47 protein-coding genes, 2 tRNA genes, 1 other RNA gene and 3 pseudogenes (1 of these 53 cut by a window edge) are annotated in these 57,039 nt (G+C 71.3%); 32 read left to right on the plus strand and 21 right to left on the minus strand.

What is annotated here, in order from left to right:
* Positions 1–95: 95 nt before the first annotated feature.
* Positions 96–1,021 (plus strand): annotated as a pseudogene (locus STBA_RS18565) (site-specific integrase); the annotation flags it as partial.
* 392 nt (positions 1,022–1,413) lie between these two features.
* Here the strand turns inward: STBA_RS18565 and STBA_RS38860 are convergent.
* Both STBA_RS38860 and STBA_RS38865 read right to left on the minus strand, forming a co-directional pair.
* A complete protein-coding gene (locus tag STBA_RS38860) occupies positions 1,414–1,563 on the minus strand; it encodes a hypothetical protein (protein ID WP_253194818.1) in 150 nt (49 codons plus the stop codon).
* Between the two features lie 39 nt (positions 1,564–1,602).
* Positions 1,603–1,953, minus strand: a complete 351-nt coding sequence (locus STBA_RS38865) for a hypothetical protein (RefSeq protein ID WP_253194820.1) — start codon at positions 1,951–1,953, stop codon at positions 1,603–1,605.
* Between the two features lie 755 nt (positions 1,954–2,708).
* Between STBA_RS38865 and STBA_RS18575 the strand changes: the two genes are divergently transcribed.
* Together STBA_RS18575 and STBA_RS38870 are read left to right on the plus strand one after the other, a co-directional pair.
* Complete coding sequence (locus tag STBA_RS18575) at positions 2,709–3,314, plus strand: lytic polysaccharide monooxygenase (RefSeq protein WP_077060326.1); 606 nt, start codon at positions 2,709–2,711, stop codon at positions 3,312–3,314.
* Between the two features lie 201 nt (positions 3,315–3,515).
* Positions 3,516–3,689 (plus strand): annotated as a pseudogene (locus STBA_RS38870) (IS630 family transposase); the annotation flags it as partial.
* A gap of 29 nt (positions 3,690–3,718) precedes the next feature.
* Here STBA_RS38870 and STBA_RS18585 read toward each other — a convergent pair.
* Positions 3,719–4,970, minus strand: a pseudogene (locus tag STBA_RS18585) (IS3 family transposase).
* Here STBA_RS18585 and STBA_RS18590 point away from each other — a divergent pair.
* On the plus strand, positions 4,969–5,259 hold the full coding sequence (locus tag STBA_RS18590; protein ID WP_143659511.1) for a hypothetical protein: 291 nt from the start codon (positions 4,969–4,971) through the stop codon (positions 5,257–5,259). The pseudogene STBA_RS18585 and the gene STBA_RS18590 sit on opposite strands and share 2 nt — an antisense overlap.
* A gap of 251 nt (positions 5,260–5,510) precedes the next feature.
* On the opposite strand, the gene STBA_RS18595 is transcribed toward STBA_RS18590, so the two are convergent.
* A tRNA-Ser gene (locus STBA_RS18595) sits at positions 5,511–5,595 on the minus strand.
* Between the two features lie 84 nt (positions 5,596–5,679).
* Between STBA_RS18595 and ffs the strand changes: the two genes are divergently transcribed.
* The 6 genes from ffs (at position 5,680) to STBA_RS18625 (ending at position 10,021) form a co-directional block, all read left to right on the plus strand.
* An RNA gene (gene ffs / locus STBA_RS18600) (signal recognition particle sRNA small type) lies at positions 5,680–5,776 on the plus strand.
* Between the two features lie 30 nt (positions 5,777–5,806).
* A complete protein-coding gene (locus tag STBA_RS18605; RefSeq protein WP_077063419.1) occupies positions 5,807–7,828 on the plus strand; it encodes a DNA polymerase III subunit gamma and tau in 2,022 nt (673 codons plus the stop codon).
* 68 nt (positions 7,829–7,896) lie between these two features.
* On the plus strand, positions 7,897–8,238 hold the full coding sequence (locus STBA_RS18610; protein ID WP_077060328.1) for a YbaB/EbfC family nucleoid-associated protein: 342 nt from the start codon (positions 7,897–7,899) through the stop codon (positions 8,236–8,238).
* Positions 8,238–8,837 carry a recombination mediator RecR gene (recR, locus tag STBA_RS18615; protein WP_077060329.1) on the plus strand — a complete coding sequence of 200 codons (600 nt, stop codon included), beginning with the start codon at positions 8,238–8,240 and terminating at the stop codon, positions 8,835–8,837. The genes STBA_RS18610 and recR overlap by 1 nt, the downstream gene beginning before the upstream one ends.
* Before the next feature lie 51 nt (positions 8,838–8,888).
* On the plus strand, positions 8,889–9,590 hold the full coding sequence (locus tag STBA_RS18620; protein ID WP_079252009.1) for a DUF5063 domain-containing protein: 702 nt from the start codon (positions 8,889–8,891) through the stop codon (positions 9,588–9,590).
* Positions 9,591–9,757: 167 nt separating this feature from the next.
* On the plus strand, positions 9,758–10,021 hold the full coding sequence (locus tag STBA_RS18625; RefSeq protein WP_077060330.1) for a DUF4190 domain-containing protein: 264 nt from the start codon (positions 9,758–9,760) through the stop codon (positions 10,019–10,021).
* Positions 10,022–10,179: 158 nt separating this feature from the next.
* Here STBA_RS18625 and STBA_RS18630 read toward each other — a convergent pair whose 3' ends face one another.
* Positions 10,180–12,294, minus strand: a complete 2,115-nt coding sequence (locus STBA_RS18630; protein WP_077060331.1) for a SpoIIE family protein phosphatase — start codon at positions 12,292–12,294, stop codon at positions 10,180–10,182.
* Between the two features lie 276 nt (positions 12,295–12,570).
* On the opposite strand from STBA_RS18630, the gene STBA_RS18635 reads away from it, so the two are divergent.
* The 4 genes from STBA_RS18635 to STBA_RS18650 all read left to right on the plus strand — a co-directional run bounded on the left by STBA_RS18635 (position 12,571) and on the right by STBA_RS18650 (position 17,259).
* The gene (locus tag STBA_RS18635) at positions 12,571–13,842 is read left to right on the plus strand and encodes an aspartate kinase (protein WP_077060332.1); all 1,272 of its coding nucleotides are present in this window, start codon (positions 12,571–12,573) and stop codon (positions 13,840–13,842) included.
* 394 nt (positions 13,843–14,236) lie between these two features.
* Positions 14,237–14,839 (plus strand): SigE family RNA polymerase sigma factor, encoded by a 603-nt coding sequence (locus STBA_RS18640; protein ID WP_077063421.1) that lies wholly within the window; start codon positions 14,237–14,239, stop codon positions 14,837–14,839.
* Positions 14,836–16,317, plus strand: a complete 1,482-nt coding sequence (locus tag STBA_RS18645; protein ID WP_077060333.1) for a DUF4232 domain-containing protein — start codon at positions 14,836–14,838, stop codon at positions 16,315–16,317. The genes STBA_RS18640 and STBA_RS18645 overlap by 4 nt, the downstream gene beginning before the upstream one ends.
* Before the next feature lie 45 nt (positions 16,318–16,362).
* Complete coding sequence (locus STBA_RS18650; RefSeq protein WP_077060334.1) at positions 16,363–17,259, plus strand: SURF1 family protein; 897 nt, start codon at positions 16,363–16,365, stop codon at positions 17,257–17,259.
* Here the strand turns inward: STBA_RS18650 and STBA_RS18655 are convergent.
* From STBA_RS18655 to STBA_RS37215, 3 genes are all read right to left on the minus strand, one after another.
* Positions 17,198–18,976 (minus strand): prolyl oligopeptidase family serine peptidase, encoded by a 1,779-nt coding sequence (locus STBA_RS18655; protein ID WP_077060335.1) that lies wholly within the window; start codon positions 18,974–18,976, stop codon positions 17,198–17,200. The two genes, STBA_RS18650 and STBA_RS18655, sit on opposite strands and share 62 nt — an antisense overlap.
* A 94-nt stretch (positions 18,977–19,070) precedes the next feature.
* On the minus strand, positions 19,071–19,547 hold the full coding sequence (locus tag STBA_RS18660) for a RidA family protein (RefSeq protein ID WP_077060336.1): 477 nt from the start codon (positions 19,545–19,547) through the stop codon (positions 19,071–19,073).
* On the minus strand, positions 19,544–19,702 hold the full coding sequence (locus tag STBA_RS37215) for a DUF4177 domain-containing protein (RefSeq protein WP_143659512.1): 159 nt from the start codon (positions 19,700–19,702) through the stop codon (positions 19,544–19,546). Before STBA_RS37215 ends, STBA_RS18660 begins: the two co-directional genes overlap by 4 nt.
* Positions 19,703–19,877: 175 nt before the next feature.
* Here STBA_RS37215 and STBA_RS18665 point away from each other — a divergent pair, with 175 nt between their 5' ends.
* Both STBA_RS18665 and STBA_RS18670 read left to right on the plus strand, forming a co-directional pair.
* A complete protein-coding gene (locus tag STBA_RS18665) occupies positions 19,878–20,816 on the plus strand; it encodes an ArsA-related P-loop ATPase (protein WP_253195246.1) in 939 nt (312 codons plus the stop codon).
* Between the two features lie 145 nt (positions 20,817–20,961).
* Positions 20,962–22,362, plus strand: coding sequence for an ArsA family ATPase (locus tag STBA_RS18670; protein ID WP_077060337.1), 1,401 nt, complete (start codon positions 20,962–20,964; stop codon positions 22,360–22,362).
* 20 nt (positions 22,363–22,382) lie between these two features.
* On the opposite strand, the gene STBA_RS18675 is transcribed toward STBA_RS18670, so the two are convergent.
* On the minus strand, positions 22,383–22,742 hold the full coding sequence (locus STBA_RS18675) for a WhiB family transcriptional regulator (RefSeq protein WP_077060338.1): 360 nt from the start codon (positions 22,740–22,742) through the stop codon (positions 22,383–22,385).
* A 339-nt stretch (positions 22,743–23,081) separates the two neighbouring features.
* Here STBA_RS18675 and STBA_RS18680 point away from each other — a divergent pair, with 339 nt between their 5' ends.
* Positions 23,082–25,400, plus strand: coding sequence for a transglycosylase domain-containing protein (locus tag STBA_RS18680; protein WP_079252012.1), 2,319 nt, complete (start codon positions 23,082–23,084; stop codon positions 25,398–25,400).
* Between the two features lie 27 nt (positions 25,401–25,427).
* Here the strand turns inward: STBA_RS18680 and STBA_RS18685 are convergent, their stop codons facing one another.
* Entirely contained in the window at positions 25,428–25,892 is a 465-nt protein-coding gene (locus STBA_RS18685) for a GatB/YqeY domain-containing protein (RefSeq protein ID WP_077063423.1), read from the minus strand.
* A 42-nt stretch (positions 25,893–25,934) separates the two neighbouring features.
* Between STBA_RS18685 and STBA_RS18690 the strand changes: the two genes are divergently transcribed.
* Both STBA_RS18690 and STBA_RS18695 read left to right on the plus strand, forming a co-directional pair.
* Positions 25,935–26,876, plus strand: a complete 942-nt coding sequence (locus STBA_RS18690; RefSeq protein WP_077060340.1) for a metallophosphoesterase — start codon at positions 25,935–25,937, stop codon at positions 26,874–26,876.
* A gap of 44 nt (positions 26,877–26,920) precedes the next feature.
* A tRNA-Pro gene (locus tag STBA_RS18695) sits at positions 26,921–26,994 on the plus strand.
* Between the two features lie 548 nt (positions 26,995–27,542).
* Here the strand turns inward: STBA_RS18695 and STBA_RS38355 are convergent.
* Both STBA_RS38355 and STBA_RS18710 read right to left on the minus strand, forming a co-directional pair.
* Positions 27,543–27,740 (minus strand): hypothetical protein, encoded by a 198-nt coding sequence (locus tag STBA_RS38355; protein WP_216355939.1) that lies wholly within the window; start codon positions 27,738–27,740, stop codon positions 27,543–27,545.
* A gap of 52 nt (positions 27,741–27,792) precedes the next feature.
* Positions 27,793–28,425, minus strand: a complete 633-nt coding sequence (locus tag STBA_RS18710; protein ID WP_077060343.1) for a response regulator — start codon at positions 28,423–28,425, stop codon at positions 27,793–27,795.
* Positions 28,426–28,712: 287 nt separating this feature from the next.
* Here STBA_RS18710 and STBA_RS18715 point away from each other — a divergent pair, with 287 nt between their 5' ends.
* Positions 28,713–29,894, plus strand: coding sequence for a serine hydrolase domain-containing protein (locus STBA_RS18715; protein ID WP_253194822.1), 1,182 nt, complete (start codon positions 28,713–28,715; stop codon positions 29,892–29,894).
* Between the two features lie 9 nt (positions 29,895–29,903).
* On the opposite strand, the gene STBA_RS18720 is transcribed toward STBA_RS18715, so the two are convergent.
* Entirely contained in the window at positions 29,904–30,347 is a 444-nt protein-coding gene (locus STBA_RS18720) for a MerR family transcriptional regulator (RefSeq protein ID WP_077060344.1), read from the minus strand.
* 92 nt (positions 30,348–30,439) lie between these two features.
* On the opposite strand from STBA_RS18720, the gene STBA_RS18725 reads away from it, so the two are divergent.
* The 6 genes from STBA_RS18725 (at position 30,440) to STBA_RS18750 (ending at position 38,625) form a co-directional block, all read left to right on the plus strand.
* Positions 30,440–30,871 carry a PPOX class F420-dependent oxidoreductase gene (locus tag STBA_RS18725; protein ID WP_077063425.1) on the plus strand — a complete coding sequence of 144 codons (432 nt, stop codon included), beginning with the start codon at positions 30,440–30,442 and terminating at the stop codon, positions 30,869–30,871.
* 135 nt (positions 30,872–31,006) lie between these two features.
* Positions 31,007–32,836: a thiamine pyrophosphate-dependent enzyme gene (locus STBA_RS18730; protein WP_079252014.1), complete on the plus strand. Its 1,830-nt coding sequence runs from the start codon at positions 31,007–31,009 to the stop codon at positions 32,834–32,836.
* On the plus strand, positions 32,833–33,462 hold the full coding sequence (locus STBA_RS18735) for an NADPH-dependent F420 reductase (protein ID WP_077060345.1): 630 nt from the start codon (positions 32,833–32,835) through the stop codon (positions 33,460–33,462). The genes STBA_RS18730 and STBA_RS18735 overlap by 4 nt, the downstream gene beginning before the upstream one ends.
* A gap of 13 nt (positions 33,463–33,475) precedes the next feature.
* Complete coding sequence (locus tag STBA_RS18740; protein WP_079252015.1) at positions 33,476–36,808, plus strand: FAD-binding and (Fe-S)-binding domain-containing protein; 3,333 nt, start codon at positions 33,476–33,478, stop codon at positions 36,806–36,808.
* Between the two features lie 108 nt (positions 36,809–36,916).
* Complete coding sequence (locus STBA_RS18745; protein ID WP_077060346.1) at positions 36,917–37,768, plus strand: NUDIX domain-containing protein; 852 nt, start codon at positions 36,917–36,919, stop codon at positions 37,766–37,768.
* Positions 37,765–38,625 (plus strand): MBL fold metallo-hydrolase, encoded by an 861-nt coding sequence (locus tag STBA_RS18750; RefSeq protein WP_079252016.1) that lies wholly within the window; start codon positions 37,765–37,767, stop codon positions 38,623–38,625. Before STBA_RS18745 ends, STBA_RS18750 begins: the two co-directional genes overlap by 4 nt.
* A gap of 53 nt (positions 38,626–38,678) precedes the next feature.
* Here the strand turns inward: STBA_RS18750 and STBA_RS18755 are convergent, their stop codons facing one another.
* Positions 38,679–39,353, minus strand: coding sequence for a Crp/Fnr family transcriptional regulator (locus STBA_RS18755; RefSeq protein ID WP_077060348.1), 675 nt, complete (start codon positions 39,351–39,353; stop codon positions 38,679–38,681).
* 300 nt (positions 39,354–39,653) lie between these two features.
* On the opposite strand from STBA_RS18755, the gene nth reads away from it, so the two are divergent.
* The 3 genes from nth to STBA_RS18770 are packed head-to-tail and all read left to right on the plus strand — an operon-like array spanning position 39,654 to position 42,452.
* Positions 39,654–40,553 (plus strand): endonuclease III, encoded by a 900-nt coding sequence (gene nth, locus STBA_RS18760; protein ID WP_077060349.1) that lies wholly within the window; start codon positions 39,654–39,656, stop codon positions 40,551–40,553.
* Complete coding sequence (locus STBA_RS18765) at positions 40,550–41,239, plus strand: CoA pyrophosphatase (RefSeq protein ID WP_077060350.1); 690 nt, start codon at positions 40,550–40,552, stop codon at positions 41,237–41,239. The genes nth and STBA_RS18765 overlap by 4 nt, the downstream gene beginning before the upstream one ends.
* A gap of 13 nt (positions 41,240–41,252) precedes the next feature.
* Positions 41,253–42,452 carry a MarP family serine protease gene (locus STBA_RS18770; RefSeq protein ID WP_077060351.1) on the plus strand — a complete coding sequence of 400 codons (1,200 nt, stop codon included), beginning with the start codon at positions 41,253–41,255 and terminating at the stop codon, positions 42,450–42,452.
* 37 nt (positions 42,453–42,489) lie between these two features.
* On the opposite strand, the gene STBA_RS38875 is transcribed toward STBA_RS18770, so the two are convergent.
* Positions 42,490–42,678 carry a hypothetical protein gene (locus STBA_RS38875; RefSeq protein ID WP_077060352.1) on the minus strand — a complete coding sequence of 63 codons (189 nt, stop codon included), beginning with the start codon at positions 42,676–42,678 and terminating at the stop codon, positions 42,490–42,492.
* Between the two features lie 77 nt (positions 42,679–42,755).
* Entirely contained in the window at positions 42,756–44,309 is a 1,554-nt protein-coding gene (locus STBA_RS18780) for an MFS transporter (RefSeq protein WP_077060353.1), read from the minus strand.
* Between the two features lie 371 nt (positions 44,310–44,680).
* Here STBA_RS18780 and STBA_RS18785 point away from each other — a divergent pair, with 371 nt between their 5' ends.
* Complete coding sequence (locus STBA_RS18785; protein ID WP_077060354.1) at positions 44,681–47,899, plus strand: BTAD domain-containing putative transcriptional regulator; 3,219 nt, start codon at positions 44,681–44,683, stop codon at positions 47,897–47,899.
* Here the strand turns inward: STBA_RS18785 and STBA_RS18790 are convergent.
* The 4 genes from STBA_RS18790 to STBA_RS18805 all read right to left on the minus strand — a co-directional run bounded on the left by STBA_RS18790 (position 47,862) and on the right by STBA_RS18805 (position 53,826).
* Entirely contained in the window at positions 47,862–48,797 is a 936-nt protein-coding gene (locus tag STBA_RS18790; RefSeq protein WP_077060355.1) for an alpha/beta hydrolase, read from the minus strand. The genes STBA_RS18785 and STBA_RS18790 overlap by 38 nt on opposite strands.
* Complete coding sequence (locus STBA_RS18795; RefSeq protein WP_077060356.1) at positions 48,794–49,231, minus strand: phage holin family protein; 438 nt, start codon at positions 49,229–49,231, stop codon at positions 48,794–48,796. Before STBA_RS18795 ends, STBA_RS18790 begins: the two co-directional genes overlap by 4 nt.
* A 181-nt stretch (positions 49,232–49,412) precedes the next feature.
* The gene (gene acs, locus STBA_RS18800; protein WP_077060357.1) at positions 49,413–51,374 is read right to left on the minus strand and encodes an acetate--CoA ligase; all 1,962 of its coding nucleotides are present in this window, start codon (positions 51,372–51,374) and stop codon (positions 49,413–49,415) included.
* A 178-nt stretch (positions 51,375–51,552) separates the two neighbouring features.
* The gene (locus STBA_RS18805; RefSeq protein WP_077060358.1) at positions 51,553–53,826 is read right to left on the minus strand and encodes a SulP family inorganic anion transporter; all 2,274 of its coding nucleotides are present in this window, start codon (positions 53,824–53,826) and stop codon (positions 51,553–51,555) included.
* Between the two features lie 235 nt (positions 53,827–54,061).
* Here STBA_RS18805 and STBA_RS18810 point away from each other — a divergent pair, with 235 nt between their 5' ends.
* Positions 54,062–55,273 (plus strand): hypothetical protein, encoded by a 1,212-nt coding sequence (locus tag STBA_RS18810; protein ID WP_077060359.1) that lies wholly within the window; start codon positions 54,062–54,064, stop codon positions 55,271–55,273.
* Between the two features lie 44 nt (positions 55,274–55,317).
* On the opposite strand, the gene STBA_RS18815 is transcribed toward STBA_RS18810, so the two are convergent.
* Positions 55,318–56,322 carry an ATP-binding protein gene (locus STBA_RS18815; protein WP_077060360.1) on the minus strand — a complete coding sequence of 335 codons (1,005 nt, stop codon included), beginning with the start codon at positions 56,320–56,322 and terminating at the stop codon, positions 55,318–55,320.
* A 146-nt stretch (positions 56,323–56,468) separates the two neighbouring features.
* Here STBA_RS18815 and STBA_RS18820 point away from each other — a divergent pair, with 146 nt between their 5' ends.
* Positions 56,469–57,039 carry the 5' portion of an oxidoreductase gene (locus tag STBA_RS18820; protein ID WP_077060361.1) on the plus strand. The gene runs 266 nt beyond the window's last position, so 571 of the gene's 837 nt are visible here — the first part of the coding sequence; it begins with the start codon at positions 56,469–56,471; its stop codon lies off the right edge, out of view.

Raw genomic sequence — 57,039 nt, forward strand, 5'->3', positions numbered from 1 at the left:
TGAAGCGTGTTGTCCGATAGACGATCAGCCGAACGGAAAGTGCCTTCGACCAGCGAGAATGAGGAATGCCGAGGTCCTTGTTCCCGCTTCCGTCGGAGGCACTTTCCACCCTCATGTCCGTGTCCGAGGGAACGGCCGGGCGGCGGCTCCGCCGACGCGAGCATCGGCGGCAGGCCCTCGACGAGCGTGCGCAGCCTTCGGGGAAGCGGTACGGCGCGGCCACGCCGCGAAGAACGCCGCCGCGCTGGCCAAGCCGCCACGGGTGGAGGAGGACGAAGAGGAGATAGAGCCCTACTCGGTCGAAGAAGTGCAAAGCCTGCTGATCGAGGTGAACAAGCGCCGCAACAGCGCCCGGTGGATGCTGGCGTTGGCGCTCGGTCTGCGCCAGGGCGAGACGCTGGGACTGCGGTGGTCTGATGTCGATCTGGACCACGAGTACCTGAAGTTGCGCCGGAACCGGCTGCGCCCGAAGTACGAGCATGGGTGCAAGGCCGCCGATCCGTGCGGCCGGAAGCCGGCTACTGCCCCGAACGGAAGCAGGTGCGGCGCGAGACCAAGAACACCAAGTCCCGCGCGGGGCGCCGCGCGGTGCCCCTCCCGGGCCCCCTTGGTCCGGATGCTGCGTGCGCACAAGAAGACTCAGGCCCGGGAGCGCGAGGCCGCCGGGAACCTGTGGACCGCCTCGGAGTACGTGTTCACCAGGCCCCTCGGTGGTCCGCTCAGTCCGAACACGGACTATCACGACTGGAAGCGGCTGCTGCATGACGCGGGGGTGCGGGATGCGCGCCTTCACGACGCCCGGCACACCGCCGCCACCGTGCTCATGTTGCTCGGGGTCCCGGACCGCGTCATCGACCAGATCATGGGGTGGGAGCCGGGCACCACCTCCGCCCGGATGCGGGCGCGGTACCTGCATGTGCCCGACGCCATGCCGAAGGACGTGGCGCGGAAGCTGGCGGACGCCAGCTGGGGGCCGCAGGAAAACAGCGATGTGGACAAAGAACAGGACAACGGTGCCTGAACAAGACGCGGGCCCCGGCCGTGGATGGCGGCGGGGGCCCGCGTTCAGCCCGGTGAGAGCTGGCGGAGGATACGAGATTCGAACTCGTGAGGGTGTGAACCCAACACGCTTTCCAACTGTTCGTACGCGGGTTCGGGCGGGTTCGGCAGCGTTTTGACCTGCGGAGAAGTGTTCGTGGTGGTCCGGTCCGGACGTGCCCGGATGGGGGTGAACGAGACCAGAATTGAGACCAGTTGCCATCAGCTGGGCCGCTTTCTTGCCCCGCCAGCGGCGAGCCTGGTCAGCACAGCTGACCACGGACCATGACCAAGCTCTGAACCAGGGGATTGGCACTGAGGCGGTGATCGCACACTGATCCGACGCAACGGCGTGCTTGGCGGCACCGGGGCACGTCACCGCTTCACGCGGCTACGCACGGCGAGAACGGCAAGCCCGAGCAGGGCCGGCTCGACGAGGCGGGCAGTCATCTCGACGTACGTCCTGGTGGTGGTCAGGTCCTGTCCGGAGGCCCGGGAAATCACCGAGTTGACCACCGCTCTCACGGACTTCTCGAACCGCGCGGTCGACAGACGCCTTGTGTACTACGGCCCTTCCGGGTTGACGGGTGTCGGCTTCCTGGTCGTCAGGATTACTCGGTGGCCGTCGGTGGTCCCCGCACTGACCGGGTCCGGGTCGGCCTGCGGCAGCCCGCACAGCATCATCGCGAGCACGGTGGCCGTCATGGCCAGGACCAGCCAGGCCAGGGCACGCGAGGCGCGTAGACCGTATCCGGAGAGTGCCCAGTACAGCCGCAGCAGCGTCCGCTCGCCGCGGGACGCCTCGGCGTCATGGCGGCGCATCTCCATCTCGCCGTAGTAGAAGTCGGCCTTGCCCGGCTCGTTCCGGCTGTCCTCAAGCGCCTTGCGGAGCTGCCGATGGACCGGCGCGAGCACGGCGGGTTCATGCGTCTCGACGCCCGGTGGCGACGGGCGTCCAACGGCCGCCGTACCGGGGCGCCCGCCAGTGGTGTTCCTCGGCGAGGGTCCGGCGACGTATCCAGCGCAGACGGTCCACCGGCAAGTGTTCCGGCACCTGGTCCGCGAGCGTCTTGTGGCCGCAGCGGTGGCCCAGGTGAGTTGGAGCGCGCCGAGGCTGATCTGCGTTGCCGGCGGCTTCCCTCGCTTCGGCATCCATGCTCCAGTGCCGTCGGTTCAGATCCGAGGAGTACGCACGTTCCCGCTGCGTGCCATCGGCCGCGTTCCCCGCCCGAGGCGCCATACAGTCACAGCTCCTACCAGGCAACTTGGCCGACGAGGCCGACTCGGGTGTACGGAAGCGCACCAGCGGGACCTGGGATCTCGCGTGTTATGGAACTGGACAGCCCTCACGCCAGAACCAGGTCGCGTTGCCGTGCTGCGAACGCCCCTCCCTGGCATCGCCCCGCACGCCAGTCCAGGCCGCAGCCTCGCTTTCCGGTCCCGGGAACGGTTCTGACTCCCGGCTCACGGCAGATTCCCTGCTCGCCACCCACCCCTGTAATCAACTCTGTTTGTTTCATTGACCTTTCGCTCAAAAGACCTACTCTTGGGAGCTGGGAGCGCTCCATAGCAGCCTTGCGACTACAAGGAGTTCTCCCCACATGCGCAAACAGAGTCCGTTAACCGGGCGTTCGCGGTCGTCCCTCCGCCAGCCTCTCCAGGCGCTCGTCATGCTGTTCGCCTTGGTTGCCGGCGCACTGGCCTGGTCGACCCCCGCCCAGGCTCACGGCACCATCGTCAACCCCGCCTCCCGCGCGTACCAGTGCTGGAATACGTGGGGCAGCAACCACACGAACCCGGCCATGCAGACCCAAGACCCCATGTGTTGGCAGGCCTTCCAGGCCAACCCCGACACCATGTGGAACTGGATGAGCGCGCTCCGCGACGGCCTCGGTGGCCAGTTCCAGGCGAGGACCCCCGACGGGACGCTCTGCAGCAACAACCTCTCGAGGAACGCCAGCCTGAACAGGCCCGGGGCGTGGAAGACGACCAACATCAGCAACAACTTCACGGTCCAGCTGTACGACCAGGCATCCCACGGTGCCGACTACTTCAGGGTCTACGTGAGCAAGCAGGGCTTCAACCCCACGACCCAGACCCTGGGCTGGGGCAACCTCGATTTCATCACGCAGACCGGCCGCTTCGCCCCGGCGCAGAACATCTCGTTCCCCGTCCAGACCTCCGGCTACACCGGACACCACATCCTGTTCGTGATCTGGCAGGCCTCGCACCTCGACCAGGCCTACATGTGGTGCAGCGACGTGAACTTCGGCTGAGCCGGGGAGCACCGTACACGGCACAGGCCTCTGCCAGCCGGTAACCCGCCGCCCGGCCGACCGAGCTCCGTCGGGGCAGGGGACCCATTTGGTCACCCTGCCCCGACGGGGCTTCCTGCGCTCCCAGGTGCTGTGACCGGAAACTGTTGCCGGGCCGCTCGTTGTGCTGGATGTCAGGAAGGCGTGTGGCAGGGGGCGGGTATGGCATCACCGGTGAGGGTTCGCCCACTGACCGAGCAGGAGGGGCAGAAGCTGCAGCGGATCGTTCGGCGGGGAAGCACCAGTTCGGTGCGGTTCCGGCGGGCGATGATGCTCCTGGCCTCGTCGGGCGGCAGCCCGGTCCCGGCGATTGCACAACTGGTCCAGGCCGACGAAAGTGAACCGTTCCGGGTTCGGTAGAGACTTCAGATTGTGGTTTTGACCTGTGGTTTCATGGTCGTGAGGTAGTTGTTGGTCTCGTATTCGACGGGTGGGATGTGCTCTATTTCACCGTGCAGTCGGCGGTGGCAGTACCAGTCGATCCACTCGGCGGTGGCGAGTTCGACCTGGGAAAGGGTTTTCCAGGGCCGTCGGGGCTTGATCAGCTCGGTCTTGAACAGGCCGATAGTGGACTCCATGAGGGCGTTGTCGTAGGCGTCGCCGACGGAGCCGATCGAGGCCGCGATGCCGGCGGTGTCCAGGTGCTCGGCAAGCCGAAAACTCGTATATTGCGACCCGGCATCGGAATGATGTATCAACTCGCCTCGCTGATAAGGCTGTTCGTCGCGGTCGCATTGCCACAGGGCCATGTCCAGAGCGTCCAGGACGAGCCGTGTCTCTTTCGACAGGGCGGCGGATCAGCCGACGATGCGGCGGGGCAAGGTGTCGACGACGAAGGCGATGTAGACGACCCCCGACCAGGTGCTGACGTGGGTGAAGTCCGCGACCCAGCAGCGGTTCGGGGCTAACGCGACGAAGTCGCGGTCCAGCAGGTCCGGCGCCCGCTCCACAGAGCTGTCCGGGATCGCCGTAATAATCTTCTTCCCGCGGACGGCCCCGGTGACGCCGAGCTCGCGCATGAGGCGTTCGACGGTGCACCGGGCAACGATGTGGCCCTGTCGGTGCAGCTCCCGCCAGACCTTCCTGGCTCCGTGGACACGGTAGTTGGAGTCGAAGATCTGCCTGATGAGGGGCCTCAGCTCTGTGTCACGGACAGTGCGGGCGGACGGGGCCCGGAGACGTTTGCGGTGGGCGTAGTAGGTGGAGGGGGCGATCTTGCAGTCGTGCTCGGCGAGCACGCGGCAGATCGGCTCGACGCCGCCGAAGCGGGCCCGGTACTCGTCGATGAACGCTACGAGCGTGTGTGTGGCCGGTCGAGCTCGGCCGCGAAGAGAGACGCCGCGGCCTTCAGGATGTCGTTCGCCCGCTTCAGCTCGGCGTTCTCCTTCTTCAACGCCTTGAGCTGGGCGGACTCCTCGGTGGTCGTGCCCGCAGGCGACCGGAGTCGATCTCGTCCTGCTTCACCCGGTTCCGCAGCGTCTCGGCCGAACCGATGCCCAGCTTCTGCGCGACTGCCTTCAGCGCGGCCGATTGATTCGGGTAGTCACCGCGGACCTCGGCGACCATACGGAGCGCTCGTTTGCGCAGCTCAAGAGGATAGGAGGAAGGGCGTGCCATGACTCAATCCGTACATGGAATCGAGTCTCTACCGAACCCGGAACGGTTCAGCGGAAGCCGCGTCGAGGCGTTCTCGGGGATGGCCACGGAACTGTACGAGCTGCTGGCGGCAGGCCGGGTCGAGGAGTACCGGCACCGGGCGTACGAGCGGCGCGGAACCTGGCCGACCGAGGTGACAGTCCCGGAGTGGGGTCCCGTCTCGTTCGGCGACGACGGCACCGTGATGGCCCTGCGCATGCTGCCGCCCCGCGCGAACACCTCCCCAGCACCTCACCAACAGACCGACTGACGCCGGACGCATACCGCACAAGGCGGCGGGCGTACACGAGGGCCGCCTGCACGAAGCCCGCCACACCGCCGGTACCGTCCTGCTCAGCCTCGGTGTCCCGGACGCGATCACGGGCTGGGGCGGACAACCTCCGGGAAACCCCGGCCGCACCCACTGCGGACAAAAACCAGGACAACGGTGGCTGAGACAAGACGAAGGCCCCCGGCCGTGGATGGCGGCGGGGGCCTTCGTTCAGCCCGGTGAGAGCTGGGCGGAGGATACGAGATTCGAACTCGTGAGGGTGTGAACCCAACACGCTTTCCAAGCGTGCGCCCTAGGCCTCTAGGCGAATCCTCCGCCGGACACGATACAAGACATCCTCGGATGGTCGCGAACCGTTGGGTGGGGGCGGGGGGAGGGGCGGAGATCCGGTAGGGTGGCGGCAGCCCCTCACGCGGCGCTATCTCGTTGAACTCCCCCAGGGCCGGAAGGCAGCAAGGGTAGGCGAGCTCTGGTGGGTGCGTGAGGGGCCCTTCGTCTGTCAGTGGTGGCCGATATCGTCGGAGTCGTGTCCTCCCTCGCGCTGTACCGCCGCTACCGACCCGAGACCTTCGCCGAGGTCATCGGGCAGGAGCATGTCACCGATCCCCTCCAGCAGGCCCTGCGGAACAACCGGGTCAACCACGCGTATCTGTTCAGCGGGCCGCGGGGTTGTGGCAAGACGACCAGTGCGCGCATCCTCGCCCGCTGTCTCAACTGTGAGCAGGGGCCCACGCCCACGCCGTGCGGGGAGTGCCGCTCGTGTCTCGATCTCGCGCGGAACGGGCCGGGATCGATCGACGTCATCGAGATCGACGCGGCTTCGCACGGTGGTGTCGACGACGCCAGGGAGCTGCGGGAGAAGGCGTTCTTCGGCCCGGCGGCCAGCCGGTACAAGATCTACATCATCGACGAGGCGCACATGGTCACCCCGGCGGGGTTCAACGCCCTGCTGAAGGTGGTGGAGGAGCCGCCGGAGCACCTGAAGTTCATCTTCGCGACCACCGAGCCGGAGAAGGTCATCGGCACCATCCGGTCGCGGACCCATCACTATCCGTTCCGGCTGGTGCCGCCCGGCACGTTGCGCGACTACCTGGGGGAGGTGTGCGCCCGCGAGGCGATTCCGGTGGACGGGGCCGTGCTGCCGCTCGTCGTGCGGTCAGGGGCCGGGTCGGTGCGGGATTCGATGTCCGTCATGGACCAGTTGCTCGCCGGGGCCGGCGAGGACGGTGTCACCTACGAGATGGCCACGGCGCTGCTGGGCTACACGGACGGCGCGCTGCTCGACGCGGTGGTCGACGCCTTCTCGGCGGGGGATGGCGCGGCGGCGTTCGAGGTCGTGGACCGGGTGATCGAGGGCGGACACGATCCGCGGCGGTTCGTGACGGACCTGCTGGAACGGCTGCGCGACCTGCTGATTCTCGCGGCCGTGCCCGATGCCGCGGACAAGGGCCTGATCGACGTGCCCGTGGACGTGCTGGAGCGGATGAGTGCCCAGGCCGCTGCCCTGGGCCCGGCAGAGCTGAGCAGGGCGGCCGACCTGGTCAACACCGGGTTGACCGAGATGCGGGGCGCCACCTCGCCGCGGCTCCAGCTGGAGCTGATCTGCGCCCGCGTGCTGCTGCCCGCGGCCTACGGTGACGAGCAGGCGCTGCTGAGCCGTCTGGACCGGCTGGAGCGGGGTGCGGCACTGGCCCCGCCGTCGCCGACGCCGCCGATGGCCGCCGCTCCCGCACCGCCGCAGGCAGCCGCCCCGCCCCCGCCGCAGGCGGTCACGCCTGCGGCGCCGCCTGCGCCTCCGCCCCCGCCGCCCGCCGCGGAGGAGCCGCAGCCGCAGGCGGCGGCCGGTTCCGGGCCGCGGCCCGGGGCCTGGCCCAGCGCCTCCAGGCCGCCGGCGCAGGCGCCGGAGCCGGCGCGGCCGGAGCGCTCCGCGCCGGCGGCCCCGGCCGCCCCGGTTGCCGCGTCGGCCGCCGCATCGGCCGGCGATCAGGAGCGGGTGCGGCAGGTCTGGCCGAGCGTGCTGGACGCGGTCAAGGGCAAGCGCCGCTACACCTGGATTCTCCTCAGCCAGAACGCCCAGGTGCTGAGCGTCGAGGGCGGCGTGCTGCGCCTCGGCTTCGCGACGCCGGGGGCGCGGGACAGTTTCGTCAACGGCGGCAGCGAGGACGTGTTGCGCCAGGCGCTGGGCGAGTCGCTGGGCGGGCAGTGGCGGGTCGAGGCCGTCGTCGACCCGGGCGGCGGCGCTGGGGGCCCGGGCGGGGCCGGCGGCGGGCGGCCCGTTCCGCCCGCCCCGCGGCCCACGGCTCCGGCGGCCGCGCCGCCGGCCCCGCGCCCCGCCGCCCCGCCGCCCGCCGCGGGCGGCGGCGCGGCGGGCGTTCCGGCGGCCGCGCCACCACCGCAGCCGCAGCCGTCGGGGCCGCCGTCGGTCGCGGCCGAGGACGACGTCCCCGCCGAGGACGATGCGGATCTCGACGATACGGCGCTCAGCGGATACGACCTGATCGTGAAAGAGCTGGGAGCGACAGTTATTGAGGAGTTTCATCACGAGTGAGACCGCAGCGGCCCGAGCCCGTAGGCTCAAGGGGTACGCACACGTCGTCGACGAGCCAGGAGTGAGCCGTGTTTCCCGGTGGTGGGGTCGATATGCAGCAGTTGTTGCAGCAGGCCCAGAAAATGCAGCAGGACCTTGCCGCGGCGCAGCAGGAGCTGGCCGAGACGCCCGTGGAGGGTTCCGCGGGCGGCGGGCTGGTCAAGGCGACGGTCACCGGCTCCGGTGAGCTGACGGCCCTGGTGATCGACCCCCGGGCGGTGGACCCGGACGACACCGAGACCCTTGCGGACCTGGTGATCGCCGCGGTCCGCGACGCGAACAACGCGGCGCAGGAGCTGGCCAAGACCAAGCTCGGCCCTCTCGCACAGGGGCTGGGCGGGGGCGGCGGCCTCCCCGGACTGCCGTTCTGATGTACGAGGGCGTCGTCCAGGACCTCATCGACGAGCTGGGGAGACTCCCGGGCGTCGGCCCCAAGAGCGCTCAGCGGATTGCTTTCCACATCCTCCAGGCCGAGACGACCGACGTCCGCCGTCTCGCGCACGCGCTGACCGAGGTCAAGGAGAAGGTCCGGTTCTGCGCCGAGTGCGGCAATGTCGCCCAGGAGGAGCGCTGCCGGGTCTGCCTCGACCCGCGCCGCGACCCCGCGGTGATCTGCGTGGTCGAGGAGCCCAAGGACGTGGTGGCGATCGAGCGTACCCGCGAGTTCCGCGGCAGGTACCACGTGCTGGGCGGGGCCATCAGTCCGATCGACGGCGTCGGCCCCGGCGATCTGCGGATTCGGGAGCTGCTCGCGCGCCTCGCCGACGGCGCCGTCACGGAGCTGATCCTCGCCACGGACCCCAATCTGGAGGGCGAGGCGACCGCCACCTACCTGGCCCGGATGGTCAGCTCGCTGGGTCTGCGGGTCACTCGGCTGGCCAGCGGGCTGCCGGTGGGGGGAGACTTGGAGTATGCCGACGAGGTCACCTTGGGACGTGCTTTCGAGGGTAGGCGGCTGCTTGATGTGTAATGCAGGCATTGCAGGCGCAGACGTAGCGACCGTTGGGGAGGCGACCAGGTGATGACCGAAGCGACGCCGATACCGCAGACGCCGGTGGAGGGCACCACCACCGGTCCGGCCGGGGGCCAGGCCGGCCCGGACGACTTCGCCGTTCAGATCGCCGACCAGGTGGAGAGTTTCATCGTGGCGGTCACGGAGGTGGCCAAGGGGGACGATCCGGACAGCGCCGTGCCCTACCTGCTGCTCCAGGTCTCGCAGGTCCTGCTGGCAGGCGGCAGGCTCGGCGCGTACGAGGACATCGTTCCCGAGGAGCGCTACGAGCCGGACACCGGTCCTGAGCCGGACATGGACGAGTTGCGCGAGCGGCTGGCCGCGCTGCTCGCGCCGGTCGATGTCTACTCGGAGGTGTTCGACCCCTACGTGCCGCGCAGCACCCCGGTGGCGGCCCGGATCTCCGATGATCTGGCGGACATCATCTCCGACCTGCGGCACGGCATGGCGCACTACCGCAGGGGCCGGGTGAGCGAGGCGCTGTGGTGGTGGCAGTTCTCCTACCTGTCGAACTGGGGGCCCACGGCGAGCGCCGCGCTCCGCGCGTTGCAGTCGCTGGTGGCGCACGTCCGGCTGGACACGCCGCTGGCCGAGCTGGACGGTCTGGACACGGACAGCGATGCCGAGGACGGCGACCTGGAACGTCAGGCCGGCCGCGTCATGGAGGCCGAGATCGCGGCCCCGCTCGGTCTGCGTTCCGGCCCTTCCTGATCGTTTGCGTCGGCGGCTGACCATTCGTATCGGCGGCCGGCGCACCATGGCTTGGTGCGGTCCTTCCCTGCCCCGGGACACTCGCGGGGATGCTCGCGCCAGGAATAGCCCCGCGCCCCCGGGGCACTCGGTGGCCATGTCAACTCCTCGACCTGAAGGAGGATCACATGGCAGGCCACAGCACGGGGCTGTCGAGACGCGAGAGCAGCGGGCTGTCAACGGCGAGTCTGGTATGCGGAATTGTCGGTCTCTTCTTCGCCGGAATCATTCTCGGAACGCTCGCGTTGGTGCTCGGCGCGGTCGCATACCGCAGTACGCCGAACGGCATGGCGAAGGCGGGCATGGTGCTCGGCGCGGTGGACATCGTGCTGGCGATCGTGGTGATGGCAACGCTCAGCTCCGACGGCGGCGGCTGGGTCATCGGCGGCTGAGGCGGCGGAACGCGACGCGCACAACCGGGGCCACCGGCGGCGGCACCGCGCCGTACCGGCCGCGCCGCGCCCGCCCCGTTCCCGTACCGCTCCAGCTCCAGCTCCAGCTCCCGCCCAGTGTGCTCGCGTGCTCGCGTGCTCCCTATCCGTGCTGCTGCTCAGCTCACCGGGCTGAGCAGCAGCAGAGCGATGTCGTCGCTGCGCGACTCCGTCTGTCGGGCGTGCCGCAGCAAGCCATCGGCGAGTTCGTCCATCGGACGGCCCGACGGCGCCCCGCCGAGCTGCGCCGCGAGCTCGGCGATCGCGTCGCCTATGTCGATGCCGGGCCGCTCGATCAGCCCGTCCGTGTAGAGGAGCAGCACCGCGCCTTCCGGCAGCCCGGTCTCCGTGGCCGGGTAGGCGGCGTCCGGCTCGATGCCGAGCAGCGGGCCGGGCGGGACCTCCAGCGCCACCACCCGCCCGTCCGGGTACCGCACGAGCGGCGGCGGGTGCCCGGCCGTCGAGAGGCTCAGCCGCCGCGCGGACAGATCGAGTTGGACGTACAGGCAGCTGGTGAACAGGCCCGGGTCGAGGTCAGTCAGCAGCCGGTTGGCACGCGCGAGCACTTCGCCCGGCGGTTCGCCGGCGGTGGCGTGCACGGCGGTGCGCACCTGGCCCATCAACGCCGCCGCTGTCACGTTGTGGCCCTGGACGTCGCCGATCGCCGCCGCGACCGAGACCGTTCCGGAGCCGTCCTCGTCGAGCCGGATCAGGTCGTAGAAGTCGCCGCCGATCTCCATGCCGTGCGAGGCGGGCAGGTAGCGCGCGGCAACGTCGAGCCCCGGCACGCGCGGGAGCACGCGCGGCAGCAGACCGGCTTGCAGACGGCGCGCGAGGTGGTGACGCGTGTCGTGCAGGCGGGCGCGTTCCAGGGCCTGCGCGATCAGTCCGGCGAGCGAGGACATGATCCCGCGCTCCTCGGGCGAGAATTCGCGCGGGCGTTCGTACGAGATGACGCAGCAGCCGACGGTCCGTCCCGTCGCGATCAGCGGCAGCATGGCCCAGGCCGACTTCCCTGACAGCTCGGGCAGCCCAGGGAAGTGCGCCGCCAGCGCTTCCGGCGAGGGGTAGAACGCGGGTGCGCCGTCCGCGAGGACACGGGCCGCGGGGGTGGTGGCCGGGGTCAGGGAGGCGCCGTCGAAGTGGGCGACGGCCTCGGCGCGGTAGCCTCGGTGGCCGAGGGCCCGCAGCCGGCCGCCCTCGGCGACGAACATCAGCAGCCCCTGGGCGTCCAGCGCGGGCATGATCTGGCTGGCGACGAGGTCCACGACGTCCCGCACGCTGACCGCCTCGGTCAGCACCGTGGCCAGCTGCATCATGTGGTACAGCGCCCCGGCCCGCGTGGGCGCCGCGCGCGCCTCCGAGACGGCGCGCGCCCCCGGCGCGGCCGACGCCGGGGTGATGCGCACGCTGATGCCGAAGGCGTCGGGGTAGAGCTGGAAGCGCAGCCACCGTTCCGGCGGCTTGAGCGCGGTGAACGATCCGGGCTGGCGGCTGAACAGCGCCGCCCGGTACCTGTCCTCGAACACCGGGTCGGACAGCCACGGCAGTGCGTCCCACGGCCGCGCGCCGAGCAGCTCGGTCACGTCGGCGCCGACGAGTTTGGCCGCGCTGCCGCTGACGTACGTCAGCCGCCCGTCCAGGTCGAGCGCCCAGCAGCCTTCCGGGAGCCGTTCCGCGAACCCGGCCGCCGCCTGCGCCTCCTCGTGCCCCGGCGTGCGCGCCCGCGGGCGCACCAGTACATGCGGCTCTTCACTTGCGCGAACGGGTCGCCCTTCGCGTTCGGCCCCGGCCAGCAGGTCGGCCAGGCGCGTGGTGGTGTCGTCGATGATGTCGCGCTCGTCCCGCGCCAGCTCGTCCGGGTGGTTCCCCGGCCAGATCAGCGCTATCGCGCCCCAGCAGGTGTCCCCGCGCAGGATCGGCACGAACGCGGCGGCGAGCGGATAGGGCGTGACGTCGTCCGGCCTGGCGTAGCGGCGCTCCATCTCGCGGACGCCGAGCCACACCAGCCGCCGGTTCTCCACGGCGTCGCCGAGCGGCTCCCCGGCGTCGACCGGCACGCGCAGCCAGTCGCCGATGAACCTCCGCGGCAGCCCGGACGTCACGGCGAGCCGCAGCACCCGCTCGCCGGGCGCCAGCAGGTAGATCCCGGCTCCGTAGGCGCCGGTCTTCCGCAGGGCCCGGACCAGCGGCGGGTCGAGAAGATCCGCGCGCGAAGGTGACAAACCGGCCATAAGGGAACGTTAAGCCGGGTCGGCCACGCGGGCACTTCCACCTGCTCCGACCGACGGCCGTCCGGCCCGTCCGGACCGTCCGGACCGTTCATTCGCGAGATCACACGCGTTGCCGTGTGACATCTCTTACGTTTCGGGCACATTTCCGTGTGCCCCGGCCTCCTCGGGGCAGGGAAGCTCGCTGAGCGGGCGGGTCGACGGGGCCGCTCGGTAGAATTTATCCGGCTGTGGTCGATTTTCGGCCATGGAAAGCAAGAGAACGAGGAGCGAGCACACGTGGGCCTTGTCGTGCAGAAGTACGGCGGCTCCTCCGTTGCCGATGCCGAAGGCATCAAGCGCGTCGCCAAGCGGGTCGTCGAGGCCAAGAAGAACGGCCACCAGGTGGTCGTCGTGGTTTCGGCAATGGGCGATTCGACGGACGAGCTGATCGATCTCGCTGGCCAGGTGTCCCCGGTCGCGCAGGGGCGCGAGCTGGACATGCTGCTGACGTCGGGAGAGCGGATCTCCATGGCGCTGCTGGCAATGGCGATCAAAGCGCTCGGGCATGAGGCACAGTCGTTCACCGGCAGTCAGGCCGGTGTCATCACCGACTCCGTTCACAACAAGGCCCGCATCATCGATGTGACCCCGGGGCGCATCCAGAGCTCCGTCGACGCGGGCAACATCGCAATCGTCGCCGGCTTCCAGGGGGTGTCCCAGAGCAGCAAGGACATCACCACCCTCGGCCGCGGTGGCTCCGACACCACTGCCGTCGCCCTCGCCGCCGCGCTCAACGCCGAGGTGTGCGAGATCTACACCGACGTCGACGGCGTTTTCACCGCCGACCCGCGCGTCGTCAAGAAGGCCCGTAAGATCGACTGGATCTCGTTCGAGGACATGCTGGAGCTGGCCAGTTCGGGTTCCAAGGTGCTGCTGCACCGCTGCGTGGAATACGCACGGCGCTACAACATCCCGATCCACGTCCGCTCGTCGTTCTCAGGGCTGAAGGGCACCTGGGTCAGCAATCAGCCGCTAGGAGGGCAGCCCATGGAGCAGGCAATCATCTCGGGTGTCGCCCACGACACCTCCGAGGCGAAGATCACCGTCGTCGGAGTCCCGGACAAGCCCGGCGAGGCCGCGAAGATTTTCCGGACCATCGCCGACTCCGAGGTCAACATCGACATGGTGGTGCAGAACGTCTCCGCCGCGTCCACCGGCCTGACGGACATTTCGTTCACCCTCCCCAAGTCCGAGGGACACAAGGCGATCGAGGCGCTGGAGAAGCGGCGCTCGCTCATCGGCTTCGACGCGCTGCGCTACGACGACCAGATCGCCAAGATTTCCCTGGTCGGCGCGGGGATGAAGACCAACCCCGGCGTGACGGCGACCTTCTTCGAGGCGCTGTCGAACGCGGGGGTCAACATCGAGCTGATCTCCACCTCGGAAATCCGGATCTCCGTCGTGACCCGCGAGGACGATGTGAATCAGGCGGTGCGCGCCGTCCACTCCGCGTTCGGTCTTGACAGTGAGTCCGAGGAAGCGGTCGTGTATGGAGGGACCGGGCGCTGATTCGCCAACGGGTCGCTCGTCGAGGCGTGCGTCGGATCGCCAACGGGGCGTGCGTCGGATCGCTCGTCGTTTGGCCGATGTTGGCCAGATGTGAAGCTCTCGTGACCAAGTCGTAGGCCCGCATGGCTTGCTCCGGACCAATCCGCCGAGAGACGATTTCTACTCCCCGCACCGCTGGAAACCAACTGCGGTGCGGGGAGTGTCTTTGGTGCCCCTACCGGGGCCGGGACGCGGACCAGTTGGGATCTTCACGGCGGGCGGTGGGTGTGACACGAAGTGAGGCAAAAGCCGGCAGCCTGCCCGCGCCGTACAACCTTTGCGGGGGAGAGCGTGTCCAACAGACGTGGCAGAGGTTGCAGAGGCTCTCGGTTTCCCGTCGGTACCGCCGCGCCGCCTGCCCGCCCTCGGGGGCGGACCGGTGACCGCTCCCCTCCCGGCCTCGCGGCCGGCACGTGTCCACGCCTCCGGCGAGGACGCGGACGAAGCCATGGCTGAGAGCACGGCCGGCACCACGATCGACTTCCTGACGGAGACCTACCGCGCCCACTACCGTTCCCTGCTCGGCCTCGCCGCCCTGCTGCTCGACGACACGGCCTCCTGCGAGGACGTGGTCCAGGAGGCGTTCATCCGCGTGCACTCCGCGCGCGGGCGCGTCCGCGACCCCGAGAAGACCCTCGCCTACCTGCGCCAGACCGTCGTCAACCTGTCCCGGTCCACGCTCCGGCGCCGCATACTGGGCCTCAAGCTGCTCGCCAAGCCCCTGCCCGACGTGGCCAGCGCCGAGGAAGGCGCCTACGAACAGCTGGAGCGCGCCGACCTGATCAAGGCGATGCGCGGCCTTCAGCGCCGCCAGCGTGAAGTGCTGGTGCTGCGCTACTTCGCCGACATGTCCGAGGCCGAGGTCGCCAAGACGCTCGGCATCTCCGCCGGTTCGGTCAAGGCATACGGCTCGCGCGGCATCGCCGCGCTGCGTGTGGCCATGGAGGCCGTCCGATGAGTGACCGCGACCCCGGCCGCCGCCTCCCCGAAGACCCGGCGGACCGGCCGGACGCCGAGGCCGCACGCGCCGACACGCCCCCGCACTCCGGCGCACGCCCCAGCGGGCCGCCGGCGGACGGCGAAGGCCCGCAGGCGGACGGCGAAGGCCCGCAGGCCGGCGGCGCCGGCGGTGGCCCGTTGAACGACGAGGACCGGCTGCGGGAGCTGCTGCGGGACGTCGTGGACGGCATCAAGCCCTCGACCGACTCCCTCGACCAGCTGCGGCAGGCCGTTCCCGCCCGGCGCCGCAGGAAGCGGCAGCTGCTGCTCGGCACCGCAGCCTCCGTCGCCCTGCTCGGCCTCGGCGCGCCCATCGTCGTCACCGCGGCGGCCGGATCCGGCGGCGGCAGCGACCAAGCGCGCGACATCCGCGGCGGCACCCCGCTGGACGGCGAGGACCGCGCCGGCGGCAGCTCGGACGAGTCGCTCGGGCGTTACGCGCCGGGTTCCGAGGCGCCGCTGCCCGGAGAGCACGCCGAGGGCGGCATCGACCCGTCTCTGCCGGGCGGCGCCGGCGGTGAGGGGCAGTCGGACGGCGCCTCGCCCGACCCCGAGGTGACCATGGGCGTCACCTCCCCGACGTGCGACCGCAGCCAGCTCGGCGAGGTCGAGACCGTCCTCGAACCGCCGGACGGGCAGGGCCGCATCTACGGCCTCATCCGCCTCGCCAACGTCTCCGACCAGCCCTGCCGCGTTCGCGGCAACGGCGAGCTGGCCGCGCTGCCCCTCGCCCAGGGCGGCTCCGCCGACGTGCAGATCGTCGACCGCACCGAGGGCGACCGCGCCACCGAACTGCCCGCGCCCGACGAGTCCTTCGAGGAGCTGGTGCTGCCGCCGGGCGAGGCGTATCAGGTGCAGTTCGCCTGGGTGCCCGCGGAGACCTCCATCGGCAGCTGCGAGGTCGACGACGGCGGCGACCGCAGCGCCCCGCCGAGTACCGGCCCGTCGCCCAGCACGTCCCCCGCCCCGATGAGCACCGACGACGCGGGAGGCGGAACGCGTCCCCGGACCACCGGCAGCAGCGGTGAGGCCGGCGGTACGGGAGGCACGGGCGGCACTGCGGACGGCGGCGGCCAGGAAGGTACGGGCGGCACGACGGGCGCGGAGCAGGGCGGGACGAGCAGCGGCAGCCAGAACGGCGGCAGCCAGAACGGCGGCACCGGCGGGCCGAAGCCCTCGGAACCGGGCACCGACGGCCCGAGCACCAGCCCGGGCAGCGACTCCGGCGGCTCAGGTGGCTCCGGCGATCCCAGCGGGGAGCCCACCGACGGCGAGAACCCGGCCGAGGAACCCACGGGGAACCAGGGCGCCGACGCCGGTGTGCTGCTGCGCTACACCCCGGACGCCGGGGAGCCCGCCGCCGCACAGATCCGGATGGAGGGCACGTGTGCGGGAACGATCTACCGGACGGGTGTGCTCCAGGCCCCGACGGCATAGGCCCCGACGGCATAGGCCCGGCCCGGCGGAAGTACCGTTGAGCGCGTGTACCGGTTCCTGCTGACCCCCCGCTGGTGGGCGATCAACCTTTTCGTGGTGCTGTCGATTCCTGTCTGCCTGATTGCGGGCACCTGGCAGCTGGCGCGCTTCGAGGACCAGGTGGACTCGCACCGCGAGCAGCAGGAGCGCGCCGAGGCGACGGACGCGCCGCGGCCGCTCGCCGAGCTGCTGCCGCTGACCACCGAGACCGTCGGCAGGCAGGCCGAGGTCACCGGCACCTATGACGTCGAGCAGCAACTGCTCGTGCCCGGGCGCATGTTGGAGGGCAAGCGCGGCTACTACGTGCTGACCCCGCTGCGGCCGGCCGACGGCGGCCCGGCGGTGCCGGTCGTCCGCGGCTGGCTGCCGGGTGCGGCCGACGACGCGGCCCCGCCCGCGCCGCCGGAGGGCGAAGTCACAGTCACCGGGGCCCTTCAGGCCGCCGAGTCGCCCAGCAAGGTCACCACGCCGACCACGGGGCTGTCCGCCGGTCAGCTGGGCGTGATCGGCGCCGCCTCGCTGATCAACGTGCTGCCGTACGACGTTTCCGACTCCTGGATCACGGTGCGGGACGCCGAGGAGCCGATGGCCGCCGTGCCCGCCGAGGCACCGACCGGCACCGGCCTCGACATGGACGCGTTCCAGAACCTCGGGTACACCGCCGAGTGGTTCGTCTTCGCGGCGTTCGCCGTGTTCATGTGGTTCCGCCTGTTCCGGCGGGAGGTGGAGTCCCAGCACGATGCCGAGCTGGAACGCCTCCTCACCGAGGCCGGAACGCCCGCCGCGGAGCCCGGAACGCCCGCCACCGACGCCGGAACGGCTACGTCCGACGCCGGAACGGCTACGACGGCGGATGCTTCAGATGCTGCTGTGCGAACCGGATCTCCTGCGCCACCTGCTTGATCCGCTCCTCCACCACGAGCGAGCCGTGCCCCGCGTCGTACCGGTACACCTCGTGCGGGGTGCCCTGCGCGGCGAGGCGGTCCACATAGTTCTCGATCTGGCGGATCGGGCACCGCGGATCGTTCACCCCGGCCGAGATGTAGACCGGCACCCGCACCCGGTCGACGTACGTGATCGGCGAGGACGCCGCCCAGCGCTCGGGCACCTCCTGCGGCGTGCCGCCCAGCAGGGTGCGGTCCATCGCCTTCAGCGCCTCCATCTCGTCCTCGTACGCGGCGACGTAGTCGGCCACCGGCACGGCGGCGACGCCGACCGCCCACGCGTCCGGCTGCACGCCGAGGCCGAGCAGCGTGAGGTAGCCGCCCCACGAGCCGCCCGTCAGCACCAGCCGCTCCGGATCGGCGAGCCCCGAGGAGACGGCCCACTCCCGTACCGCCCCGATGTCCTCCAGCTCGATCAGCCCGATGCGGTGCTTCAGCGCGTCCGTCCACTCACGCCCGTACCCGGTCGAACCGCGGTAGTTGACCCGGACGACCGCGAAGCCGTGGTCGAGCCACGCCGCGGGCCCCGCCGTGAACGCGTCGCTGTCGTGCGCGGTCGGGCCGCCGTGGATCTCGAACACCGTCGGGAACGGACCCTCGCCGCCCGGCGGCGTCTGCACCAGCGCGTGCACCCGGCCGCCGGGACCCGCCACCCACGCGTCCGTCACCGGAACGGACGGCGGGGGACGCATCCCCGGCGGGTCCAGCACGATCTGGCCGGACGTCGACCTGATCTGCGGCGGCTCGGCCGCCGACGACCACAGGTACTCGGCGGTGCCGTCCGGGCGTGCGGTGGCTCCCGAAACCGTGCCCTGCGGCGTCTCGACGCGCGTGAGCGCGCCCTCGGCCAGGTCGTAGCGCCACAGCTCGCTGCGCGCCTGCCGGCTGTGCTCGACCAGCAGGCCCGCCGCGTCGGGATACCACTCGGCGGCCACGTCGCCCGGCAGGTCGAACGCCGTCTCGGTCTGCTCACCCGTCAGCGGGTCCCAGATCATCGGCTCCCACCGGCCGCGCCGCTGGTGCCCGATGAGCAGCCGGGAGTCGCCGTCCACGGGCGCGAAGCCGAGCACGGACAGGCCCAGCTCCTTGGTGCCGCCCTCGGTGTCGTCCAGCTCCGCGACCGTGCTGCCGTCCGGGCGCACCACGCGCACGGCCGAGTGCATCGCGTCGCCGTGCTCGGTGTGCTCGACGGCCAGCAGCGTGCCGTCGTGCGACAGGTCACCGACGCCGCCGGACTGGCGGTGCCGGTAGATCTCGACCGGCTCGCCGCCCGGCCGCACCACGTGGATGGTGGTGCCGTCCTCCTCGGTCATCCGGCCCACGACCGCCGTCCCGTCGTGGCCGAGCGCGAGGCCCGCAGGGAACGACGGCTGGAGGCCGGGCACCGCGGGCTCGTCCGGCCCGCCGTGGAACGGCTGCCGCATCCACACGCCGAACTCGTCGCCGTCCGTGTCGGCGAACCACCACACCCACGCCCCGTCCGGGCTGAGCGTCCCGGCGACCGTCCCGTTCGGCCGGTCGGTGGCCTGGCGCTGCTCGCCGCTCGCCCGGTCCCACGCGTACAGCTCGAAGGTGCCCGTCGCGTTCGACACGAAGAGCGAACGGTCCGGCGCGTGCCGCGCCCACTGCGGCAGGCCCACGCGCGGCGCGCGGAAGCGCTTCTCCCAGTCGGGCATGGGCTGCCGACCGGGCGTGGGCTCCTGCGCGCCGCCGGCAGCGCCGCCGGCAGCGTCGCGGGAAGCGCCCCCGCCGCCGGGACCCGCGTCGTCGTCAGTCATCCGTCAGCTCCACGACGATCTCGACCTCCACCGGGGCGTCGAGCGGCAGCACCGCCACGCCCACCGCGCTGCGCGCGTGCCGCCCGCGCTCGCCCAGGACGTCGCCGAACAGCTCGCTCGCCCCGTTGATCACCTGTGGCTGCCCGGTGAACCCCGGTGCGGAGGCCACGAACCCGACCACCTTCACCACGCGCTCGATCCGGTCCAGGTCCCCGGCGACCGACTTGACCGCGGCCAGCGCATTGAGCGCGCAGATCCGCGCCAGCTCCTTGGCGCGCTCCGGGCTGACCTCGGCGCCGACCTTCCCCGCGGCCGGCAGCTCGCCGCCGACCATCGGGACCTGTCCCGACGTGTACACGTACCGGCCGCTCCGCACCGCCGGCACGTACGCGGCGACCGGCGGCACGACCTCGGGCAGCGCGATCCCCAGCTCGGCGAGCCGCGCCTCGACGGCGCCGCCCCCGCTCACTGCGGCTTCTCGCGCTTGAAGTACGCCACCAGCTGTTCCGGATTCGGTCCCGGGATCACCTGCACCAACTCCCAGCCGTCGTCCCCCCAGTTGTCCAGGATCTGCTTGGTGGCGTGCACCAGCAGCGGCACGGTCGCGTATTCCCACTTCTTCATGGGCCTCACTCTAGCGACCACCACTGACACCCCAGGGGCCGTTCCCCTCCGCTCACGTACGCTGCCAGACGTGAGCGGAACGGGCATGAGCGGCACCGGCGGCCTCCCCGGCAGCGGCGGCCTCCCCAGCAGCACCGGCGGCACCGGCGGCAGCGCGGGCGGGACCAGGCTGCACGTGGTCAGCGGCAAGGGCGGCACCGGCAAGACCACCGTCGCCGCCGCCCTCGCCCTCGCCCTGGCCGAACGCGGCAGGCGCACCCTGCTGGTCGAGGTCGAAGGGCGGCAGGGCATCGCCCAGCTCTTCGAGACCGAGGCGCTGCCCTACGAGGAACGCCGCATCGCCATCGGCCCCGGCGGCGGCGAGGTCTTCGCGCTCGCCATCGACGCCGAGCAGGCGCTGCTCGACTACCTCCAGATGTTCTACAAGCTCGGCGGCGCGGGCCGCGCCCTGCGCCGCATCGGCGCGATCGACTTCGTCACCACGGTCGCGCCGGGCCTGCGCGACGTGCTGCTGACCGGCAAGGCGTGCGAAGCGGTCAGGCGGCGCGGCCCCGACGGCGGCGAACGGGCCTACGACGCGGTCGTGATGGACGCCCCGCCGACCGGCCGCATCGCCCGGTTCCTCGGTGTCAACAACGAGGTCGCCGGGCTCGCGCGCGTCGGCCCGGTGCACCACCAGGCGCAGGCCGTCATGCGGGTGCTGAGGTCGGCCGAGACTGCCGTCCACCTGGTCACGCTGCTGGAGGAGATGCCGGTGCAGGAGACGGCCGACGGCGTCGCGGAGTTGCGTGCCGCGGGCCTCCCGGTCGGCGCCGTGGTGGTCAACATGGTCAGGCCGGCCCACCACCTGCCCGCGGTGCCGGCGGGACAGGCGGGCGAACGCGCCGTTGCCCGCGCCCTGGCCACGGCCGGTCTGCCCGACGCCGCCGCGCTCGCCGCCCCGCTGCTCGCGCAGGGCCGCGAGCACGCGCAGCGGCTGGCGCTTGAGAAGGCCCAGCGCGCCGAGCTGAACGGGCTGGGCCTGCCCGTTCACGAGCTGCCGCTCCTCGACGAGGGTGCCGACCTGGCCGGCCTGTACCGGCTGGCGCGCCGCCTGCGCGAGCTGGAGTGGTGAAGGCCCGTGGAGGCGATCGGAGCGGGTGCTGCCCGCATGAGGCCCGCATGAGGCCGTGTGCGGACGGACACCGCCGCACCGGACTTGATCAGGACGCCGTCGGAACACCGCCAGCACCCGGGCGGTGCGGGGAGGAGCCCGAACCGTGAGTGAGGACGTGCCCGCGCTCGACATCGACCCGCTGCTCGACGACCGCGGCATCCGCATCGTCGTCTGCTGCGGCTCCGGCGGCGTCGGCAAGACGACGACCGCCGCCGCGCTCGGTCTGCGCGCCGCGGAGCGCGGGCGCCGCGTCGTGGTGCTGACGATCGACCCGGCCCGGCGGCTGGCCCAGTCGATGGGGCTGACCGAGCTGGACAACGTGCCGCGGCCCGTGTCCGGCATCGATCCGGCGGCGGGCGGCGAGCTGTTCGCGATGATGCTGGACATGAAGCGGACGTTCGACGAGATCGTCGAGGCGCACGCCGACCGGGCCCGCGCCCGCGCGATCCTGGACAACCCGTTCTACCAGTCGCTGTCCGCGGGCTTCGCGGGCACGCAGGAGTACATGGCGATGGAGAAGCTGGGCCAGCTCGCCGCGACCGGCGACTGGGACCTGATCGTCGTCGACACCCCGCCCAGCCGCTCCGCGCTCGACTTCCTCGACGCGCCGCAGCGGCTCGGCTCGTTCCTCGACGGCCGCTTCATCCGCGTGCTGATGGCCCCGGCCAAGGCGGGCGGCCGCGCGGGGCGGAAGGTGATGAGCCTCGGCATGGCCGGGCTCTCGATGGTCACCGGCACGCTCGGCAAGGTGCTCGGCGCGGCGCTGCTGCGGGACGTGCAGACGTTCGTGGCCGCCATGGACACGATGTTCGGCGGGTTCAGGACCCGCGCCGACGCCACCTACCAGCTGCTCCAGGCGCGCGGCACCGCGTTCCTCGTCGTCGCGGCACCGGAGCGGGACGCGCTGCGCGAGGCGGCGTACTTCGTCGAACGGCTCGGCGCGGAACGGATGCCGCTGGCCGGCCTCGTGCTCAACCGCGTGCACACTTCCGCCGCCGCGCGGCTCGGTGCGGAGCGTGCCGCCGCGGCGGCCGAGGCGCTGGACGCGAAGAATCTTGCGGGGGGCGGCATTGTGGATCATCTGCCCGGGCAGGATGGCTCACGGGGCGGCCGCCGCTCTCCCGAAGGCACGTCTCCGGCGGCTCCGCCCATGCCGTCGGCCGACGACGCGCCCGGCGACTCCGGTGACTCCGGCGACTCCGCAGACGATGACGATTCCGGCGAAAACCCCGGCCGTTCGGACGGTCGTTCTGACGGTCATCCCGCTGTCCGTGCCGACCGGCTCACGGCGGACTTGCTGCGCGTTCACGCCGAGCGCATGCGCCGGCTCGCGCGCGAGGCGCGCACTCGGGCCCGTTTCACCGCGCTGCATCCCGAGGTGCCCGTGGTGGAAGTGGCCGCGCTGCCCGGCGACGTGCACGATCTCGCCGGGCTGCGGACCATCGGCCGCGAGCTGGCGGGGGGCGCGGACGGCCCGGCCGTGGGGTCCGGGAACGGGGATTGACCGGGACGGGGGACGACGGATCAGCCGGCCTGTGCGAAGTCCCGGTAGGCCCCCACCGGCAGCTCCTCGTAGTCATGTGACGCCGGAACAGCGCGAGTTGTGCTGCGCTCGTACTCCATGCGCGCCGTCTCCAGCAGCCGCCGCCAGGAGGTGACGGTGGGCCGCCGACGCAGCAGCGCGCGCCGTTCCCGCTCGGTCATGCCGCCCCAGACGCCGAACTCGACCCGGTTGTCGAGCGCGTCCGCGAGGCACTCCGTGCGCACCGGACACCCGGTGCAGACCGCTTTTGCCCTGTTCTGAGCAGCCCCTTGTACGAACAGTTCATCCGGATCAGTCGTGCGGCAGGCCGCCTGCGCACTCCAGTCGGTAACCCAGCTCATGCCGGTGCCGTCCTCTCCCGAATCGAGGCTCCCCCACGGCGGCAAGTGGCATATTCACCCTTGCCAGTCCAGGACGTTACGGAACGCGAGCACGGCACAACACCCCCAGGGGGTCCATTCTTGAATGGCCCGTTCGGACTATGGGCTGTGGGCTTCACCCGCACGAGTGAGACAAGGGTCCGGCTGGTAAACACCTGCGCCGAGGAGAGGCACAACCTCTCCTCGCCTCACCCCAATGGGTGATCGGGCGCTTGACGGCTGGCCGTTTCTGTGAACTGTGAGTAGCTTAGGCGAACAGATGGACCCCTGTCCGGCTTTTGAGAACGTAGGCTTGCTGCCATGAGTAGGAAGCGTCCGGGTGGCGGGCTGAGCGCGACTCAACAGGTAGCCAAGTTCCTCGGGGTCAGCGTGCTGTCGGGGGCGGTGCTCGCGGGCCTCGCCCTGCCCGCCGTGGGGGCGTTCGGCCTCGCGGCCAGGGGCACGATGGAGGGGTTCGACGAGATCCCGGCCATGATGGAGCGCCCCCCGCTCAGCCAGAAGACGACGATCCTGGACGCCGAGGGCAACCGCATCGCGGACGTCTACTCCAGGAACCGCACGGTGATCGAGCTCGACGAGATGTCGGAGTACCTGCCGCAGGCGCTCATCGCCATCGAGGACGCCCGCTTCTACGAGCACGGCGCGGTCGACCTGCGCGGCATCATGCGCGCGCTCACGACCAACGTGGAGTCCGGCGGGGTCGAGCAGGGCGCCTCGACCCTGACCCAGCAGTACGTGAAAAACGTGTTCGTCGAGGCCGCGGGCGACGATCCGGAGGCCGTGGCCGAGGCCACCATCCAGAGCGGCGCCGCGGGCCTCGGGCGCAAGATCCGGGAGATGAAGTACGCGATTCAGCTCGAACAGGAGCTGACCAAGGACCAAATCCTCGAAAACTACCTCAACATTACGTATTTCGGGCAGCAGGCGTACGGCGCCGAGGCCGCGGCCCAGCGCTACTTCTCCAAGCCCGCCGCCGACCTGGCCCTCCACGAAGCCGCCCTGCTCGCCGGCCTCGTGCAGTCGCCCAGCCAGTACGACCCGGTGAACGACGACCAGGCCGCCCTCCAGCGGCGCAACACCGTTCTCCAGAGCATGGTCGTCACCGGTGACATCACCCAGGCCGAGGCCGACGAGGCCATGGCCCTGGACCTCGGCCTCAATGTGAGCCAGCCGCGCAACGGCTGCATCACCGCCGTCAACGACGCCGGGTTCTTCTGCGACTACGTGAAGCACGAGTTCCTGGCCAACCCGGTCTTCGGCGAGACCCGCGAGGATCGCGAAGCCCTGTGGGCGCTCGGCGGCCTCACCATCCAGACCTCCCTCGACCCGCAGGCGCAGGAAGCCGCCGCGGGGGCGGCGCGCGAGGGCGCGTTCGCCGACGACTCCGTCTCCGCCACCGTCGTGGCCGTCGAGCCCGGCACCGGGCACATCCTGTCGATGGCGCAGAGCCGCCCCTACGGCAACGACCCGGAGCAGCACCAGACCACCATCAATCTCAACGTCTCGCAGGAGATGGGCGGCTCCAACTACGGCTTCCAGCCCGGCTCCACCTTCAAGCCCATCACCGCGGCGGCGGCCCTCGAAGGCGGCATCTCACCGGCCCGCGAGTTCACGACGGACAATGAGCTGACCGTTCCCAAGGCCGACTTCAGGAACTGCGACGGCCAGCCGCTCACCGACGAGGCCGAGCCCAACTACGAGCTGGGCAACGAGCGGGACGACATGGAGGGCACCTGGGACATGACCGAGGCCCTCGCCGACTCGGTCAACACCTACTTCGTCGAGCTGGAGCGCGAGGCCGGGCTCTGCGAGACGATGCAGACGGCCGCCGAAATGGGTGTCGAGCGCGGCGACAACGAGCCGCTGGCCGCCGTACCGTCTCTCACCCTCGGCAGCGAGACCATCGCGCCGCTCCAGATCGCCAACGTCTACGCCACGTTCGCCGCCCGCGGCATGTACTGCGCCCCGTCCGCCATCACGGCGGTGACGGACGCGGAGGGCGAGGAGCTGCCCGTTCCCGAGCCCGAGTGCGAGCGCGCCATCTCCGAGCGGAACGCCGACCTCATCAACGCCATGCTGCGGAATGTTGTCGACAACGGCACGGGCAGTTCCGTCGCCATCCCCGGACGGCAGGTCGCGGGCAAGACCGGCACGACGAACGACCGGCGCGACGTGTGGTTCGCGGGCCACACCCCCGAGGTCGCGACGGCCGTGCACGTCGGCAACGAGAACGAGAACCAGGCCATGGTCGACATCAACATCGCCGGCCAGTTCTACGAGCAGGCGGGCGGCGCCAGCGTCGCCGGCCCCATCTGGCGCCAGGCCATGACCGGCGCGCTCGCCGACGTGCCGCCCTCCACGTTCGCGCCGGTCGAGGTGCCCCGGGGGGACGATGACGACGACGACCGCGAGGACGACGACCGGCCCGGCGACAACCGCCCCGGTGACGGCGGCGGTAACGGCGGCAACGGCGGTGGTGGCAACGGCAACGGCGGCAACGGTGGTGGGGGTGGCGACAACGACGGGGACAACGGAGGCGGCGGGCGCCCCGACATCGACCTGCCGGGATTCCCGCCGGACATCTTCAACCCGGACGGCGGGGGCGGCCGCGGCGACTGAGGCGCGGCGGCCGCAGGGGCCGCCCGGTCAGCCCGCCAGGGCCTTCTTGACCGCGGCGGCCACCCGGCCGCCCTCGGCCCGCCCGGCGACCCTCGGGTTCACGATCTTCATGACGGCACCCATCGCCCGCGGGCCCTCCGCACCGCCCGCCCGCGCCTCGGCGACCGCCGCGGCCACCAGCTCGCCCAACTCCTCGTCCGACAGCTGCTTCGGCAGATAGCCGGCCAGGATCTCGCCCTCGGCCCGCTCCCGTTCCGCCTGGGCGGGCCTGCCGCCCTTGTCGAACGCCTCCGCCGCCTCGCGCCGCTTCTTCGCCTCCCGCGCGATCACCTTCTGCACCTCGGCATCGGACAGCTCGCGGGCCGTGTCACCCGCGACCTCCTCCGTGGTAACGGCGGCCAGCGCCATCCGCAGAGTGGCGGAACGCAGCTCGTCGCGCTCCTTGATCGATGCCGTCAGGTCGTCCCGCAGGCGGGACTTGAACGTGGTCATGCCCCCCATTGTGCGCCACCGTTCATCTGAAACGATGGCCCCATGCGCGCCCGCTACCGCATTCCGCTCAACACCGCCCTCACCGCGACCGCCCTGTCCGCCGCCGCGGTCGCCTACGCCGCCGGATTCGAAGTGAGGTCCTTCCGCCTGCGCCGGGTCACCGTCCCGGTCCTCCCGCCGGGCGGTCGCCCGCTGCGCGTCCTGCACGTCTCCGACATCCACATGGTGTCGGGACAGCGGAAGAAGCAGCGCTGGCTGCACTCCCTCGCCGGGCTGCGCCCCGACTTCGTGATCAACACCGGCGACAACCTCTCCGACCCCGAGGCGGCCCCAGAAGCCCTGGACGCCCTCGGCCCGCTCATGGAGTTCCCCGGCGCGTACGTCTTCGGCTCGAACGACTACTACGCCCCCCGCCCGCGCAACCCGGCCCGCTACCTCGCGGAACGCGCAACCGGCCGCCACGGCCTCAACGGCAACGCACCCGCGCGCAACGTTCCCAGGAACCCGTGGTGGGAGCTGCGCGACGCGTTCGACGACGCCGGCTGGGTCAACCTCACCAACACCCGCGGGCGCCTGAAGGCGGCCGGCGCGGACATCGCCCTCACCGGCCTCGACGACCCGCACATCCGCCGCGACCGCTACGACGAGGTCGCCGGCGGCCCCGAGCCAGGCGCCGACCTCGCCCTCGCCGTGGTCCACGCCCCCTACCTGCGGGTCCTCGACGCGTTCACCGCCGACGGCTACCCCCTGATCCTGGCCGGCCACACCCACGGAGGCCAACTGTGCATCCCGTTCTACGGCGCACTGGTCACCAACTGCGACATCGAGCCGGCCCGCGTCAAGGGCCTCTCCACCCACGAAACCCCCACCCACACCTCCTACCTCCACGTCTCGGCAGGCTGCGGCACCAACCGCTACACCCCCGTCCGCTTCGCCTGCCCCCCGGAGGCCACCCTGCTGACGCTGACCCCCCGCGAAACCTGATTTCCCGTACGCGACCCGGTCGGCTAGAGTAGTCGTCGCTGCACCGGGGTGTGGCGCAGCTTGGCAGCGCGCTTCGTTCGGGACGAAGAGGCCGTGGGTTCAAATCCCGCCACCCCGACAGAGGTCAGAGGGGACATACTCACGTGAGTATGTCCCCTCTGTCGTTGTGTACAGCAGCGAAGTACAGCAACCGCTACGACTCGCGCTGACCCTTCCCGCCGAGTGCCTTGCGGCACGTGAGTGTGGACCTCCATGGTGACCGCGGTCTCGGAGTGCCGCAGGATCTGCATGGCGATGCGCGGGGTGCACGTCCATCGCGGCCAGGAGTGACCCGCAGGTGTGCCGGGTGTCGTGCACGCGGATCACGCGGACGCCGGCCCGCTCGCAGCGGCGGACGGACTCACGGTTGAAGTTCCTCGGATCGATCGGTGTGCCGTACCGGGTGGTGAAGACCATGTCCGAGCCCGACGAGACCTCTTTGGCCGTTTCCCGCGCCGCCGCTCGGTCCTTCTGCCGGGCCCGGAGGGCGGCGGTGCAGATATCCGGCAGGGGCAGCACGGCTTCCGATGCCTCGGTCTTGGCGACGTCCGAATGGATCAGTTGACGCCGGGCCCGCTGAAGCTGATGCCGCACGCGCAGCTCCCCCGCGTCGATGTCCACGTCCGACTAGGTGTGCCCCAGCACTTCCCCCTTCCGCAGGCCGAGGACGAGCACCAGGACGTAGGCGGCGTGGAGATAATCCCGTTCCGCCTCGGCCCGTTCCAGGAGGCGGCAGGCTCCTCCACCGCCCAGGGCTCGGGCTTCTTCCGTCAGGCGGGCTCCGCCCCGCCCGATCTGCTGGACCAGCGTAGGACCCCTGACCATGCCCGATCCCAGCCCAGGCAGGACACCAGCCAAACCCACTCCATCGACGCGGTCAGAGCGAGCCCAGGCGGGCCCTCTCCATGAGGTCAATGACGTAGTGAACCAGGTCAACAGGGGCTGTAGTGGCAGCGAAGATCCGCCGGTCGACCCCTTTCGTGGGATCGAACCTCCTTGTGTAAATCAGCACCGGAACGGCTATGTGATACCGCTCCAACTCGCGCAGCATCTTGATGCCCGCTTGCGGATCGCCGTCCCGGTCCAGGTCACTGATGATGACGTCGTATGGCCTACGAGGGATGCGGGGGACAGCATCTTCCGTCGACAAGACAACATCGACGGTCATACCGACGGTACGGAAGAGTTCGACGAGCGGGGCGTTACCCTCCGGATGATCATCGACCCAAAGCAACGTACCGCCCCGAAGAAACTCGGCCGCATGCTCCAGCCTGCCCAGAGCTGTACGTCTATCGGTCGCGGAGACAGCGGTGTCGTTTCCGGCAGAAGCTCGATCCAGCAGCTCGCTGGCAAGCTCGACCTCAATACCCATCGCCCGAAACGCTGTCATACGAGGTACCATCCGCCCAACGATCGTTCCTCGTAATGTGAAGTACATAGTGGCCGCGAAAGCCACCCAGAGCGCACTGGGAACGGTGTCTATCAGCTTGATCCAGATGGCTTCCGACATCCGTACATCTTCCAGGATGCGGCCATGCCGGTACAGCAGCCGAGTACAGAAACCGCAGCGGCCATGCGTGACTCCCAGCGTCCCCGCCGCCCTCGTTGTGCTGGCCAGGGTGGGAGACCTCATCGGCCGCCCCGCCCGGAGTTCGGGACGGAGAGGTTGTGGGTTCGCATTCCGCCGCTGCGGCAGAGAGACAGCAGGTCGGGTCTCACCTACTTATTTGGTCGTGTGCGTTCGGTGCGTCGCTTTCGTTTCGGTGCGGTGGGGGTAACCCCCGGGTGGATATGGCGATGAGCCCCATCGTGGCTGTCCGGCTTCTCCAGCAAGCTCTCTGCAAACGGGTCCTTCACCGGGAGGTCGGGATGGTGCGCATGCATCGGGTGCTGGTGGCTGCGACGGCGGCGTTGGCGGTGGTTGCGGGGGCGGCCACTGCTTTTGCCTCGCGGGGGGAAGCCGGCGTGCAGGAACGGCTGGACGATGTCGTGGCCGCCGGTGCGGTGGGCGCGCTGGTGGAGGTGCGTGACGAACGTGGCGTGTGGCGCGGGACCAGTGGGGTCGCCGAACTGGACACGGCACGGGAGGTGCCGGCTCGCGGGCAGTTCCGGGTGGGCAGTATCTCGAAGACGTTCGTCGCCACAGTCGCTCTGCAGCTCGTCGGGGAAGGGCGGCTGCGGCTGGACGACTCGGTCGAAGCGTGGCTGCCCGGAGTCGTTCCGGATGGTCACCGCATCACCGTGCGGCAACTGCTGAACCACACCAGCGGGTTGTACGACTACAAGCCCACGCTGCCGATGCCGCCGGAGCCGGAGTTCCTGGACCACCGGTGGCGGACCTGGACCGCGGCCGAGCTGGTTCAGCGCGCGGTGGCCAACCCGCCGTCGTTCGAACCGCCGGGTTCGGACTACGCGTACTCGAACACCGGCTACCTCCTGCTCGGTCAGATCATCGAGGAGGTGACCGGGCGGTCGTACGGCGAGGAGATCGAACGCCGGGTCATCCGGCCGTTGCGGTTGCGCGACACCTCGCTGCCGGGGGCGTCGCCGCTCATGCCCGGGCCGCATGCGCGCGGTTACGTGCCGATACGGCAGGACGGTGAGGAACGTCTCGTCGACTACACGGAGATGAATCCGTCGGTGCTGGGCGCAGGTGGCGAGATGATCTCCACGGCAAGTGATCTCAACCGGTTCATGGCGGCGCTGCTCGGCGGGCGCCTCCTGCCGGGGCAGCTGCTCGACGAGATGATGACACCGGGTGTCGAGGACCGGGAGTACGGGTTGGGGCTGGCTTGGCAGGACACCTCGTGCGGGGTCCGTGTGTACGGCAACGACGGCGATGCCCTGGCGTACCAGTCCTGGTCGTTCGCCACGGAGGATGGGCGCAGGCAGGTCGCGGTCGCGCTCACGCCCGACTTCCGGGGCGACCCCGACGACGCCGTTGACGCGCTTCTGAACGAGGCTTTCTGCGGCGTGTGAACGCTCGGTTCAGCGGCGGCGCGTGCGCCGGGGCGCGGACGGCGTGGACGGCGTGGCCGGCGCGGGCGAGTCGCAGGCGTGGGTGCGGGGGTTGTCCGGCATGCGGTGTTCGGTGGCGTCGATGTAGTCGTGCAGGGCCTTGCGGGAACGGGTCAGCGTGTCGATGTGGTCGTCGAGGTCCCGCAGGCGGGCGCGGAGGGCGTCGAGGAGTTCGGGGCAGGGTTCGAGGTCGGGGACCGCGCCGGTGGCGCAGGGGAGCAGGAAGCCGATGTCCTGGGTCGAGAGGCCGGCGTGGAGCAGCTTCCTGATCTGGGACACGGTCACGACGGCGTCGTCGGTGTACTCGCGGTAGCCGTTGGCGCCGCGGCCGGGCTCAAGGAGGCCCTGCGTCTCGTAGTAACGCAGTTGGTGGGTGTGGACTCCGGTCTGCCGGCTGAGTTCCCCGATCAGCATGCCCGTTTCTCCTTGACCTTCATGCCGGTGTGAAGGTTGATGATTCTGTCATGACGTCACACGCCACACCGCGTTCCCAGGAAGTGATCACGATGAACGCCACAACTTTCAGTCCGCATGCGCTGCTCGCGGAAAGCCGGCTCGGTGTCCTGGCGACGATCAAGTCGGACGGCCGTCCGCAGCTGTCCCCCGTTCAGCCGTTCTACGACCGGGCGGCGAATGTCATCCACATTTCGACGAGGGAGGGGCTCGCCAAGACGGCGAATCTGCGCCGCGACCCGCGGGCCGCCCTGGAGGTGACGAGCGCCGACGGCATGGCGTGGGCCACGGCGGAGGGCACGGTGGCCCTGACCGGCCCGGGGACGGACCCGCGCGGTCCGGCGGTCGAGGCGCTGGTGGACTACTACCGCGCCGCCGCCGGGGAGCACCCGGACTGGGAGGAGTACCGGCAGGTGATGGTGTCGGACCGCAGGGTGCTCCTCACGCTGGCGGTCGACCACGTGTACGGCGCCAGGATCGGCTGACCGCGCGCCGCGCGCCGCCGGGAGCCGCCGGGAGCCGCCGCGCGCCGGGGGGCGGCGGCCCGCGGCGCCGGGGGGCGCAAGCCGGTCGGCCCAGCAGGTGTTGCGGGGGTGCGGTGGGGTGCGTTGGGTGGGCATATGGGACGTATTGCTGCCGAGGTACTGGTGGAACGACTGGTCGACTGGGGGGTCGACACCGTGTTCGGACTGCCCGGGGACGGGGTGAACGGACTCATGGAAGGGCTGCGGCGGCACCAGGGGCGGGTGCGGTTCTTCCTCGTGCGGCACGAGGAGGCCGCCGCGTTCATGGCGACCGGGTACGCGAAGGCGACCGGGCGGCTCGGGGTGTGCCTGGCCACGTCCGGGCCGGGGGCGATCCACCTGCTGAACGGGCTGTACGACGCGAAGATGGACCACGTTCCCGTGCTCGCGATCACCGGCACGCAGGAGACGTCCGTGCTGGGCACCGGCTATCAGCAGGAGGTGCACGTCGAGCACCTGTACGCGGACGTGGCCGAGTACAACCTGGTGATCGACAATCCCGCGCAACTGCCCGGCATCGTCGATATCGCGGTGCGGACGGCGCTGGCGCGCCGCGGGGTGGCGCATCTGTCGCTGCCGAACGACATTCAGGTGGCCGACGCGGACGCCGATCCGTGGCAGCGGGTCGCACCGGCCAGGCCGCCGGTGACCGCGCCGGTGTACCTGGCGCCGCCGGGCGTGCCGCGGGAGGCGGATCTGCTGGCCGCGGCGGAGGTGCTGAACGCGGGCCGGCGGGTGGCGCTGCTGGCCGGGGCCGGGGCGCTGCACGCGCGGGACGAGGTGCTCGCCGTTGCGGACACGCTGGGTGCGCCGGTGATCAAGACGCTGCCGGGGAAGGCCGTCATCCCCGACGACTCGCCGTTCGCGGTGGGCGGGATCGGGCTGCTGGGCACCCGGCCTGGGGAGGAACTGATCGACGACTGCGACACGTTGTTCATGATCGGCTCGAACTTCCCGTACACCGATCACCTGCCCGATCCCGGCCGGGTGCGCACCGTGCAGATCGAGGCGGATGCGGCGCGCGCCGGGGCCCGGATGCCGACCGAGGTGCCGGTGATCGGTGACGCGAAGGAGGGCCTGGCGGCGCTGCTGCCGCTGCTCGACCGCAAACGGGACCGCAGGCACCTGGCGAAGTACCAGAAGCAGATGGCTCGTTGGCGCCGGGACATGGCAGCCCTCGAGGAACAGAAACGCAGCCCGGTCGCGCCGCAGTACGTGGTCGGCGTGCTGGACGACCTGGCGGCCGACGACGCGATTCTGACGTGTGACAGCGGAACGATCGCCACCTGGGCGGCACGGCACTGGACGATTCGGCGCGACCGGGAGTTCTACCTGTCGGGCAACCTGGCGACGATGGCACCGGGGCTGCCGTACGCGATCGCGATGCAGCACGCGTTCCCTGGCAGACAGGTGATCGCGTATGTGGGGGACGGCGGGTTCTCGATGCTGATGGCGGACTTCCTGACCGCCGTGCAGGCGAAACTGCCGGTCACCGTGGTGATCAACAACAACAATGCGCTGGGCCAGATTCTGTGGGAGCAGATGGTGCTGGGTTACCCGGAGCACGGGGTGCGGTTCCGCGAGCCGGTCGCGGATTTCGCGGCCTGGGCGCGGGCGTGCGGTGCGTTCGGGGCCAAGGTGACGCGTGGGAAGGACGTGCCTAAGGCGCTCCGGCAGGCACTGCGGCACCGCGGGCCCGCGCTCGTCGACGTCGACGTCAACCCGGACGAGCCGCCGATGCCGGGGAAGGTGCAGTACAAGCAGGCGAAGAAGTTTGCCGAGGCGTTCGCGAAGGGGCAGCCGCGCCGCACGACCATCGCCACCACGCTCGCCAAGGACCGCATCCAGCAGCTCGGCAGGGCCGGAAAGGAACGGAAGGAACGGCAGCAACGGAAGGAACGGCGGGAACGGAAGGAACGCGCATGAAGATCGGCTGCATCGGGGCGGGGCACATCGGCGGAACGCTCGCCCGGCACTTCTCCGGCCTCGGCCACGAGGTGGTCATCAGCAACTCCCGCGGGCCGCGGACTCTTTCCGGCCTGGTGGCCGACATCGGGAACGGGGTGCGGGCGGGCACGGCCGAGGAGGCCGCCGCGTTCGGCGACGTGGTCGTCGTGAGCGTGCCGTACGGCAGGTACCGGGAGCTGCCGGCCGGGCCGCTCGGCGGGAAGGTCGTCATCGACACCTGCAACTACTACCCGCAGCGCGACGGCCACGACGCCGAGCTCGACGACGGGACGACCACGTCGAGCGAGAAGATCCAGGCGTTCACCGGCGCGCGGCTGGTCAAAGCGTTCAACGCCATCTACGCGGCCAACCTGCGCGAGCGCGGGCTGCCCCGCGGAAATCCGGAGCGCCTCGCGATTCCGGTGTCGGGGGACGACGGGGAGGCCAAGTCGCTGGTCTGCGGCCTCGTCGACGCCATCGGCTTCGACCCGGTGGACGCGGGCGGTCTCGCGGAGGGCGGGCGCAAGCACGAGCCGGGGAGCCGGGTGTACACCGCGGAGCTGCCGGCCGGGGAGCTGAACACCCTGCTCGACACCGGCTCCTAGGGCGGGGGCGCACATGGAGACGGACGGCGTGCGGAACGGCGCGCGGGGCGCAGAGCAGAGTGGTGCGGAGGGGCGCGCGTTGCTGGAACGGGCGCTGCGCGAACGGGTGGACGGGGAGGTCAGGTTCGACGACGGCGCCCGCGCCGCATACTCCACTGACGCCTCCAACTACCGGCAGGTGCCGATCGGCGTGGTGCTGCCGCGCACGCCAGAGGCGGCGGCGGAGGCGGTCGCGGTGTGCCGGGAGTTCGATGCGCCGCTGTTGTCCCGCGGCGGCGGCACGAGCCTGGCGGGACAGTGCTGCAACGCGGCGGTGGTGCTGGACTGGAGCAAGTTCTGCAACCGGCTGCTGTCCGTCGACACCGACCGGCGGGTGTGCGTCGTCGAGCCAGGCATCGTGCTGGACGAGCTGAACCGGCAACTGGCGCCGCACGGGCTCCAGTACGGGCCGAAGCCCGCGACGCACCCCAACTGCACGCTCGGCGGCATGATCGGCAACAACTCCTGCGGCTCGACGGCGCAGGCGTACGGCAAGGTGGTGGACAACATCGGCCGTCTTGAGGTCCTGACCTACGACGGGCTGCGGCTGTGGGTGGGGCGCACCTCCGAGGCGGAACTCGCGCGGCTGACCGCGGGCGAGGGCCCGGAGGCGGAGCTGTACCGGCGGCTGATCGCGCTGCGCGACCGGTACGGCGACCTGGTGCGGGAACGTTACCCCGCCATCCCGCGGCGCGTGTCCGGCTACAACCTCGACTCGCTGCTGCCCGAGCACGGCTTCGACGTCGCCGGGCTGCTGACCGGATCGGAGTCCACGCTGGTCACGGTGCTGCGGGCCGAGCTGGCGCTGGTGCCGGTGCCGCGGCACAGCACCCTGGTCGCGCTCGGCTACCCGGACATCGCGACGGCGGCCGATCAGATGCAGGCCATTCTCGAACACGAACCGCATGCGCTCGAAGGAATGGACGCCCAGCTGATCACGTCCGAACGGCACAAGCACCTCAACGCCGACGCGCTGGACGCCCTGCCGGCGGGCAGGGCGTTCCTGCTGGTCGAGTTCGCCGGTGACAGCCGTGAGGAGGCCGCGGCGAAGGCCCGCGCGCTGATCGGGGCGAAACCAGCGGATGTCGGGCACACCTGGTATGGCGATCCGCGGCACCGGGAGCAGCTGTGGCGGGTGCGTGAGTCCGGGCTCGGGGCATCAACCCACATGCCGGGCAAACCGGAAACCTGGACCGGGTGGGAGGACAGCGCGGTGCCGCCCGCGGCACTCGGTGCGTACCTGCGGGAACTGGCAGCGCTCTTCGAGGAGTTCGGCTACGACCGGCCCTCCGTCTACGGCCACTTCGGGCACGGCTGCGTCCACACGCGCATTCCGTTCGACCTGACCACGGCGGAAGGCGTCGCGCGCATGCGGGAGTTCGTGGAGCGCGCCGCGGGGCTCGTGCTGCGGTACGGCGGCTCGCTGTCCGGCGAGCACGGGGACGGGCAGTCGCGCGGCGAGCTGCTCGTGCGGATGTTCGGTCCTGAACTTGTCGGGGCGTTCAGGGAGGTGAAGGCGGCGTTCGACCCGCGGCACCGCATGAACCCCGGCAAGCTCGTCGACCCCCACCGGCTGGACGACAACCTGCGGCTCGGCGCCGGCTACGCGCCGTGGGAGCCGGCGACGATGTTCGCCTATCCGCAGGACGACGGGGCGTTCAGCCGGGCGGCGGCGCGTTGCGTCGGCGTCGGGAAGTGCCGTTCGCTGACGGGCGGCGTGATGTGCCCCAGCTACCGGGCGACGCGCGACGAGGAGCACTCCACGCGCGGCCGGGCCCGGCTGCTGTTCGAGATGATCAGGAACGACTCGCCCGTCGACGAGGGCTGGCGCTCCGCCGAGGTGCACGACGCACTTGATCTGTGCCTGGCCTGCAAGGGCTGCCGGACCGACTGCCCCGCGAATGTCGACATGGCCACCTACAAGGCCGAGTTCCTGCACCACCACTACAAGGGGCGCCTGCGCCCCCGCGCTCATTACGCCATGGGCTGGCTCCCGTTGATTGCCAGGGGCGCGGCCCTCGCTCCGCGCGCCGTCAACGCGCTCATGCGCATGCCCGTGCTGTCGCGCGCCGCCAAGAACGCCGGGGGCATCGCGCGGGAACGCGAACTGCCCGCGTTCGCCCCGCAGCGCTTCACCGCCTGGTGGCGCGAACGGGGCGGCCCCCAGGGCACCGGCGAACGCGGCGAAGTGCTGCTGTGGCCCGACACGTTCACCGAACACTTCCACCCGGCCGCGGGCCGCGCCGCCGTCGCGGTGCTCGAAGCGGCCGGTTTCCGCGTCAAAGTCCCCGAACGCGCGGTGTGCTGCGGGCTCACCTGGATCTCCACCGGCCAACTCGACATGGCCAGGCGCGTACTGCGGCACACCGTCGCGGTCCTGCGCGACGACCTCCGCCGCGGCATCCCCGTCGTCGGCCTCGAACCCAGTTGCACCGCGGTGTTCCGCCTCGACGCGACGGAGCTCTTCCCACCCGGCTCCGACGGTCCCGACGGCTCCGACGGCTCCGACGGCTCCGACAGTCCCGACGGCTCCGACGGCCCTAGCGGTTCCGATGGTCCTAGCGGTTCCGACGACCCGGACGGTCCCGACCTGCGGCGGCTGCGCGAGCAGACGCGCACGCTGGCGGAACTGCTCGCCGAACGCGCCGCCGACTGGCAGCCGCCCGCGGTCGACGCGCGGGCCGTCGTGCAGCGGCACTGCCACCAGTACGCCGTCATGGGCTTCGACGCCGACCGCGCGCTGCTGGAACGCGCCGGGGTCCAAGCCGACGTGCTCGACGCCGGATGCTGCGGCCTCGCCGGGGACTTCGGCTTCACCCGGGGCCACTACGAGGTGTCCATGGCATGCGCCGAAGCGGGCCTGCTGCCCGCGGTCCGGGCCGCCGACGAGGACACGCTGATCCTCGCCGACGGCTTCAGCTGCCGCACCCAGATCGAGCAGGCAGGCCTCGGGCGCGAGCCGCGGCACCTGGCCGAGGTGCTCGCCGACGCGCTGGCCGGCGAACGGCCCGAGGGCGTGCCGGAGCAGGAGCCGGCGGGCGGCCGTTCACGGCTCGGCGCCCCCGCCGCCGGGGCCGTCACCGGGGCTGCCACCCGCGCCGCCGCCCCGGCCGGCGTGGCCGGTAAGGCGTCCCTCACGGGACTCGCCTCGTACGCCCGTTTCGCGGCCCTGGCGGCGGCGGTGCTGCTCGGTGCCGCCGCGGCGGCCCGGCGTGCGCTCGGCGCGGGCGCCGTTCCGCCGGACCGGCCGGGGCGTGCCCGGCCGCGCGCGCGAGCCGAACGGCCGCCTCGCCGCCGGCTGCGGTGACGGCTTGACGACTGCGGTGACGGCTGTGGCGAACGGGGGCGGCGCGGCGCCGGTGCGCCCGGGGGAGGGCCTGTGTCGCAGCGGGGCGGCGGGCCGTAGCATCCCGGCATGGGAGCAACCGGAGGCCAGTGGTACCCGCCGGAGTGGCCTGACCGCATCCGCGCACTCGCCCGCGGCGAGTTGACGCCCGTTCCGCCGCGCCGGGCCGCCACTGTCATGTTGTTGCGTGACGGCGCGGAGGGGGCGGTCGAAGTCTTCCTGCTGCGCCGGCGCGCATCGATGGCGTTCGCGGCGGGGGCGTACGCGTACCCCGGCGGATCGGTCGACCCGCGGGACGGGCCGGACAACGAGGAAGAGGGCGGGGAAGGGAACGCGGACGGCGCCGTGGTCGCGGCAGCGGTGCGGGAGACGTTCGAGGAGGCGGGGGTGCTGCTGGCCGGCCCGCCGCCCGGCGGCCTCGTGGCGGATGTCACCGGCGCGGACTGGGAGGAGGACCGGGCCGCGCTGGCCGGCGGACGGCTGCCGTTCGCCGACTTCCTGAACCGCCGCGGCCTCGTCGTACGCACGGACCTGCTGGGCCGCTGGGCGCGGTGGATCACCCCCGAGTTCGAGGCGAGGCGGTACGACACGCACTTCTTCGTGGCCGCCCTCCCGGCCGGACAGCGCACGCGGAACGCCTCGACCGAGGCCGACCGCACCCTGTGGTTGCGGCCCGGGGACGCGGTGGCGGCGTACGAGCGCGGCGAACTCCTCATGATGCCGCCGACGATCACGACGCTGCGCGAGCTCGCCCCGTTCCCGACGGTCGCGGAAGCGCTCGCCGCGGCGCGCGACCGTGACGTCGCGCCGATCATGGCGCAGGCGCGTGTCGAGGGGCGCGAGGTGGTGTTGAGCTGGCCGGGGTATGAGGAGTTCGAAAAGCGCGTGACGGCGGTCGACAAGAGGGAGCGGACGATATGAACGATGCGCCCGCATTGCGCGCCGGCGCCGGGTCGGCAGGCGAGGAGCCGGGAGCTCCCGAACCGCGCGTGCGCGAAGGGGCCGTGACCGAACGCGCCGCCTGCGTGCTCGCCCCGAATCCGTCACCGATGACCCTGGACGGCACGAACACCTGGATACTCGCCGAGCCGGGCGCCACCACCGCCGTCGTCGTCGACCCGGGCCCCGAGCACGAGGGGCACCTGCGGCGCGTGATCGACGCGGTGGAACGTTCCGGCCGGCGGGTCGCCCTGACCCTGCTGACACACGGGCACCCGGACCACGCCGACGGCGCCGCCCGCTTCGCGGAGCTGACGAGGTCGCCGGTGCGCGCACTCGACCCGCGGCTGCGGCTCGGCGACGAAGGGCTGGCGGCCGGGGACGTGATCACCACGGGCGGTCTCGACATGCGCGTGGTGCCGACCCCCGGCCACACCTCCGACTCGTTGTCGTTCCAGCTGGTGGCCGACGCGGCGGTGCTCACCGGGGACACGGTGCTCGGCCGGGGGACCACCATGGTGGCGCACCCGGACGGGCGGCTCGGCGACTACCTCGACTCGTTGCGCAGGCTGCGGTCGCTGACCGTGGACGACGGCGTCCACACCGTGCTGCCGGGGCACGGGCCGGTACTGCGCGACGCGCAGAGCGCGCTGGACTACTACCTGGTGCACCGCGCGAGCCGGCTGGCGCAGATCGAGACGGCGCTGGAGAACGGCTACCGCACGCCGGCCGAGATCGTGGCCCACGTGTACGCGGACGTGAACCGCGCGGTGTGGCCGGCGGCCGAGCTGTCCGTGCGGGCACAGCTGGACTATGTGCAGGAACGTGGCCTGATGTAGTCGCTCACCCGTTCGATTGTCGGCGCTTTTCGCCGGTCGGGCCGTGCGCTCGTTCAGCGGGAACGGCGGGCCAGCCGTTCGATGTCGAGGAGGATGACCGCGCGCGCCTCCAGCCGCAGCCAGCCGCGGGCGGCGAAGTCGGCGAGCGCCTTGTTGACCGTCTCGCGGGAGGCGCCGACGAGCTGGGCCAGCTCCTCCTGGGTGAGGTCGTGTACGACGTGGATGCCCTCGTCGGACTGCACGCCGAAGCGGCGCGAGAGGTCGAGCAGGGCGCGGGCCACGCGGCCGGGAACGTCGGAAAAGACCAGGTCGGACATCTGGTCGTTGGTCCGGCGCAGTCGGCGGGCCACGGCGCGCAGCAGCGCGGCGGCGACCTCGGGGCGGGCGCTGAGCCAGGGCTGGAGATCGCTGTGGCCGAGCCCGAGCAGCCTCACCTCGGTGACGGCGGTGGCGGTCGCGGTGCGCGGGCCCGGGTCGAACAGGGACAGCTCCCCGATCAGCTCGCCGGGACCGAGAACGGCCAGCATGTTCTCCCGGCCGTCGGGGGACGTGCGGTGCAGTTTGACCTTGCCGTCGGTGACGACATAGAGCCGGTCGCCCGGATCTCCCTCGTGGAAGAGGGTGTCGCCGCGGGCAAGCGTGACCTCGGCCATGGAAGCGCGCAGCTCGGCGGCCTGCTCGTCGTCGAGCGCGGCGAACAGTGGGGCGCGCCGGAGAACGTCGTCCACGAGTTCCTCTCCTTGTCGGCCGGAGCGGTTGCCGGCCGGTGGCGGTTGTCGGCCGGGGTCGGTGACCGGCCGGGCGGCCGGGGCGACCCTCATGATGCCGGACGCCTCGGCAGTGCTATCAGTCACAAGTTTGACGTACCAGGACAGCGGGGCCCACGCCAGGGGCCCGTTCGGTAAGCGATTGCGCCATGCGCCGGGCGAATGTCGGTGGCGCCGTTTAGGCTGGCCGGGTGGTCAACGACCCGATGGCGCGCGGGAGGCAGGGCGCGCGCGGCACGTGCGAATGAGAGGGCCGGACGGGTGAGCGCTACCCAGGATTCCGCTGAGAGCGAACGCGGCGCGGCCGGGCGGGTGAGCGCGGCGCGGGCCGGTGGCGTTGCGCGTGCCGGTGCCGGTGCCGGTGCCGGTGCCGGCAGTGGTGCGGCGGGCGGGAAGCCGGAGAGCCGGCTCGCGATGGTGCGCCGGGCCCGCAAGATCAACCGCGAGCTCGGCGAGGTGTACTACTACGCCCACCCCGAGCTGGACTTCGAGAATCCGTTCGAGCTGCTGGTGGCCACCGTCCTGTCCGCCCAGACAACCGACCTCCGGGTGAACCAGACCACCCCCGCCCTCTTCGCCGCCTACCCGACGCCGGAGGACATGGCGGCGGCCGAGCCGGCGGTGCTGGAGGAGATGATCCGGCCCACCGGGTTCTTCCGGAGCAAGACGCGGGCGCTGCTCGGGCTCTCCGCCGCGCTGCGCGACCGGTTCGGCGGCGAGGTGCCGGGACGGCTCGATGACCTCGTGTCCCTGCCCGGCGTGGGGCGCAAAACGGCGCACGTCGTTCTGGGCAACGCGTTCGGCAAGCCGGGCATCACCGTCGACACCCACTTCCAGCGGCTGGTGCGGCGCTGGCGGTGGACGGAGCAGAAGGACCCGGAAAAGATCGAGGCCGAGGTCGCCGAGATCTTTCCCAAGAAGGACTGGACGATGCTGTCGCACCGCGTGATCTTTCACGGGCGCCGCATCTGCCACAGCCGTAAGCCTGCGTGCGGTGCCTGCCCCATCGCGCATTTGTGCCCGTCCTACGGGGAGGGCGAGACCGACCCGGAGAAGGCCGGGAAGCTGCTGAAGTACGAGATGGGCGGCCATCCCGGCCAGCGGCTGAAGCCGCCGGCCGACTTCCCGGGCAAGCCGGCCCCGCCGCTGGGTGCGGCATGACCCGACCCCGAGGAGCCGCCGACCTCGGCCGGTCCGGCCCCGGCGGGCTGCCGCGGTGGCTGCGGCCGCTGGCGGACGCGGCGCTCACGATCACCGCGGGCCAGCTCAGCACGTTCCTGCCCCCGGCGGCGGGGGGACGGCCCTCGGCGGTGCTCGTATTGTTCGGCGAGGGGGCGAAAGGGCCCGAGTTGCTCCTGCTCGAACGGGCCACGAGCCTGCGCGAGCACGCCGGGCAGCCCTCGTTTCCCGGCGGCTCGCTGGACCCGGAGGACGGCGATCCGGAGGGCGACGGGCCGCTGTTCGCCGCGTTGCGGGAGGCCGAGGAGGAGACCGGGCTCGACCCGGCGGGCGTGCAGGTCTTCGCGACGCTGCCGCGGTTGTACATTCCGGTCAGCGGATTCGTCGTCTCACCGGTGCTGGCGTGGTGGCGGCAGCCGTCGCCGGTCGCGCCGATGGACCCGGGGGAGACCGCGCGGGTGTTCACCGTGCCGGTGTCCGAGCTGACCGACCGGCGGCACCGCGGCACGGCCGTGCACCCCAGCGGATACCGCGGGCCGTGCTTCGAGGTCGCGGGAACACTGGTGTGGGGCTTCACGGCCGGTGTCATCGACCGCGTGCTGCACTTCGCGGGCTGGGAGCAGCCCTGGGACCGCGACCGGGAGATATCACTCGACCACGGGGCGTGAGACCGTAGCGGGCATGAACGCGCTCGACGTCCTGCTGCTGCTCGCCGCCGTGTGGTTCGCCCTCGTCGGGTACCGGCAGGGCTTCGTCGTCGGTGTCCTGTCCGTCACGGGCTTCATCAGCGGCGGGCTGCTCGCCGTGTACGGGCTCCCGGTGGCGTGGCGCGAGCTGAGTGACGATGCGGAGCCGGGGCAGGCCGGAGTGATCGCCGCGGTGGTGGTCGTCATCCTGTGTGCCTCTGTCGGGCAGGCGCTCACCACCGTCCTCGGGAACCGGCTGCGCCGCCGCATCACCTGGTCGCCGGCCCGGGCCCTGGACGCGACCGGCGGCGCCTTGGTGAACGTGCTGGCGATGCTGCTGGTCGCCTGGCTGCTCGGATCGGCGCTGGCGATGACCACCTTGGGCACGGTCGGCCGCGAGGTCCGTAACTCGCGGGTGCTGCTGGGCGTTTCCCAGGTGGTGCCGGACAGCGCCAACACCTGGTTCACCGGCTTCAGCTCGGTCCTGGCGCAGCACGGCTTCCCGCAGGTCTTCTCCCCGTTTACGGCGGAGCCGATCACGGACGTGCCGCGCCCGGACCCGAAACTGGCCGACAGCCCGGCTGTGACCGAGGCGAAACGGTCCATCGTTAAGGTCGTCGGCACCGCCGCCGGCTGCGGCAAGATCCTGGAGGGCACCGGTTTCGCCTTCTCCGAGGGCAGGGTGATGACCAACGCCCACGTCGTGGGCGGCGTCATCGAACCCACCGTGCAGATCGGCGGGCAGGGCCGGCTCTACACCGCGAGCGTCGTGCTCTACGACTGGGAGCGAGACATCGCCGTGCTCGACGTGCCTGACCTGCCCGCCCCGCCGCTGGAGTTCAGCGAGGGGGACGCCATCACCGGTGATGACGCGATCATTGCCGGCTTCCCCGAGAGCGGCCCGTTCGACTCGGGCGCGGCCCGCGTGCGCGAGCGCTTCCAGGCGGACGGGCCCGACATCTACCGGCGCGGCGAGGTCAGCCGTGACGTGTACTCGCTCTACGCCACGGTCCGGCCGGGCAACTCCGGCGGCCCGCTGCTCACACCCGACGGCGAGGTCTTCGGCGTGGTCTTCGCCAAGTCACTCGACGACGACCGCACCGGCTATGCGCTCACCGCGGACGAGGTGCGCGAAACGGTCACGCGCGGCCGTGCCGCGGACGAACGGGTCGACAGCCAGACTTGTGCCATGTGAACGAGATGAGCCCCGGCCCGACCGCGCGGGCCGGACTTCACCCTCGCGGGTGCCGCAATCGCGCACCCACCCAGCGCGCTCGGCGGCGCAGAATATCCGGGAAACCGATATGTGAATCCTCCAAGGGGCCGCCCTGGAGCCGCCGCACGGCGCCCTGCGCCCGGGTGGCGGCTCCATTGCCGCTTCGATCACGTGCCACGTCACGGTAGTCGTGCGTCCAGCCCATACCTTCGTCCCTGCCCGGGGGGCAAGGTCAGTAACCTCCCAGAAGCGAAGTCAATCGGCGTATGCATCCGGCACATGTCATGCATCCTCCGTGCGCGCCTCCGTTCCCACGCCGAGCCGCCGCAGCAGGACCCAGGCGGTGAGGGACAGCACGGCCATCAGCCCGGCCGACACCCAGGCCACCGTGGTGACTCCACTGGTGAACGCCGCGCGTGCCGCTTCCGACACCAGGGCGCCCGCCCCGTCCGGCAGTTGTCCCGCCACCGACAGGGCGGTCGGCAGCGAATCCGCGGCCGCGTCCGCCGAGTCGGCCGACAGACCGTCGGGCAGCCCGTTGTCGATCTCACGGCGGTACACGGCGGTGCCCACGCTGCCGAGGACGGCTATGCCCATCGCCATCCCCAACTCACCGCTGGTCTCCGAGAGTGAGGAGGCCGAGCCCGCCTTCTCCTGCGGCGCCGAACTCAGAATCATGTCCGTGCCGAGCACCATCATCGGTGCGGCACCGAGGTAGGCGAACGCCAGGCCGGTGACCACGATCACCGCCACATGATCCCCGCCGGTGCGGGTCGCCAGCAGGTAGCCGAGCGCGGCCACCGCCATCCCACCGGCCACCAGCCGGACCGGAGCCGTTCGGCGGGCCATCGCCGGGACGAGGAGCGTGGCCACGATCATCACCGCGGTCGCCGGCAGCATCCATATACCGGCCTCCAGCGGCGACTTGTCCTCCACCATCTGGAGGTACTGGACGAGGAACATGAGCATGCCGCCCGACGCGAACACGGTCAGCGACGTGAAGGCGAGCGTGCCGCCGAAGACCGGGTTGCGGAAGAGACGGAGGTCGAGGAACGGCGCGGCGAGACGGCGCTGCCTGCGGACGAAGAGCAGCCCCACCAGCAGGCCGGCGGCCACGGCCAGCAGGTGACCGGCTCGCACGCCGTCCTCCGCCAACTTCTTGAGGCCGTATATCACCGGCATCATCGCGCCCATGGACAGCAGAACACTGAACAGGTCCAGCCGCCCGGCCTCCGGGTCCCGGTACTCGGGCAGCAGCAGCGGTGCGGAGATCAGGAGTATCACCATCACCGGCACACCGGCCAGGAAGACCGAACCCCACCAGAACCACTCCAGCAGCACGCCGCCGAGCACAGGTCCCAGCGCGCTGCCGGCCAGGAAGCAGGTCATCCACACACCAACGGCGGTGGCCCGCTGCCGTGCGTCCTGAAACATGTTCCGGATGAGGGCCAGGGTGGAGGGCATCAGCGTCGCCCCGGCGACACCGAGCACGGCCCGGGCGGCAATGAGCATCGCCGGACTCGTCGCGTAGGCGGCGAGGACGGAAGCGGCGCCGAACGCCGTGGCGCCTATGAGCAGCAGCCGCCTGCGCCCGATCCGGTCACCGAGCGTGCCCATGGTCACCAGGAAGCCGGCGATCATGAAGCCGTAGATGTCGAGTATCCACAGCAACTGGCTGGTGCTCGGCCCGAGATCGGCGCTGAGGTGGGGCGCCGCCAGGTGCAGCACGCTGAGGTCGAGGGACAGCAGAAGAGTGGGCAGGCCGAGCACGGCCAGCCCTGCCCACTCTCGGCGGCCTGCCCGCGGAACGGCCGTGGCCGGGGCACTGACGGTCATGAGGATGCGTCCTTCTTCCTGGTCTTGCTTGGGCTTCCTGGGCTTCCTGGTCTCGCGCACGACAGCGCACGTCACACGCGCGGCCGCGGCGAGGAGTCCTGAGCCACGGCCCGGCGCACCTGGTCCCGCAGTGCGCGCGGGGCGCCGGCCCGGTCTCGCGGCGCCTGTCCCGGCTTCCGTGCCTGTCTGGAACCACCGTGCCGGGGGCCGCTTATGGTTCACGCACGGTTCACGCACGGCCGCCCCGGAGCCGCCGTGCGTGAACCGTGCGCGTACCGGGCGTGAAGCCCGTTCCTGCGCCCGCGCCCGGTACCCGGCCGGAGAGCGGCCCGTTACTCTCCGTTGTCAGTGGCCCCGGATACCGTGTACGCATGCTTTTCGGTGTGCTCGGTCCGCTCACGGTCCGGGGGGCGGACGGCAGCCCGGTCAAGGTTCCGGAGCTGAAGGTGCGCGCCCTGCTGGCCGTTCTCCTCGCAGGCGAGGGCCAGCCCGTCTCCGTGTCCCGGCTCTGCGACGAGCTGTGGGGTGCCCGCCAGCCCCGGCAGCCGGTCAACAGCCTGCAGACCAAGGTTTCCCAACTGCGCCGTGCCCTCGACCGGGCCGAGCCGGGCAGCCGGGAGCTGGTGGTGCTGGGACCGGCCGGTTACCAGTTGCGCGTTCTTCCGGAGGCCGTGGACGCGGGCCGCTTCCGGCACTTGGCCGACCGCGCCCGCACCGCGAAGGACCCCAGGGACCGCGCCGCCCTGCTGTCCGACGCGCTGGGCCTGTGGCGCGGCGACGCCTATGCCGGCTTCCATGGACACCCGGCCGCCCGTGCCGCCGCCGACCGGCTCGCCGAGCAGCGGCTCGACGCCCTGGAGGACCACGCGGAAGCCCGTCTGGAGCTCGGGTACCACACCGCCCTCGTCGCCGAGCTGCGGGAGCAGGTCGAGCACCATCCGCAGCGCGAGCGGCTGCACGGCCTGCACATGCGCGCCCTCTATCTCTCCGGCAGGCAGGGGGAGGCACTGGAGGTGTACGACCGTCTGCGGCGCCGCCTGGCCGAGGACCTCGGGCTCGATCCGAGCCCCCGGCTGAGCGCGCTGCACCGTGCGATCCTCACTCAGGACCCGCGCCTGGTCGCCGGCCCCAGGGCCGAGCCGCCCACCTCTCCGGGGACCAATCTGCCCGCCCCTGTCACCGCGCTCATCGGCAGGAAGCGTTCCGCGACCGAGACGCGTACCCAGATCGCCGACGGCGCCCGGCTCGTCACGCTCGTCGGGTCCGGCGGCGTCGGCAAGACGCGGCTCGCGCTCGAGATCGCCTGGCAGCTCACCGGCGGCGAGTTTCCCGATGGCGTGTGGCTCGTCGAGCTGTCCGCACTGGCCGGGCCAGGCACCGAAAGCTCGCTCGCCGAGCTGATCGCCGCCACGCTCGGCATTCGCGAGACCGCCTCCCGCGGACTTGCCGGCAGACCGCCCGGCCCGCCCGACGACCCGCTCGCCCACGCCCTGCGCGAGCGGCGCCTGCTGCTCCTCCTGGACAACTGTGAGCACGTCGTCGAGGCCGCCGCCGCACTCGCCGAGCGGTTGCTGCGCGCCGCACCGGGGCTGCACATCCTCGCCACGGGACAGGAGCCGCTCGGCATCGCGGGGGAGCAGCTGCGGACGGTGCCCCCGCTCGCCCAGGCGGACGCCGTCGAGCTGTTCATGGCCAGGGCCGCCGCCGCTGCGCCCGGCTTCGTCCTCACGGACGAGAACGAGGCGACGGTGGCCACCGTGTGCCGTCGCCTCGACGGCATCCCCCTCGCTCTTGAGCTGGCCGCCACGCGGGTCCGCGCCCTGGGCGTGCGCGAGCTCGCCGCGCGCCTCGATGACCGTTTCGCGCTGCTCGGCTCCGGATACCGCGGTGCTCCGCCGCGTCAGCAGACCCTCAGGGCCATGATCGACTGGAGTTGGGAGCTGCTGCCCGAGGAGGAGCGCGCCGTGCTGCGCCGGCTCGCCGTCCACCCCGACGGGTGCGGCCTCCCGGCGGCGGAAGCCGTCTGCGCCGGTGCCGATGTCCCGGCCGGCGAGGTCGTGCGGCTGCTCGGCCGGCTGGTCGACCGTTCCCTCCTCGTGGCCACCGAGGACCTCGACGGACCGAGGTACCGGCTGCTGGAGTCCGTTGCCGCGTACGGCCTGGAGCAGTTGCGCGGCGCCGGGGAGCTGGCGGCGGTGCGCGAGCGGCAGCGGCGGTTCTGCGTCGCGCTGGCGGAGCGGATCGCCCCCGAGCTGTACGGCCCCGGGCAGCGGCAGTGGCTGGAACGGTTGGACCGCGAGTCGGCCGGGATGCGGGCCGCCCTGGGCGACGCGGTGCGGTGCGGCGCCGCGGGCGATGCGCTCCGGCTGGTCAATGCCCTTGCGTGGTACTGGTTCCTGCGCGGCCGGGTGCGGGAGGCGCGCCGCTGGCTCGACCGCGCCCTGGCGCTCACCGGCGCCGCGCCGCACGCCGCGCGCGCCGAGGCCGCGGTGTGGCGGGCCGGCATCGCCATGCTCATCACCGACGAGACGGGCGCGCTCGAAGGTGGCGCAGACGCGCTGGCGCGCTACGACCGGCTCGGTGCGTCACCACCGGAGCCCACCCGCCCGGGCCGGCGGGGCCGGGCCTGGGCGGAGTGGTTTGTGGGTTTCGCCCAGTGGGGCTTCGGCGATCTGACTTCGGCGGAGGAGCGGATTGCGAGCGCGCTGGCCGCCTTCCGTGCGGCGCACGACCGCTGGGGCACGGCCGCGGCGCTCGCCGCCCAGGCGTCCGTCGCCCTCATGCGCGGCGACCTGGCGACGCTCGGCCGCAACGGCAGGGAGAGTCTGGCCGTGTTCATCGAGCTCGGGGATGCCTGGGGCCGCTTGCAGGCCACCGAGGCGCTCGGTTCCGAGGCCGAGATCGTCGGCGACTATGGGCGCGCCGAGCGGCTGCACCACGAGGCGCTGTGCATCGCCGAGGAGCTGGGCATACGGCCCCACGTCTCGGAGAAGCTGTCCAGCCTCGGCCGCATAGCGCTGCTGCGGGGGGACTACGCAGCGGCGGACGAGTTGCACGAACGGGCGAGACAGCTGGCCGCGCGTTACTCCCATACCAACGGGGAGCAGTTCGCCGAGATCGGGCTGGCCCTCAGCGCGCGGCGCCGCGGAGATTTCGAGGTGGCGGAGCGGTATCTGCGCCGCTGGCTCGATTGGAACAAGCGGATCGAGGCCCATACGCCGATTGCGCTGACGCTGGCCGAGCTGGGCTTCATCGCGGAGTTGCGCGGCGACGCCGGTCAGGCGCTCGCGCTGCACATTCAGGGGTTCAGAGCCGCCCGTCTCACCGGCGACCCGCGGGCCGTGGCGTTCGCCGCCGAGGGGCTCGCCGGCGCCTACGCGCTGGGCGGACGGCCGGACCGGGCGGCGAGGCTGCTGGGCGCAGCGGCCGGGTGCCGTGCCGCGCTGGGCGCGCCGCTTCCGGCGGCGGAGCGCGGGGATGTGGACCGGATCGAGGCGAGGGCGCGCGCGGCGCTCGGCTCCGAGCGATACGACGCGGCGTTCCGGGCCGGGCTCAGCGGTCGGGCTCCGGGTCCCGGAGCCAGTCGATGAGCTCCGTGCTGAACGCGGCCGGGTCCTCCTCGTGCGGGAAGTGGCCCAGGCCGTCGAAGAGGCGCCAGCGGTACGGCGCTTCGACGTACTCGCCGGAGCCCGCGGAGCTCCGGGTGCGCATCACGGGGTCGAGCGAGCCGTGCAGATGCAGCGTCGGCACCAGCACGGGTCGCTTCATCCGCCGGTTGAACTGGATGCCGTCCGGCCGCACCATCGAACGGACCATCCACCGGTACGGCTCGACCGCGCAGTGCGCCGTGGACGGGATGGCCATGGCCTGGCGGTAGACGGCGATGTCCTCGTCCTCCGGCTGCCGCGGGCCGGACCAGCTCCGCAGCAGGTGTTCCACTGCCTCGGCATCGTCGGCGACGAGCTGCCGCTCTGGCAGCCACGGGCGCTGGAAGCCCCAGATGTACGAGCTGGCCGCGGTCTGCCGCGGGTCACGGAGCAGCGAGGCGCGCCAGCTCCTCGGGTGCGGCATGGATGCGACGGCGAGCCGGCGGACCAGCTTGGGCCGCATCACGGACGCCGTCCACGCCAGGTAGCCGCCGAGGTCGTGGCCGACGAGGGCGGCATCCGGCTCGCCCAGGGAACGGATCACTCCGGTGACGTCGAGCGCGAGGTTGGCCGGATCGTAGCCCCGGGGGGTGCGGTCGCTGCCGCCCATGCCCCTCAGGTCCATCGCAACGGCGCGGTATCCGGCCTCGGCCAGGGCGGTCAGCTGGTGCCGCCAGGTCCACCAGAACTGGGGGAAGCCGTGCAGCAGCAGTACGAGCGGACCCTCGCCCATTTCGGCAATGTGGAAGCGGGCGCCATTGGCGGCGACGTCGCGGTGCGTCCACGGGCCGTCCCGCAGGATGACCGAGGACCGCATCCCGGACTGATCGGCAGCGGTCATGTCGAGGAGCCTGCCTTGTCGGCGGGGACGGGACGCGGATGGGGCTTGACGCTGGACAGAACGGCGGCCGACTCCTTGACGGAGCGCACGGACCGTTCGGGCTTGGACACTCCGCCGAACTTGCGCTTGGCCAGCACGAAGAGGATCAGCGCCAGAACGATGTAGAGGCCGCCGACGATCGTGCACGCGACGGCGAGCGGGATGTCCCACCAGTTGCGCAGCCAGAACGCCAGGGCAAAGCTGAACAACGGCACCGCAAAGAGGGCGAGGAAGCCCCCGACCATGCCCGCGGTACTGCCGAGCACTGCCTTTTTGGCGTCCTGCCGGATCTCCGCCTTGGCAAGCGCGATCTCGTCGTGCACCAGTCCGGACAGTTCGGCGGTGGCCGAGGCGACCAGCTCCCCGAGGCTGCGGCCCTCTTCGGCTGCGCTCATCGCGATCTCCCTCTTTCTTCTCCCTGGGCGGATGTCATTGGTGCACGTGACAGTAGTGCTGCGGTGGTGGGGCGTCAGTTGGCGACACCTCGCCGTCGCTCTGGGGAGTGATGTCGCAAATGCTATAGGGGCGCCCGGCCGCGGGCCGGGCGCCCCTGAAGTCTGCCGCTGCCGGGCGGTGTCAGTCCTCGCCTGCCGCGGTGGGCAGCTTGCGCTGGATCAGGTCCATCACCGTGGAGTCGGTGAGCGTGGTGACGTCACCCAGCTCCCGGTTCTCCGCGACATCGCGCAGCAGACGGCGCATGATCTTGCCGGAACGGGTCTTGGGCAGCTCGTCCACCGGCAGGATGCGCTTCGGCTTCGCGATGGGGCCCAGCTCCTTGGAGACGTGCGCCCGCAGCTCCTCGACCAGCCCCTCTTCCTCGGCGGCTCCGCCCCGCAGGATGACGAACGCGCAGATGGCTTGCGTGGTCTGCGGGTCCGTGGCCCCGACGACCGCGGCCTCGGCGATTCGCGGGTGGGAGACGAGCGCGGACTCGACCTCGGTGGTCGAGATGTTGTGCCCGGATACCAGCATCACGTCGTCGACGCGGCCGAGCAGCCAAATGTCGCCCTCCGCGTCCTTCTTCGCGCCGTCGCCGGCGAAGTACTTGCCCTCGAACCGTGACCAGTAGGTGTCGAGGAAGCGCTGGTCGTCGCCCCAGATGGTGCGCAGCATCGACGGCCAGGGCTCGGTCAGCGCGAGGTAGCCACCGGAGCCGTTGCCCACCTCGGCCCCGTCGTCGTCGACGACAGTGGCGCTGATGCCCGGCAGCGGAACCTGGGCGGCGCCCGGCTTGGCGGAGGTGACGCCCGGCAGCGGGCTGATCATGATGCCGCCGGTCTCGGTCTGCCACCAGGTGTCGACGACCGGCGTGCGGTCACCGCCGATGTGCTTGCGGTACCAGATCCACGCCTCGGGATTGATCGGCTCGCCGACGGAGCCGAGGATGCGCAGGCTCTCCAGATTGAACTGCGCGGGGATGTCGTCGCCCCACTTCATGCAGGTGCGGATCGCCGTGGGCGCGGTGTACAGGATGGTGACGCCGTACTTCTGCACGATCTCCCACCACCGGCCGTTGTGCGGCGTGTTGGGCGTGCCCTCGTACAGCACCTCGGTGGCGCCGTTGGCCAGCGGCCCGTACACGATGTACGAGTGGCCGGTGACCCAGCCGACGTCAGCGGTGCACCAGAAGACGTCCGTCTCCGGCTTGAGGTCGAAGACGGCGTGGTGCGTGAATGCCACCTGCGTGAGGTATCCCGCGGAGGTGTGCAGGATGCCCTTGGGGCGGCCGGTGGTGCCCGAGGTGTAGAGGATGAACAGCGGGTGCTCGGCGTCGAACGCCTCGGGCGTGTGCTCGTCGGGCTGGCGCTCCGTCAGCTCGTGCCACCACACGTCGCGGCCTTCGGTCCAGGGGATGTCCTGACCGGTGCGTCGCACGACGAGGACATGGCGGACATTGGCAGCGCCCGGACGGGTCAGCGCCTCGTCGACCGCGGGCTTGAGGGCGGAGGGCGCCCCGCGGCGGTAGCCGCCGTCCGAGGTGATGACGACGCGGGCATCCGCGTCCTCGATGCGGGTGGCGAGGGCGTCGGCCGAGAACGCGCCGAAGACCACGGAGTGCGGGGCTCCGATGCGGGCGCAGGCCAGCATTGCGATGACGGTCTCGGGCAGCATCGGCATGTAGATCGCCACGCGGTCGCCGGTCTGGACGCCCAGCTCCGTCAGGGCGTGGGCGGCCCGCGCGACCTCCCGCTGCAACTCGGCGTAGGTGATGGCCCGCGAGTCGCCGGGCTCGCCCTCGAAGTGGATGGCCACCCGGTCGCCGTGCCCCGCCTCGACGTGCCGGTCCACACAGTTGTACGCAACATTCAGCCGGCCGTCGGCGAACCACTTGGCAAAGGGCGGATTCGACCAGTCGAGGGTCTGCGTGGGCGCCGTCTCCCAGCTGAGCCGGCGTGCCTGCTTGGCCCAGAAGGCCAGCCGGTCGTCGGCAGCGGCTTCGTAGGCCGCGGCGGTGACATTGGCATCGGCGGCCACCTCGGCCGGGGGCGCGAACTTCCGCGTCTCCGTCATGAGGTTGGCCAGACTTTCGTTACTCACGGCATCTCCTCGCGGCGTCAGCTGTGTCCCACGGCACACCTCATCAGTCTCGTTGCCTCTTTGACAAGGGCAACGGGGCGACTGGTGTAGACCTATTGCGCTGAACGGCCGCGCGCCGCGGTGAACGGGCAATCGGCGCGCTGTGGCGGCGCCGAACGGCCGGTCAGCCGCTCATCGCTCAGCTTGCCAGCATCTCCGATCCGACGTCCGGCTGGACCGGCGTGAACACGGGCGTCGCCCCCTCACGGCCATTCAGCACATAAGCCTGGGCCTCCCCCACGTCGAAGTACATCCCGCGCACCGCCAGCGTGCCCTCCGCCATCCGCTCCGCCACGCATTCGTGCGCGGCCAAGTGGTCGAGCTGCTGCACCACGTTGGTCAGGCACAGCGTTTCCAGTGCGTTGGTGGCCGGACGCACATCGATGCGAGGGGCCGCCCCCGCCAGCCGCGCCAGCCGGTCCAGCGTCGGATGACCGTGCCGCAGCCAGCGCTGCAAGGACCCGGCCTGCCCCGTCGGCCCCGGCGCGCCGCGTCGCGTGACGTCCGTGGTGCTGAGGGCCTGCACAGCTCCGCAGCCGGAGTGCCCGCATACGGTGATGGACGTGACGCGCAGCACGTTCACCGCGTACTCGATGGCCGCGGCAACGGAGTCGTCCGAAGATTCGACGCCGGGCGGCGGCACCAGATTCCCAATGTTCCGAACGGTGAACAGATCCCCCGGTCCGCTCGAAGTGATCATGCTGGTGACCACCCGGGAGTCCGCACACGTCAGGAACAGCTGCCCGGGACGCTGTCCCTCCTGTGCCAGGCGGGCCAGCTCACGGCGCACCAGAGGGGCCGTGGTGCGCTGGAAGTTCCGCACGCCGCCCAGCAGCTGGTCGTCCGGCCGTGCTCCCGGCCCTGCGGGCTCGCCGTTCGGAATGGCTGCCGTGCACTGATGATTGTGCCAGGACTGCCACGGTCGGCAGTGGTGTGCGCTCGGCTCCCCGATCTGCTGCCCGGCGCGCCCGGTGATCTCCACGGGTGCTCCCTGGCCCGCGTGCGCCGTTCGCCAGTCGTGCAGGGTCTCGTAGGCCGCGTGGTCCATGAACGTGCCGTCCAGGTCGATGCTCACCGGCGCGCTCTCGGGGATCTCGCCGAGCACCCGGCTCAGCCTCGGCACGGCGAGGAACGTCAACTGGCCCCTGACCCGCACCTGATGGGTGCCGTCCGGCAGCAGCTCGTGCACGACTCGCGTGTGCGTCAGGCGGTGCAATGCGACTCCGACGGCCACGGCGACACCGATGGCAACGCCCTCCAGAACCCCCAGGAGCGTGACCCCGGCCGCCGTCGCGCCGTACACCAGCACCTCCCGGTGCTTCGTGACGCTGCGGATGTGGGTGATGTTGACCATCTGGATGCCGACGACCATCACGAGTGCGGCCAGAGCAGCCAGGGGGATCAGCTCGAGCACGGCCACCAGCAGCCCGGTGGCAATCACCACCCAGCACCCGTGCAGCACTGTGGAGGCGCGGCTCACGGCGCCGGCCGCCACGTTTGCCGAGCTGCGCACCGCGACGCCGGTGACGGGCAGGCCGCCGAGAGCACCTGACACGACATTGGCCGCGCCCTGCCCCCGCAGCTCGCGGTCCAGGTCCGCCCTGGGCACCCGCGGGCCGCCGGAACGCTGCCTGGCGGCGGCCAGCTTGTCCACGGCCACCGCCGAGAGCAGCGACTCCACACTCGCCACCAGGGTGACGGTGAGCACGGCGGCGAGGAGGCCGAGCACCGGACCGTCGGGCATCTCCGGCAGGGCGTGGCTGCTCCAGGACGGCAGGTCCACGCGGGACAGCTCAAGGTCGGCCGACCAGGACAGGAGGGTGGCGACCGAGACGGCCGCGAGTGCCGCGGGAGCCACCTTGCGCACCGTCGCGCCGCCGCGTCCTGGCAGTCGGGGCCAGAGCAGCAGGACGGCGACGCTGAGCAGGCTGACCGTCATCGCGGTCACATGCGGGTCGGCCAGCAGCTCGGGGAGCTGCGCCGCATTGTCGAGGGCCGAGCTTTCCGCACTGCCACCCAGAACGATGGTCAACTGCGCGCACGCGATGGTGATGCCGATGCCGGCGAGCATCCCGTGCACGATGGCCGGGCTGACCACGAGCGCCGAACGGGCCACGCGCAGCGCGGCGAGGCCGAGCTGGGCGAGCCCGGCCAGTGCCGTGATGGCGCAGGTGGTGCGCCAGCCGTACTCGTGGATCAGCTCGGCGGTGACGACGGTCAGGCCGGCGGCGGGGCCGCTGACCTGCAAGGGTGCTCCGCCGAGTGAGCCGGCCACGATCCCGCCGACCGCGGCCGCGACGAGTCCGGCCTGCAACGGGGCACCGGTGGCGAGCGCAATACCGAGGGACAGCGGCAGAGCGATCAGGAAGACCGAAATTGAGGCGGACAGATCGGCGCGGTGGGGGGCGGACATTTCCGTCTCCGTCCGTAGGGCCGGTATGGCATCTCTCAAGCGCTAGTAAATGAACAGTAATGCCACGTAAAGCCCGTTACTAGTCCGCAGACTCTTTTGGCCCTCTAATTACACCTTTCGAGGGAAATAGTCATTTGAAAGGCTTGTCGTCCCACCATCTTTCCTGACCGGAAGAGACGTTTGTCGGGCAACGCACAGCACCGACAAGACGACTTCACGAGCGGCAGGAGGAACGATGGCGGCTGGACCTGGCGGCCGAAAGGCAACGTGTGCGGTGATCGCCGTTCTGGCGCTGGGGCTCGCCGGCTGTTCAGGCGGCGAGGAGGGACCGGCGGCGGAGGACAAGGGGAAGGACAAGGGGAAGGAGGCCGCCGCGGCGGCGCCCGGCGCGCCCGAGCGGGCGCCCGAGCGGGCGCCGCGCCTGATCGGCGACGGTTCCACGGCCGTCACCGGGCGGCAGCCCAACCAGCCGCGCACCGACCGGCTGGCCTCCGGTGAGGAGCCCCCTCAATTCGTCGTCTTCTCCTGGGACGGCGCGGGCGAGGACGGCAACCGCCTCTTCTCCCACTTCAGGGAACTGGGCAAGAAATACGACGCGCACATGACCTACTTCCTGTCCGGCGTCTACCTCCTCCCGGAGAGCAGACGCACCGAATACCACCCGCCGGGCAAGGCCCCCGGCGCCTCGGACATCGGCTACCTCAGGGACGAGAACATCGCCGCGACGCTGGAGCAGGTGCGTGCGGCGTGGCTGGACGGCAGCGAGATCGGCACCCATTTCAACGGGCACTTCTGCGGACCCTCCGGGGTCGGGTCCTGGTCGCCGGAGGACTGGGTGAGCGAGGTCGAACAGGCCAAGTGGATGGTGAAGAACTGGCGGACGACGACCGGGTTCGCCGACCTCGAACCTCTGCCGTTCGACTACGACAAGGAGCTGATCGGCGGCCGCACGCCCTGCCTCGAAGGCCAGGACAACCTGCTCGCCGCGGCCGCGGGGCTCGGCTTCCGGTATGACTCGAGCGGCAACGGCCTTCAGGTGTGGCCGCAGCAGCGCGAGGGGGTCTGGGACATCCCGCTCCAGTCCGTGCCGGTGCCCGGCCGGTCGTTCGAGACGCTGTCCATGGACTACAACTTCATGGTCAACGGCGCCGGCGAGGCGGAGATGCGGGACGGGCTGCTCGCGGCGTTCGACCGGGCGTACGACGGCAATCGTGCGCCCCTCATCATCGGAAACCACTTCAACGACTGGAACGGTGGCGCGTACATGCGGGCCGTCGAGGCGGTGATCAAGGAACTGTGCCCTCGGGAGGACGTGCAGTGCGTGTCCTTCCGGCAGCTCGTCGACTGGCTGGACGCCCAGAATCCGGCCGTGCTCGAACGGCTGCGGACCCTGGGCGTCGGTGAGCGGCCAGAGGGCGGCTGGGCCACATTCCTGCGCGGGGCGTGAGCGCCCCGCGCGGAGGCCGGCGCGTGCGCCTGGCCGTGTGAAGCTCAGGCGGGCTGCGGACTGGGGCTGGAACTCGTGCTCGGCACTTCGCGGAGCACGAAGCCGGGGTCGACCTGCGAGGCAAGATCGACTCCGGTCCGCTCGTTCCCCCAACTCGCCGCGTTCTTCAGGTGGAAGTGCACCATCTGCTGCGTGTACCGCTCCCAGTCCCTGCGCTCGTACGCCGCGTCCGCGGCCCGGTACAGTGCGCCCAGCGCCTCCTGGTTGCCCTCCTCCAGGCCGGTGAACGGCCGTCGCTCGCCGCGCTCAAGCGCGCGAACCCAATCGGAATGCCCCAGCGTGACCAGCAGGTCGTCGCCCACCTGCGCCCGCAGGAACGCGATGTCGTCCGGCCCCTGCACCTTGTTACCGATGACACGCAGGGCCACGCCGTAGTCCCGCGCGTACTCCCGGTACTGCCGGTAGACCGACACCCCCTTGCGGGTCGGCTCGGCGACGACGAAGGTCATGTCGAAGCGGGTGAACATCCCCGAGGCGAACGAGTCGCTGCCGGCCGTCATGTCGACCACGACGTACTCGTCGCGCCCGTCCACCAGGTGATTGAGGAACAGCTCGACGGCGCCGGTCTTGGAGTGGTAGCAGGCGACGCCCAGGTCGTCCGCGGTGAAGGGCCCGGTGACGAGCAGCCGAGCGGACGCGCCCTCGCCGAGGGCCACCGTCCTGGCACAGGCGTCGAAGACCGGATTCGCGCCGTCGAGCCGCAGCAGCCGGGAACCCGCGCCGGGCGGCGTGGTCTTGATCATGGTCTCGGCCGACCCGATGCGCGGATTGTCGCCGCGCAGGTAGTCCTTGATCAGGGGCAGCTTGCCGCCGAGCGGTGGGAGCGATGCCGCCTGCGCCTCATCCATGCCGAGCGCGGCCCCGAGGTGCTGGTTGATATCGGCGTCCACCGCGGTCACCGAGACTCTCCGGGCGGCCAGGTACCGGATGAACAGCGAGGACAGCGTCGTCTTGCCGCTGCCACCCTTGCCAACGAAAGCGATCTTCATGTTCAATAGCGTACCCGCGTCCGGGGGATGGCCGCGGACAGCGAGTGAAGAAGTCCACTCGAACGTGTCGACGGCGCGTGCTGGACCGGGCCTAGGCTCGGTGTTATGGCTCTGACTGCTTCGATGGCTCCGCCGAACGGCGCGCGATGAACGCCGACACGACAACAGATCCGCTCGCCCGGTTGGCCGCGCTGCCCGGCGTCGAGGCGGCCGTCGAGGCCGTGCGCAAGGCCGTGGACGGCGTGTACGGGCACCGGGTGATGCGCCGCCGCAGCCCGGAGGTCGCCGCGGAGGGCGCACTGCGCGGCGCGCGCGGCTCGGCCGCGCTGTCCGGCGCCGACTGGGCGCTCGAAGAGGTGCGACGCCGGAGCGATTTCGGTGCCTCCGAAGAGGCCAGGACGCTGGGCGCGGCCCTGCGCCTGACGGCGGAGGCCGGTCAGCTGCTCGCCGTCTGGCGGGAGTCGCCGCTGCGGGTCCTGGCGAGACTGCACCTGGTGGCCGCGGGCGGTATCGCGCCGCAGGACACGGTGGGCCGGCCACGGACCGCAGGGGAGAGGGTGGCGGAGTCGGGACTCACGGCGCTTGGCCTGCCGCTCCCCGGGCCCGACGAGGTGGCGGCGCGGCTGGACGGGCTCGGTCGTCTGGTGGCGGCCGGCTCGCGCGCGCCCGCGTTGGTGACCGGCGCCGTCGTACACGGCGAACTGCTCGCGCTGCGGC

The organism is Streptomyces sp. MP131-18 (genome assembly GCF_001984575.1).
Classification (GTDB): domain Bacteria; phylum Actinomycetota; class Actinomycetes; order Streptomycetales; family Streptomycetaceae; genus Streptomyces; species Streptomyces johnsoniae.

What these genes read in the sequence shown, in the direction of transcription:
- STBA_RS18575 (WP_077060326.1), top strand. Translation starts at nt 2,709, where the DNA reads ATGCTGTTCGCCTTGGTTGCCGGCGCACTGGCCTGGTCGACCCCCGCC.
- STBA_RS18590 (WP_143659511.1), top strand. Translation starts at nt 4,969, where the DNA reads ATGACTCAATCCGTACATGGAATCGAGTCTCTACCGAACCCGGAACGG.
- recR (WP_077060329.1), top strand. Translation starts at nt 8,238, where the DNA reads ATGTACGAGGGCGTCGTCCAGGACCTCATCGACGAGCTGGGGAGACTC.
- STBA_RS18620 (WP_079252009.1), top strand. Translation starts at nt 8,889, where the DNA reads ATGACCGAAGCGACGCCGATACCGCAGACGCCGGTGGAGGGCACCACC.
- STBA_RS18625 (WP_077060330.1), top strand. Translation starts at nt 9,758, where the DNA reads ATGGCAGGCCACAGCACGGGGCTGTCGAGACGCGAGAGCAGCGGGCTG.
- STBA_RS18630 (WP_077060331.1), bottom strand. Translation starts at nt 12,294, where the DNA reads ATGGCCGGTTTGTCACCTTCGCGCGCGGATCTTCTCGACCCGCCGCTG.
- STBA_RS18645 (WP_077060333.1), top strand. Translation starts at nt 14,836, where the DNA reads ATGAGTGACCGCGACCCCGGCCGCCGCCTCCCCGAAGACCCGGCGGAC.
- STBA_RS18655 (WP_077060335.1), bottom strand. Translation starts at nt 18,976, where the DNA reads ATGCCCGACTGGGAGAAGCGCTTCCGCGCGCCGCGCGTGGGCCTGCCG.
- STBA_RS37215 (WP_143659512.1), bottom strand. Translation starts at nt 19,702, where the DNA reads ATGAAGAAGTGGGAATACGCGACCGTGCCGCTGCTGGTGCACGCCACC.
- STBA_RS18675 (WP_077060338.1), bottom strand. Translation starts at nt 22,742, where the DNA reads ATGAGCTGGGTTACCGACTGGAGTGCGCAGGCGGCCTGCCGCACGACT.
- STBA_RS18680 (WP_079252012.1), top strand. Translation starts at nt 23,082, where the DNA reads ATGAGTAGGAAGCGTCCGGGTGGCGGGCTGAGCGCGACTCAACAGGTA.
- STBA_RS18685 (WP_077063423.1), bottom strand. Translation starts at nt 25,892, where the DNA reads ATGACCACGTTCAAGTCCCGCCTGCGGGACGACCTGACGGCATCGATC.
- STBA_RS18690 (WP_077060340.1), top strand. Translation starts at nt 25,935, where the DNA reads ATGCGCGCCCGCTACCGCATTCCGCTCAACACCGCCCTCACCGCGACC.
- STBA_RS38355 (WP_216355939.1), bottom strand. Translation starts at nt 27,740, where the DNA reads ATGGTCAGGGGTCCTACGCTGGTCCAGCAGATCGGGCGGGGCGGAGCC.
- STBA_RS18710 (WP_077060343.1), bottom strand. Translation starts at nt 28,425, where the DNA reads ATGTCGGAAGCCATCTGGATCAAGCTGATAGACACCGTTCCCAGTGCG.
- STBA_RS18715 (WP_253194822.1), top strand. Translation starts at nt 28,713, where the DNA reads ATGAGCCCCATCGTGGCTGTCCGGCTTCTCCAGCAAGCTCTCTGCAAA.
- STBA_RS18720 (WP_077060344.1), bottom strand. Translation starts at nt 30,347, where the DNA reads ATGCTGATCGGGGAACTCAGCCGGCAGACCGGAGTCCACACCCACCAA.
- STBA_RS18725 (WP_077063425.1), top strand. Translation starts at nt 30,440, where the DNA reads ATGAACGCCACAACTTTCAGTCCGCATGCGCTGCTCGCGGAAAGCCGG.
- STBA_RS18730 (WP_079252014.1), top strand. Translation starts at nt 31,007, where the DNA reads ATGGGACGTATTGCTGCCGAGGTACTGGTGGAACGACTGGTCGACTGG.
- STBA_RS18735 (WP_077060345.1), top strand. Translation starts at nt 32,833, where the DNA reads ATGAAGATCGGCTGCATCGGGGCGGGGCACATCGGCGGAACGCTCGCC.
- STBA_RS18740 (WP_079252015.1), top strand. Translation starts at nt 33,476, where the DNA reads ATGGAGACGGACGGCGTGCGGAACGGCGCGCGGGGCGCAGAGCAGAGT.
- STBA_RS18745 (WP_077060346.1), top strand. Translation starts at nt 36,917, where the DNA reads ATGGGAGCAACCGGAGGCCAGTGGTACCCGCCGGAGTGGCCTGACCGC.
- STBA_RS18750 (WP_079252016.1), top strand. Translation starts at nt 37,765, where the DNA reads ATGAACGATGCGCCCGCATTGCGCGCCGGCGCCGGGTCGGCAGGCGAG.
- STBA_RS18765 (WP_077060350.1), top strand. Translation starts at nt 40,550, where the DNA reads ATGACCCGACCCCGAGGAGCCGCCGACCTCGGCCGGTCCGGCCCCGGC.
- STBA_RS18770 (WP_077060351.1), top strand. Translation starts at nt 41,253, where the DNA reads ATGAACGCGCTCGACGTCCTGCTGCTGCTCGCCGCCGTGTGGTTCGCC.
- STBA_RS38875 (WP_077060352.1), bottom strand. Translation starts at nt 42,678, where the DNA reads ATGGGCTGGACGCACGACTACCGTGACGTGGCACGTGATCGAAGCGGC.
- STBA_RS18780 (WP_077060353.1), bottom strand. Translation starts at nt 44,309, where the DNA reads ATGACCGTCAGTGCCCCGGCCACGGCCGTTCCGCGGGCAGGCCGCCGA.
- STBA_RS18785 (WP_077060354.1), top strand. Translation starts at nt 44,681, where the DNA reads ATGCTTTTCGGTGTGCTCGGTCCGCTCACGGTCCGGGGGGCGGACGGC.
- STBA_RS18790 (WP_077060355.1), bottom strand. Translation starts at nt 48,797, where the DNA reads ATGACCGCTGCCGATCAGTCCGGGATGCGGTCCTCGGTCATCCTGCGG.
- STBA_RS18795 (WP_077060356.1), bottom strand. Translation starts at nt 49,231, where the DNA reads ATGAGCGCAGCCGAAGAGGGCCGCAGCCTCGGGGAGCTGGTCGCCTCG.
- STBA_RS18805 (WP_077060358.1), bottom strand. Translation starts at nt 53,826, where the DNA reads ATGTCCGCCCCCCACCGCGCCGATCTGTCCGCCTCAATTTCGGTCTTC.
- STBA_RS18810 (WP_077060359.1), top strand. Translation starts at nt 54,062, where the DNA reads ATGGCGGCTGGACCTGGCGGCCGAAAGGCAACGTGTGCGGTGATCGCC.
- STBA_RS18815 (WP_077060360.1), bottom strand. Translation starts at nt 56,322, where the DNA reads ATGAAGATCGCTTTCGTTGGCAAGGGTGGCAGCGGCAAGACGACGCTG.